This window comes from Ruminococcus sp. AF17-12, assembly GCF_003479245.1.
GTDB lineage: Bacteria > Bacillota > Clostridia > Lachnospirales > Lachnospiraceae > Blautia_A > Blautia_A fusiformis.
This window is the reverse complement of sequence record NZ_QUGY01000021.1, coordinates 1-50,748: the sequence shown is the minus strand read 5'-3', so window position 1 is coordinate 50,748 and position 50,748 is coordinate 1. Positions and strand designations below refer to the sequence as shown.

The following is a 50,748-nucleotide window of genomic DNA, read 5'->3' as shown; positions in this document are numbered from 1 at the left end:
CGTTGTTGACTTTTGTCTGTATGCTGCGGTACTCAGAATGGAACGTTGTGCCGATCTGGTTTCTGTATTCTTCGGTACTTATAGTGGTACGCTGGGCCGATCTATTCCCTGTATTCTTCGATATTTATAGTGATACGCTGGGCCGATCTGGTCCCTGTATTCTTCGATATTTATGGTGATACGCTGTACCAATCTAGTTCCTGTATTCTTCGATATTTATGGTGATACGCTGTGCCGATCCCGTTTCTGTATTCTTCGATACTTATAGGAATATCCTGTACCAGTCTTACATTTCAGGACAGGACGCCCAATCCGCTTCCATCCCCCGCATGTTTTTTCCTGTCGGTTGGAAGCGTCAGCCAGAGGAAGGTGGCATCGGGCCGGGCTGCTGCGGAGGAGGGGTGATTACTACTTGGGCTGCGGGAGACGGCGTTATTGCGGCAGGGTCTGCTGTCTGAGCCGCAGGCGAGTTCTGGCCCTGCCGCAATGCTTTTAGCCGTCTCACGGAGTCCTAGTAGTATCCCCCGACGGAGTCCCTGCCCGGAGCGATGCCTCCTTCCTCTGGCGTCCTTCGACTACATCCGCCTCTCAAAACCTCAAATAAATCCACGACTGCATCCACTCCCGGAGCGATGCCTCCTTCCTCTGGCGTCCCTCAACCACATCCACCTCTCAAAACCTCAAATAAATCCACGACTGCATCCACTCCCAGAGCGATGCCACCTTCCTCTGGCGTCCCTCAACCACATCCGCCTCTCAAAACCTCAAAAAACATCCCCGACTGCATCCACTCCCGGAGCGATGCCACATTCCTCTGGCGTCCCTCAACCACATCCACCTAACGAAACCTCAAAAACATCCCCGACTGCATCCACTCCCGGAGCGATGCCTCCTTCCTCTGGCATCCCTCAACCACCTCCCCCTAACGAAACCTCAAACGTATCCCCGCCTACCTCCAATGCTAAGAGCAGACATCAAAAAAAATCTCTCGCACAGGCATGTGACTCCGACATTCTCTTTCCCATGTCTTCCGAAAAAAAATAAAATGTATTATACTTATTGACAAGCGGATAAAAACATCCGCCGCTGTTTATGGCAAATATCACACAAAGGGAGGTTTTTATCATGGAATACAGACGTTTCGGAAACACGATCTATCTTCGTCTTGATCCGAAGGAAGAGATCCTGGAGGAGATCGGCAAGGTTGCAAAAAAAGAGAATATCCGCCTTGCACAGGTCACAGGCCTTGGCGCCATCAATGATTTCACTGCAGGCGTATACAACACAGTGACAAAGGAATACCACTCTATTCAGTTCCAGGGAGCGTTTGAAATCGTATCACTTACCGGTACCGTTACCCGCAAAGACGGTGACGTTTATCTTCATCTCCATATCGCAGCCGGTGACGAGGAAGGCCATGTACACGGCGGTCATCTGAACCGTGCCATCATCAGTGCTACTGCCGAGATCCAGATCCAGGTGATCGACGGAGAGATCGGCCGCGAGTTCAGTCAGGAGATCGGTCTGAATCTGTTTAAATTCTGATTTTGCCAGAGGGATTCCGAACACAGTCTACTGCTTTACAGTTTAAAAATTTCATCACACATAAAAAGGGTGAAACTACACAGCATAATGCTGTCAGCTCACCCTTTTCTTTAGCTTCAATATTGCCCTCTTCCGCAATATCTGCAATGCTGTCACTGCTGTCTCCAAACCCTTCCGCACTCTCTGTCACGGTTCCGGCTTCCGCCAGCGGCATTTCCTCCTGTGCATAGGCCGTCACTGTTCCCGCTGACAGAGATGTGACTGTCACGGACGCCGCAAGCAGCCAGGCCATGATGGTACTCGTCTTTTTTCGCATACCTGTTCCTCCCTTTTCCTCTAATTCACTTTACAGTTTTCTGTAAAGCTGATATCACTGTGAATTTGTCTGATATTTTCTGTTCTGTCAACAAAGTGGATTTTAACAAAATCTGGTCAAACAGCTATTCGCAATTGAAGCAGAGGACTTCCCTGATTCACCGACATTTACATTGACAAATTCCCCTGTTATGATATACTTTGATGATAAAACTATTTTATACTAAAATTATTTAGCGAAAGCAAATGAATGTGAGGATCTGATCATTATGAAGAATTTTAAAATCGGTGATAAACTTACGAGATTTCCCCTGATCCAGGGTGGAATGGGCGTTGGTATCAGCCTTGGCCGTCTGGCAGGCACCGTTGCAAAGGAAGGCGGGATTGGAATCATTTCCACCGCTCAGATCGGCTACCGGGAAAAGGATTTCGACCGGAATACCGAAGAAGCCAACCAGCGGGCTATCCTGTCCGAGATGAAAAAAGCACGCAGGATTTCTCCTGACGGTATCATCGGCTACAACATCATGGTCGCACTGAAGGAGTACGCATCTCATGTAAAAGCCGCTGTCCAGGCAGGCGCTGACCTGATCATCTCCGGCGCAGGACTTCCTACAGAGCTCCCTGCTCTTGTCAGCGGAAGCAAAACAAAGATCGCCCCCATCGTCTCAACGGACAAATCTGCAAAGGTCATCCTGAAATACTGGGAAAGAAAGTACAGGCGCACTGCAGACCTTGTGGTGATCGAGGGTCCCCAGGCAGGCGGTCATCTGGGCTTCCACAAGGAAGAGCTGGATTCCTATACACCGGAAGCCTACGACAATGAGATCCGAAAGATCGTCCAGACCGTAAAAGGCTATGCCGCAAAATTCGGCACGGAAATCCCTGTAGTAGCTGCCGGCGGCATCGCCACTCACGAGGATGTAAAGCATGTCTTTGATCTTGGTGTGGACGGCGTTCAGGTTGCCACCCGTTTTATCCCAACGGAAGAATGTGACGCAGACATCCGGCTGAAAGAATCCCTGATCCACGCCGCAAAGGACGACATTGCCATTGTAAAAAGTCCGGTAGGTATGCCGGGACGTGCCATTATGAATCCCTTCATGCAGCACGTCATGGCCGGAGAAAAGATCCCGCACAGTCCCTGCCACCGCTGCCTTGCCAAATGTTCCCCCGGCGAGATCCCTTACTGCATTACAGACAAGCTGATCGCCGCCGTAAAGGGCGACGTGGAAAACGGCCTGCTGTTCTGCGGAGCAAAGGCCTATATGGCAGATAAGATCGAAACCGTGCACGATGTGATCGCTGATCTGTTTGACACAGAATCGGAGTGCATCCGGCTGTCATAAAGATAAACCTGCGCCGCTAGGCGCACCTAAACAAAAAGCCCCTGCTTTCATTGCTTTTCGCAGTGAAAACAGGGACTTCTGTTTTTCTACCGGTTATCGATCTTTTCCGGGTACATGTCATGCTCTGCAAGGCGTTTCCAAGCAATCTCCTCCCATCTGGTTCCGGCTTTTCCGTAATTGCAGTATGGATCAATGGAAATGCCGCCTCTCGGCGTAAATTTTCCCCAGACCTCAATGTACTTCGGATCCATAAGACGGATCAGATCCTTCATAATGATGTTCACACAATCCTCATGAAAATCTCCGTGATTGCGGAAGCTGAAAAGATACAGCTTCAGAGATTTGCTCTCCACCATTTTTTCACCGGGTACATAGGATATCGTGATCGTTGCGAAATCCGGCTGTCCGGTAATGGGACAAAGGCTTGTAAATTCCGGGCAGTTAAATTTTACAAAGTAATCGTTGTCCGGGTGCTTGTTCAAAAATGTTTCCAGTACCTCCGGAGCATAATTGTCCGGATATTTTACTTTCTGATTTCCGAGAAGGGTGATCCCTTCTTTTTCCAGGTTTTCTCTGCTCATATTTTTTCCTTTCTATGGTCAGGCGGATATTTATGATCCGATCTATCTGTCAAGTGCCGGGTCCTTCACTCCATTGAGCCGGAATGCCTCTGCTCTGTCAATACAGGTTCCACACACACCGCAGGGCTTTTCGCCGCCTTCGTAACAGCTCCAGGTCAGTTCATAAGGAACATTCAGCTCCAGGCCGGTTTTTACGACCTCTGCCTTTGTGCAGCTGACAAAAGGCGCCTCAACCTTCAGCTGGCCGCCGCTTCCCTGATAGATTGCCTCGTTGATCGCATTGTGAAATGCACTGCTGCAGTCCGGATATGCATTTCCGGCTGCATCATCCGCATGTGCTCCGTAATAGATCACACTGCAGTTTTTTGACAGCGCAATACTTGCTGCCGAGGAAAGAAACAATCCGTTCCGGAACGGCACATAGGTTGAAACCGGTGAGCCATCGGTTTCCTTCAGCTGCTCTGCATAGCTTTCGTGCGGGATCTCTTTGTCTGAATGCTTCAGAAGCGAACAGTCACTGTACCGGAAGATCGGTTCCAGATCCAGATAAAGATGCTCCACTCCGTAATATTCTGCTGTTTTTCTGGCAGCCTCGATTTCTTTTGTGTGCTTCTGTCCGTAAGCTACTGTTAATGCAATTACATTCTCTTTTCCATATTTGTTTACGGCAAGCCCCAGGCAGGTGGTGGAATCCACACCGCCGCTTGCAAGTACAAGTGCTTTCATAGCGTTCTCCTTTTCTGCGGTATTTCTTGTTATATTGTGATATGTTTTCCTGTCATACTCCCCGTTTCTGCGGGTCCCAGATCACCTTATGAAGCTGGATCTGAAGCTTTACATCGTTGAGCTTTTTTTCCATAAGGAAATCCACGATCTCCACCGGCTGGATCCTGCCGAAAACAGGGCTGAAATAAACTGCCGTTTTTCCGACCAGCCTGTACTTTTCCAGGATTTCCAGGGCTTTTTCCATATCTCTGCGGCTGCTGACCACGAATTTCAGCGTATCCTCACTGCCCAGAAGCTCCAGATTGGAAAGGAGCATTTCTTTTTCCATGCCGCTGTCCGGTGCTTTATAATCCATGGTAAAGGACGGACGTTTTTTTAATATATGATAAGGCTTCAGATCCACACTTCCATTGGTCTCAATCTCCACCCGCCGGGATGGATCCTCCAGGATTGCCTCGATCAGCTCCTCCATCCCTTTCCGTAAAAGTGGTTCCCCGCCTGTAAGTGTCACATTTTTTACACCTGCCTCGCGGATCCAGGAAAGGATCTCTTCTTCTGTCAGCCTTTCACTCTCACATCCCGGCTCATTTGCCCAGCTGGTATCACAATAGCTGCACTGAAGATTGCAGCCCTTAAACCGGATAAAAGCGGCAAGCTCTCCTGCCCGTCTGCCCTCTCCGTTGATGCTGACAAATTTCTCGACAACCTGATAGGTACTCATAGCCATACCGCCTCCGTTTCTTCTTCCGTTTCCCGGTAAGCTGCACAGTTATTTGGTGTTTCGTAAACAACAGCTCTTTTTACAGGATAGCCCTTTTCTTCCATTTTTCTGAAAAAATACTCTGAAAAATTCTCTGCTGTAGGACGAAAGGGAACCTTCACCAGATGAAAGCCTTCTTCATCCAGTGCTTCCAGGGTTTTCGGACGTAATGTATTTTCTTCATAGATCAGCGTGTGATCCATGGAATCTGCCAGCTCCCGAAGATCCTTTTTCAGATCTCCGAAGTCTACCAGCATCCCTCGCCCCTGGCCGTTTTTCTCCAGTTTCCGGCTTTCGATCTCAATCTCCACATGCCAGCGATGGCCATGGATATTGGAACATTTGCCGGTGTAACCGGACAGAAAGTGTGCCGAATCGAAATCTGCTTCTGTTTTTAACTGATACATAAATTTTTCCTCCTTCTGGATCTGTCACACCACCCGAATATTTCCATAAATAAAAAAAACCGGGATTCCCGGCCTTGATCCAGTTAAAGTAAAAAAAGGGCAGACCCGCCACGAGTCTGCCCTGATTCTCACATCTTCTTCAGCCCTGGTTTTATTTATAGACAGGATGGTACAAACGAACTGTCTTATATTTAATTTGTATGATATCCCGGCGATACTATCTCAAAAACTCAACTGTATCAGCTCCGGAACCACTGTAAATTTCCTGCGGAACTATCTTCTTCCGCAGCACTTCTTATATTTCTTACCGCTTCCGCACGGACACGGATCGTTGGGATAGATTTTTCTTGCAGATGCCGGCTGCATCGGCATTGCTGTCGGCACAAAGCTGTTCGGCATTGCAGTGTGCGGCTTGCCTGTGGCAAACGGCCATACTGCTCCTGAGATCTCATTCGGTGTGTAACCGCGGAATTCCAGCATTCTTGTGTTATTGTTTGCCTCCATGATCAGCTTTGTAAATTTCTCAAGCTGCTCATCGTTAAACTGGATCCCCTTCTGGTTCAGGTTTTCCATGATCGCTGACATTCTGCCATCCATGGAGCATTCTTTGTAAATAAAGAACAGTACCTGATCCTTCACTGCATCGGAAACCTTCATCTCATCCAGCAGGAATCTGCCCAGTCTCTGGTAAGAAGCAGATTTTGTCGGATAACCGTTTTCGGAATAATCCAGGATCTCATCTACTGACGGAATATAGAATTTCCGTCCGCCCTGACGTCTCTCGATATCCTTGTAGATGTTATTGACCAGTGCGGATTTCAGGATCAGCTGATCCTCCGCAAGCTCACAGATGCAGGCCTTCTCCGGAATGGTATGATACAGCTCGATGAAGCTGTCATATCCGATGTCAAAGCCTTTTCTCTGCTTAAACATCTCATATACGGTCTTTGCCGGTGCAGATACATACAGATAGCTTACCATAATAAGACAATCCTTCAGCCAGTTTACCTGGCTGCGAAGTGTCCGGAATTCCGGTGTATTGATCTGGTCGTAAACAGCTGCAACCTCTGCCGGAACTTCTGCGTAATCATCACTGTAGGAAACAAGGTAGCCCATATCGTTCAGCCACTCTAATGTATTCCACTCATCCTCTGCAACATGGAAGCATTTTCTCTGAATAGCCGCCTCAAAAGCCAGTACTTCCTGATCGTCTGCTACGAGGAAGCTTGCTTTCATAACCTCCGGTTTAAGAACCTCTGCGGCAACCTTTGCGGCGATCTCTTCCTGCTCCATTCCCCTGCAGTGAAGTCCAAGCTCACCTGCAATGCTGAGAAGGTCTTCTTTACGATAGGACATGAGGAAATCTTTTACTGTAGGATTTCTTCTGCTGCCTGTGGCTGCCTCATCTGCTTTTGCAGCTCTGGCTGCTGCCTCTACTGCTGCTACTGTTGCAGCAATGTCTTCCGATGCTTTGGCTGTTTCCGCCTCTGTCTCAACTGCTGCAGTGCATCCCAGCTCCGGTGCCTCTGTCCAGTACGGATCATCCTCACCCTTTACTTCTTTTATAATAGAAGGAGCTTCTGCTGTTCCCTCGTCTTTCTTCTCAATATCAACTCTGTATTCCGGAGCTTCCTTATCCGCGCCATACTGACGGAAGGTAAACCATTTCTCGGAATCCATAAGCTCTGCAGTCTCTGTCTCGCCTGCATTTAATAATGTGAAATTATTCTTTGCTTCTCCGTCACCATTCTCACGGATCTGTACTTTTTTCTGAAAAAATTCAATCTCATATAGGCTGCCTGCCGGATACTGAACCAGTTTTTCAAGCATGGCTGCCATCTTTGCAAATGTAACGTCAGCCGCAACAGTACAGCGTCTCCATACCGGCGGTTTCGTTCCTTTTCTTGTGATTTTTAACTGATAAAACATTCCTGTGTTCCTCTCCTGTAAATATATGCCGGATCAGAAGATACGAATAACTCCTGATCCGGCGTAAGCAACTTCCCCTATGTTATACAAAAACAGGGAAATTGTCAATATTTGAGAGGCTTCTACAACACAATATCATATTTCTCAACCTGGATCACAGCATTTCCGTCACTGTGAAACAGAATCTCATCTGCTTCCACTGGTGTTGGAATCACGGTAGTCGCAGTTTTGCTTCCATCATTGATAAAAAGCTCTATGGAGCTTCGATCCAGGATAAAACGCAGCTTCAGATTTTGTCTGTCATCTGTGATCTGGAGCTTTCTTGTACATACAACATCACGCTGCACCCCGCTCCAGGTTCTGTCGATCTCCAGTATCTGTCTTTTTCGATCATAGGTAAAGACCGTTGTATATTCTTCATTGCGTGCAAGCTCGATCCGGAACTCATTGTACACATCCAATGCTTCCTGATTTAGATTTCCGGAGTTCCTGCTTCCATCCATGATGCCATCTGCGTTCTGCAGTTCCACAGTCAGATCGATCATTCGGCCACGGACGCCTTCAAGGCTTAAGCTCTCACCCACTTTTACATTCTCATAACAGCAACGGTTTTTCCGATAATTCTCAATTTCCCGGACCGGCTTCTGCCAGATCTTTCCGTCACGATATTCCAGCTCTCTCGGAAGAGTCATCATTCCCTGCCATCTCTGCTTTTCCTTGATCACACAGCTATCCCAGGATTTCATCCAGGCGATCATCACTCTTCTTCCATCTGGAAGAAGGGTTGTCTGCGGCGCATAAAAATCAAGTCCGTAGTCCAGACTTACCGGTGCGTCTTTTTCAAATGTATGTTTTTCGCTGTCATAATCTCCCGTAAAATACAGGGAATTATGTCCATTATGAAACTCATACCCTTTTGCACGCATATGCTGCGGAGAACAGATCAGCACATGTTTATCCCCGAGCGGAAAGAAATCGGGGCATTCCCACATAACACCGATTTCTCCTGTGGAGTTCTCCGCAAGAATTGTTTCAAATTTCCATTCTTTCAGATCTTTACTGGAAAACAGAACTACCTGTCCAGGAATTTCTTCGCTGCGGCATCCTACGAGCATATGGTATGTTCCGTTATCTTCCCATACCTTCGGATCACGGAAATCAACTCTGCTGCATTTCTCCGGAAGCATATCCCCGGTGACTACCGGATTTTTCTCTGCCTTTACATAATCTTTTCCGTCACCCCAGGCAATGCACTGATTCTGCCGGACTTCTTCTTTTCCATCCGGCAGCTTTTCTGTTGTAACTCCTGTGTAGATCAAAGCCTGTTTTCCATCCGCTTCAATAGCACTTCCGGAAAAGCATCCCTCTCGATCATATTCCTGATCCGGTGCAAGCGCTGCAGGAAGCTGCTCCCATCTGATCATATCCTCCGTCACACTGTGGCCCCAGTGCATAGGGCCCCAGTCACGGCTGTAAGGATGATACTGGTAAAAAAGATGTACCTTTCCTTTAAAAACAGAAAATCCATTGGGATCATTGATCCAGCCAACCGGTGCAGATACATGAAAGGCCGGTTTCTCTTCCTGCGGGATATTTTTTGCTTCCTCTATTTCATAAAGACGTGCTTTTTCAAGTTTTTCACTCATACTCTGCTCTCTCTTTCTTTTTTATGTTTCTGACCGGTATCTTTTTCTGTTTTTATTTCTCTGTCTCACTAAGAGACTTCTGATACTGGTCAAAATATTTCTGTTTGATTGCCAGATAATCAGACAGTCCATACTGCTCCATCTTTTTCAGATAGGAATCCCATTCTTTATCGATGCCGCCATTCAGGATCCAGTCTGCTTTTTTCTGTTCCGCATACTTCTTGATATCCGTGTCGTACTGAGATACCTTATTGGTATCATCAATACTCATAAATACATTCGGATACACATATTTACTGTTCATATCCTTAAGATATGTTTCGTGCATATTGTCGAGACGCCATTTTGCATCTGCCGGCTCTGTTACATATACATCGTAATACTCGTTAAGTATTGCCAACGGTCCATTTACAGACTGTGCTTCACGAACCTCTACCGGAGATGCATCTCCCAGATCCATATGTTTCAGCATCTGGCCACCTTCTGCATTCTCGGACATCTCAAAGATATTAAATGAATCTTTTTCCCCGTAAGTACCCCAGTTATTCTGCGGAGACTGGATCGGTGCATACATCTGATCGATCCATGCTGCTGCCAGTGCCGTATTCCGACAGCTTGTAGTCAGAACGCAGCGTCCTCTGTCAAAGCCACTGGTTTCACTGTTATTCTGTCTTGTGATATTTACAAGACCATCCGGACCGGCCAGCGCCGGGAGCATTACATAATCTTCATTGTTATCAATATTTGCAATATCCCAGGTGAAACACAGACCATATCTGTGGTTCTTACCTTTTGCAACATAAGTTGACCATTCCTGGGTAAAAGCCTCCGGATCCACCAGCTTTTCTTCTACCAACTGATGGAGCCACTGAATACCTTCTTTATAGCCTTCCTGTACAGTTGTATAAATAACGGTTCCATCATCTTTCACTGCAAAATGATCACCGGTGTCACCATATCCTTCTCCGAATCCGTTGATGAGAATTGCAGGATCCTGATCACCATTATTGATGATAAAGGACATCGGGATCACACCACCCTCAATGTTGAATTTCTTTTCCAGTTTATCTGCATTGTCGCGGAAAGCGACCAGAACCTGTTCCAGTTCCTCAGTTGTAGTCGGAACGTCCAGCTTCAGATAATCCAGCCATTTTTTATTAATGTAGGGAATATCTCCAATTGCCTGAATGGCTTCTTTCCCCGCACCAAGCTGCTCGATCCATGGGAAAGAATAAATATGTCCGTCCGGTGCTGTACACATTGTTCTGTATTCCGGGTATTTTTCAAATACAGCCTTAAGATTCGGCATGTATTTATCAATGAGATTTTCTACCGGAATAATGATTCCCTGTTTGGCATAACGAAGAAGATCATAATCACTCATCCCTGCGTTAAAAAGTCCATCCGGAAGATTTCCGAACTGTGCCAGCGCCAGATTTTTTTTGTCATCAAACTGATCCGACACAAAACAGGTCCAGTCAATGTGGACATTGGTCTGCTTTTCCAGTCTTTTAAAAATCGTTCTTTCATTAGGTTCCTGTGTAGATGTTGCAGGTGCACTGGTAATAAAAGACAGCTCTGCTTTTTCTTTCAGAGGAAAGGACACATCTTCCACCGGGATATCCGGATCTGTTTCTGCTTTCATGTGTTCTTTTCCGTTTCCACATCCGGCACTGCATACCATTATAATTGCAGAAAGCCCGATTGCCAATAATGCCTTCATTCTTTTTTTCATCATTATCAACCTCCTGTCATCAGCCTTTTACAGAACCAACCATAATGCCCTGGTCAAAATATTTCTGGAAGAATGGATACATGATCAGAAGCGGTAAACTTGATACAATGATCGTAGCATATTTCAGAAGTTCCGCTACCTTTGCCATCTGTGCAGTACTCTGGATATCTGCGATCATTCCGGGCTGCGGTGTATTCTGTACAAGGATGGAACGAAGTACCAGCTGCAATGGCTGCAGTTTCGCATCATTCAAATAAATCATAGCATCAAAATAACTGTTCCACATTCCTACAAAGGACCACAGTGCAAGCACTGCGATGATCGGTTTGCATACCGGCATCATAATCTTGAAAAAATGCTCGATTTCCGTGGCACCGTCAATGGCAGATGCCTCTCTGAGTTCCTTGGGGATAGACTGATAATAGGTTCTGGCAAGGATCATGTTCCAGACATTAAACGCACCCGGAAGCAGGATTGCCCAGATTGTATTTACCAGATGCAGCTGATTGATCAGGATAAAAGTCGGGATCATTCCTCCACCGAAAAACATGGTAATGAGAAAAATAACATTGAAGAAATTTCTTCCCACAAATTCTTTCTTGGACATTGGATATGCTGCCAGCAGAGTTACCAGAACTGAAATAATGGTAAACACCAGGGAATAAAAAAATGAGTTTGCAAAGCCTCTCCAGATCATATTATTTTCAAGAACTCTGCGGTACGCATCGATCGTCCACTTCCGCACATCAAAGCTGATCCCCTGGCTGTTCAGCACATTCGGATCCATAAAGGATGCGATCACAACATATAAAAGCGGAACCAGAATGGAAAGTACAAATGCACCCAGAAGTACGTATCCGATTCCTAAAATGGCTTTGTCAGATGCCGAATATTTCTTTTTCTTTGCTTTTGCCATAACAGCACCTCCTATAATCCCTCTCCGTCATTCAGTTTCTTGACTACCCAGTTTACAAAGATCAAAAGAATTACATTGATCACTGAATTAAACAGCCCCACTGCTGTAGAATATCCATAGTCTCCATTCAGAAGACCGATTCTGTATACATAAGTAGAAAGAATCTCAGATGCAGGGAGGTTCATATCTGTCTGCAGTGCATATGCTTTTTCAAAACCAATGCTCATAATATTTCCGGCCTGAAGGATAAACTGGATCACAATGATGTTTTTAATAGCCGGAAGCTGTACATACCAGATCTGCTGCAGGATATTTGCTCCATCCACCACTGCTGCCTCTTCCAGATCCTTACTTGCATTGGCAAGTGCTGCAGTATACATAATGGATGCCCATCCGGCTGTCTGCCAGATTCCGCTGGCTATGTAAATGGTACGAAATGCTGCCGGCATAGTCATCCAGTTGGCATCGGAACCGATCAGTTTATTCAGCGGACCTACCGGTGAAAGAAACATACGAACCATACCGCAGAGTACGATAACGGAAATAAAATTCGGCGCATAGATCAGAAGCTGAATTTTTTTCCTGATCCCGGCTCTCCGGATCTGATTCAGAAGAAGTGCCAGGATGATCGGAATCGGAAATCCCCACAGTAGTCCGTAAATACTCAGTTTCAGAGTGTTCACAAGATAATTCATAAAATCCGGTGATGCCAGAAATCTCCGGAAGTATTCCAGTCCTACCCATTTGCTTCCAAATACACCATCAATGACATTATAGTCCTCAAAAGCGATCAGTACGCCACCCATGGGCACGTATTTGAAGATGATCGTCAGAAGAAGTGCAGGCAGCAGAAAAAACACATACAGCTGCCAGTTCTTTTTCACATACTGAAGCTTTTCTGCAGCAGTTCTTTTTCCTGCCGGAACAGCTTTCGCAGAACCTTTTTTCATTCTCTTTTCCTCCCTTTTTTGTTCTTTCGTTCTTGTTTAGCAACCGGTAAAGTAACCGGTTACTTTATAATTTGATACTACTATATGACATAGCTTCTGTCAACCTTTTTTGTTAATTTATTCAAGAAAAGTTACCGGTAACTTAACTGGTTATTTTTTTTATTGCTATTTAACGTCTGTATTGTTATACTTAATTACATCAATCCAATTATCCTGTACGGTCTGCAGCTTTCTCTTATATGATCACATCTGCATTCCGTATCATAACTTTCTGCTATTAAAAGGAGACTATTTTTTTATGGCTAAAAAACAGGTAACATTTGCTGATATTGCAGAATACACTGGTTTTTCCAAGACTACGATCTCCAGATATTTCAATCATCCGGATTCTCTGACCCTGGAAAATCAGGAAAAGATCGCAAAAGCCCTTGATGAGCTCGGCTACAGAAAAAACAAGCTTGCCAGGGTTCTTGCCAATGGAAAAAGCGAATTTGTAGGGATCATTGTCCCGAACCTTTATCTTCATTATTATTCCGAAATGCTGACACAGCTTCTTCGAAGTTACTCCGATTATCATTACAAATTTCTGGTTTTTGTCAGTGATGGCGGCCCGGAGAAAGAAATGCAGTATCTGGACGAGCTGATGGCTTATAAGATTGAAGGACTTATTGTTCTCAGCCATACTCTTTCCTCTGAAAAACTGGCTTCCTATAATATTCCTGTGATCGCCATTGAACGTGAAGCGGAACATATATGCAGCGTTACAACAGACAATTACATGGGCGGCATGCAGGCTACTTCTCTGCTGATACGCAATCAGTGTGATGTACTGATCCACATCAATGTCCATGTACCTGAGAATATTCCGGCTTATGACCGTATCCGTGCCTTTGAGGAAACATGCCGGGAATATCATGTTCCTTATGAACTGAACCTTAATGTTTCCGGTGATTCCTATCAGGAGCTTTTTGAACAGATGCGTGTGATCTTTCAGGATATTGACAGTAAATATTCCGGTCAGAAAAAAGGCATATTTTTATCCAATGATACTTACGCAAATATATTTCTCAATCTGATCTTCCAGAAATACAACTGTCTGCCGGATGAATATCAGATCATCGGATTCGATAATTCACCCATTGCTGCGGAGTCCATCATTCCGATCACTACTATTGGACAGCAGATTGATGTGATCGCACAGACTACCATGGAACTGCTTGTGGAACAGATGAACGAAATGAAGAAAAGAAAACCGGCACCGCTTCAAAAACCGATCCACAAAAAGATCACTCCGGTTCTGATACGACGGCAGACAACCGGAGACTGAAAATACTTACAACATTTTTCCATATTCCATAACAACCCGTATATTCATGTACCGGAAACTTCATGCTATAATTCTGTGGAAAAATGTCAGATAACCATTACCGCCGGGAAATATTTGACAGGTTTCCCGACATCTATAAATATCTATTCAGGGAGGAAATCATGAAAAAAGATCAGGAAATTTTTCAGGAACGTTTAAACCATCATCACGACGAGCTTCGATGGCTGTACACAGAGCTTTATCACAATGACGATATGTTTGCGGAGCTCTGCGACCAGATGTACCAGTATTTTACAGCACGCCGCCGCGCGCTCAAAAACCGCGACCTGGAAAGAGAAAAAAATCCGGACTGGTTCCGCCAGAAGGATATGCTTGGCATGATGCTCTATATTGACAATTTTGCCGGCAACATCAAGGGAGTTTCTGCCAAGCTTCCATATCTTAAGGAATGCAACGTGAACTGTCTTCATTTGATGCCGTTCCTTGATACCCCGAAGGGCCGTTCCGACGGTGGTTACGCAGTAGCCGACTTCCGCAAAGTCCGCCCGGACCTTGGTACTATGAAGGATCTGGCTGCCCTTGCAGATAAATGCCACAAAAACGGGATGAACCTGTGTATGGATTTTGTTATGAACCACACCTCCGAGGATCATGAGTGGGCCAAAAAAGCACGCCAGGGTGACGGCGAATATATGAGCCGCTACTTCTTCTACAACAACCGTGAAATCCCGGACGAGTACGAAAAGACCGTACCACAGGTATTCCCAACCACTGCTCCGGGGAACTTTACCTGGCTTCCGGATATCGGTCACTATGTCATGACTACCTTTTATCCGTACCAGTGGGATCTGAACTACGGCAATCCCCGTGTTTTCAATGAGATGATGTACAACTTCCTCTTCCTTGCAAACCAGGGAATGGACGTGATCCGTATCGATGCGGTTCCGTATATCTGGAAGGAACTGGGAACTCCTTGCCGTAACCTGAAGCAGGTACATACGATCGTTCGTATGATGCGTATGATCGCCGAGATCGTCTGCCCAAGTGTTGTACTTCTGGGTGAGGTCGTTATGGAGCCGGAGAAGGTTGTTCCCTATTTCGGAACCGTAGAGAAGCCGGAATGCCATATGCTTTACAATGTAACAACCATGGCTACAACCTGGAACAGCATTGCCACTCGTGATATCCGCCTTCTGAAAAAACAGATGGATATTGTAAACAGCCTTCCGAAGCAGTACACCTTCCTGAATTATCTCCGCTGCCATGACGATATCGGCTGGGGACTTGATTTCGCCACCCTGAAAGAATGGGACATGGATGAGCCATCCCATAAGCGTTACCTGAATGATTTCTTTACAGGAAAGCATCCGGGAAGCGACAGCCGCGGAGAGCTCTATAATGATGACCCGGTAACTCAGGATGCCCGCTTCTGCGGAACTACTGCTTCCATGTGCGGGATTGAGGCTGCTCTTTTTGAAAAAGATGACGAGAAACTGAAAAGGGGTATCCGCGAGGATCTGATGCTTCACGCATATATGCTTACCCAGTCCGGAATCCCGATGCTTTACAGCTCCGATGAAATCGGACGTCTCAATGATTATTCCTATAAAGAGGATCCGGATAAGGCTGCAGATTCCCGCTATATCCACCGTGGTGCTTTCCAGTGGGAGCTTGCCGAAAAAAGAAACTCCAAATCCTCCGTTGAGGGACAGATCTTCCAGACTCTTAGCCGCATGGAGCAGATCCGCAGCCAGGAATCTGTTTTTGATAAGGACTGTGACGTGTATACATACGATGTTCATGATGACAGCATCCTCTGCATCCTCCGCCAGAAAGGAAACGAACGTTTCATCGGAATCTTCAATTTCAGTGACAGCGAAAAAACTGCCTGGATGCAGGAGGAAGGAACCTTCCGTGATCTGATCACTGACCAGACACTGGAGCTTAAGGACGTGGAGCTTCCGGCTTATGGATTTATGTGGTGTAAGAGGATGTAACTGTTACTTGGTAAATAAAAAAGACGTGGCCTTACGGATCCACGTCTTTTTATTATGTTATATCTTTATTTTTTATAAGCTGTTCTGACATTCAGAAATTACTTGCAGAGCTCCTCTGCCATTGCATCGATCTCTGCCACATTCTCATCGCTGAGGGAGGACATGATCTTTACATTGTTCTCAAGCCATGTGATATTTTTACTCTTCTCGAACATTCCTTTCATGACTTTAGCTGCAGTCGGTGCCCAGCTTCCGTTCTCAATGAGGCCGATGGTGCGGTTCTGGTAATTACGCTCTGTCAGGTTCTCGATGAATGTACGCATAAACGGGAAGGCTTCTCCGTTGTATGTAATGCTGGCCAGTACCAGCTTGCCGTAGCGGAAAGCGTCTTCCACTGCCTCTGCCATGTCTTCTCTTGCAAGATCGCAGACAACAACCTTCGGGCAGCCCTTTTCTTCCAGCTTCTGTGCAAGAAGCTCTGCTGCTTTCTTTGTATGTCCGTATACAGATGTGTAGGCGATCATTACGCCTTCGCTCTCTACTTTATAAGAAGACCAGATATCATATTTCTCCAGATAATGTCCAAGATTCTCAGTAAGAACCGGTCCGTGAAGCGGGCAGATGGTCTGGATATCAAGAGTTGCTGCTGCCTTGAGAAGCTTCTGTACCTGCGGACCGTATTTTCCGACGATTCCGATATAGTAGCGACGTGCTTCGCGGTCCCAGTCCTCTTCTACATCAAGGGCTCCGAATTTGCCGAAGCCATCAGCAGAAAACAGGACCTTGTCTGTGCTGTCATATGTAACCATGACCTCCGGCCAGTGAACCATCGGTGCAAATACGAAGGTAAGGACGTGTTTTCCAAGTGTCAGAGTGTCACCATTTGCTACAATATGTTTCTTTCCTTCCAGATCCATTCCACGGAAGAAATTCTCCATCATGGTGAAAGTTTTTGTGTTGGCAACAACAGTTGTATCCGGGTATGCTTTCATGAAATTCTCAATGTTTGCTGCATGATCCGGCTCCATATGCTGAACTACAAGATAATCCGGTTTCGCGCCATCCAGAACTTCTGCTACTTTTCCCAGCCACTCTTCTGTGAAGCCGGCATCTACAGTATCCATAACTGCAATCTTCTCATCCTTGATCACATAAGAGTTGTAGGACATTCCGTTTGGTACTACATACTGTCCCTCGAATAAGTCTACCTGATGATCGTTTACTCCTACATAATAAATATCATTTCCGATTTTCATTGTATTGGTTTCCTCCTTAGTCTGCTGTATTTTATTTTTCCAATATTTCTGAAAACACTTTCTTATTGCTCTCATTTATTATATCATTGTTCGTACTGAAATCAATGTAGAATCTATAAATAAAAACAAACCTCTGCGCCTGGTAAAAGAGCTATTTTCCCCTCTTTACAAACCTATTCCAACATAGTATTGTATACCTTGGATGAAGGAATTTTTTATAATTTTTATGAGGTAAACTATGTGTGAAAATGAAAAAAAGAAAACGTCTTCCATTGAGATGACCTCCGGCTCTCTCTGGAAAAATCTCCTCCTTTTCAGCCTTCCCCTGATGGGGTCCCAGGTGTTGGAGGTTCTTTTTAATTTAAGTGATGTTGCGGTTGTGGGGCGATTTGCAGATTACATGGCACTTGGAGCTGTGGGTTCCACAACTCTGCTGGTCACTTTATTTACCGGAATCCTGATCGGCATGGGCGCCGGAGTCAATGTTCGTGTAGCACACGAGCTTGGTGCCGAAAACAGAAAAGGTACCGAAGAAACAATCCATACATCTCTTCTTCTCTGTGCCCTCGCAGGACTTCTGGTCTGTGTCGTCTGTCTTCTGTTTTCCGGACAGATGCTGTCCATGATGAATACGAAACCGGAGCTGATGGACCAGGCTGTTTTATATATGAAGATTTATGCTCTGGGTATGCCGGCCATGGCTGTATACAATTTCGGTAACGGCGTATTAAGTGCCCGCGGCGATACGAAGCGACCGCTGATCTATCTTTCCATTGCCGGAGTGATCAACGTTCTTCTGAACCTGTTTTTCGTTATCGTCTGTCATATGGCCGCCGCAGGTGTGGCAACTGCCAGCGCGATCGCCCTGTATATATCCGCTGCTCTGGTAATGATCCACCTCCTCCGGAGAAAAGACGAATGCAGGGTATCCCTGCGTAAGCTCCATCTTCACCCAAAGGCCTGTAAAGCAGTACTGCTTCTTGGTATTCCCACAGGTCTGCAGAACGGAATTTTTGCCATTGCAAATCTGTTCGTACAGGCCGGCGTCAACTCCTTCGATGCAGTCACGGTTTCCGGAAATGCTGCCGCTGCAAATGCAGACTCTCTGATCTACAACGTCATGTTCGCCTTCTATACTGCATGCGCAAGCTTCATCGGCCAGAACTGGGGTGCCGGAAATAAAAAACGTATGCTGAAGACTTATGGGATCAGCCTTACATATGCCTTCATCGCAGGCGCGATCCTTGGTGGACTGCTTCTTGTTTTCGGTCCGCAGTTTTTGTCACTGTTTGCCACAGAACCGGCCGTCATTGATGCCGGCATGGAAAGGATCCGGATCATGGGCTTCAGCTATGCCTTCAGCTGTTTTATGGATTGCAGCATCGCCGCTTCCCGTGGCATCGGAAAAAGTATCCCACCGACCATCATCATTATTCTGGGATCCTGTGTATTCCGTGTCATCTGGTTCTATACGGTGTTCGCACACTTCCAGACCATTTCCTCGCTTTATCTCCTGTATATTTTCTCATGGGGAATTACAGGCTTTGCGGAGGTTCTGTTCTTTGCTGTAAGCTTCCGGAAAATACGAGTCTGAGCTTTCTCGCGTTTTATGTACATTTGTCTTTACAAGACGGACATGATTGTATATAATTATCCTGTTGTGCTTTTACATGATGCAGTAGTAGCAGTTTAGAACAATCAGCCCTTTACACCGGATCGTTGCTTTGCGGCTCAGCATTTTTTAGCACACTCACACAATAGGAAAGAGGAAACTAGTTATGAAAAAACTGATTCAAAAATGGAACAGCATCAACCTGATCAAGCGCATCATCTGTGGCCTGATCGTTGGTATCATTCTCGGACTTGCGATCCCCCAGGCATCTGTGATCTCCATTCTCGGTGATCTGTTCGTCGGTGCTCTTCGTGGAATTGCTCCGCTTCTGGTGTTCTTCCTGGTAATGAGCTCTCTGTGCCACATGGGAAAAGGCCAGAAAACAAACATGAAATTCGTTGTTGTACTTTATCTTCTGGGAAATGTACTCTCAGCACTGGCAGCTGTGATCTCCAGCCGCCTGTTCCCGATCATGCTGACTTTTTCCGAAAATACAAATACTTCCGACGTCACTCCGCCAAGCGGTGTTGCAGAGGTCCTCAAAAACCTTCTGATGAACATTGTTTCCAACCCGGTTGACGCACTTGTCAACGCCAACTATATCGGTATCCTTGCATGGGCCATCATCTTCGGTATCGCACTGAAGGCCGCAAGTGAAACTACCAAGACTGTCATCGAAAACATTTCCGATGCAACCTCCACAGCCGTAAGATGGATCATCAGCCTTGCCCCATTTGGTATCATGGGCCTGATCTTCACAACCATCTCCGAGCAGGGGCTTGGCGTACTGTTAAGCTATGGCCGTCTGATCTGTGTACTGGTGGGAACCATGCTCTTTGTTGCACTGGTGATCAACCCGATTATTACTTTCATCTGCACACGCCAGAATCCGTATCCGCTGGTTCTGCGCTGCCTGAAGGACAGTGGTATCACAGCCTTCTTTACAAGAAGCTCTGCCGCCAACATTCCGGTAAACATGGAGCTGTGCAAGGATCTCGGACTTGATGAGGATACCTACTCCATCTCCATCCCTCTTGGTGCGACCATCAACATGGGTGGTGCAGCGATCACCATTTCCATCATGGCTCTGGCAGCTGCACATACACTCGGTATCAGCGTAGACTTCCCGACCGCTCTGATCCTCTGCATCCTGGCTGCTGCAAGTGCGGCTGGTGCTTCCGGAGTTGCCGGCGGTTCTCTTCTTCTGATCCCGATGGCCTGCAGCCTTTTCGGAATCCCCAATGATGTTGCCATGCAGGTAGTTGGTGTCGGTTTCATCGTAGGCGTGATCCAGGATTCCTGTGAGACAGCACTGAACTCTTCCACAGACGTACTTTACACAGCATGCGCCTGCAGGATCAGAAAGAATAAATGATCACACTTATAAACCGTCAGGCGGATATTCGTAATTGAAGCAGGGGACTCCCTTGATTCGGTTAAAAGGAGCAGATCTTCCGTATTTGGAAAATCTGCTCCTTTTTTGGCTTAATTCCTGCAATATCTGCCCATATAAAATTATCCGTAATCGGTAAATAAAACATCCTCTACATTCGAAAAAACTTCCAGTTCTCTCCCATCTGCACAGCCAGATATACGATCTCAAAGATCACAGCTACAGATCCAAGCTTAAAAAGCAGGGAATCCACAAAGCCTCCTGCCTTACAGAAATCCAGCGCAATGCCGCCCGGCAGCGGATACAGGATCCGTACCCGTTTCCGGTTAAAGCAGTCCAGCACCAGATGTGATGCGAATCCAACCACAAAATAAAGGACCAGCTGCACGGACACCATGGATATGGCTGCACTTAAAATGGCCATAGCCATGATCGAATGCATAAATGACCGGTGCGGCTGATTTTTTCCAAAGGCGCAGACTGCAATAAAAATAATAACTCCCATGGCAACCGGCGCCATAGACTGGTTATTGCGGATCTTTTCCCAGATGGAAAAATCATAAAGATAATTCAATGCGATCTCTGCTGCCACAAGCAGTACCGCGATCAGCGTGATCCGGTTCGCATTCTTATGGGATTTGGAGGTTCCCACATCAATGTCGCTGATCAATGCTCCAAGCATTCCTGTTCCTGCCGCAAGTACCAGACCGGAAACCGTAGAGGGCTGTGTAACTGCCAGCACTGTTCCGAGTCCGACTGCCGCGTGTGTTTTTCCTGTCATAATTCTCCCCTTATTGTAAAAAATCTTCCGTTATTCAGGATTATCCACTGCTACAGATCAGACACTCCCTTCTGATCTTCTGCATATATAAATGTATCACTTTATCATTTACCGCAGATCTAAAAATACAATAAGGCAGCTGTCAGCCTTACCTTTTACTGACAGCTGCCTCCACGAAACAGCATTATATCACATAAAAAATCATGATTCTATCTAAAATCTTTCTACTTTCTTTCACGTCCCGTTTAAAGGGAATATGTCTCTTGGATCTCTCTTTTAATCAGACCAGTTCATACGTCCGTAGCGAAGTGCAAGACCATGGATCTCTTTCTGAAGCTTCACAGTCAGCTCCCTTTTGCGGATCCTCCACTTCCAGTTCTTTCCTACTGTGGAAGGCTGGTTCATTCTGCAGCTGTTATCCAGGCCCATATAATCCTGCATAGGGATCACACAGAGCTTTGCACTGCTTCTCATAACCAGGCTGATAAAGCATTTATGCAGCTCTTTATCCGGTGTATAGTTATCACAGAGATAATCCCTGGCAAGCTTACGCTCTTTTGCCATAATGCTCTTCCACCATCCGGCGATGGTCTCATTATCATGGGTTCCTGTGTATGCCACACTGTTCTCCGGATAGTTGTGTGGAAGATAATCGTTGGCACAGCCGGAATCTCTGGAATCAAACGCAAACTCCAGGACCTTCATTCCCGGGAATCCACTGTCATGGACAAGCTGACGCACGGAATCTGTCACATAGCCAAGATCCTCCGCAATGACCTGCTTCCAGCCAAGGGCCTGCTCCACTTTGCGGAACAGATCGATCCCGGGACCTTTTTCCCAGTGACCGCCAATGGCATTTTCTGCACCGTACGGAATGGAAAAATACTCGTCAAAGCCACGGAAATGATCGATCCTTACCACGTCATAAAGGCGGAATACGTAGCTCAGTCTGGAAATCCACCACTGATATCCTGTATTTCTGTGGTAATCCCAGCGGTACAGTGGATTTCCCCAAAGCTGTCCTGTTGCGGAAAAACCGTCCGGCGGGCATCCGGCTACAGCCACCGGCACATTCTCCTCATCCAGCTGGAAAAGCTCCGGATGAGCCCAGGTATCTGCACTGTCCATAGCTACATAGATCGGGATATCTCCGATGATCTGAATGCCTTTTTCGTTGGCATATTTTTTCAGTTTCATCCACTGCTCATAGAATTTGAACTGCATATACTGCTGGAATTCAATATCAAAATATAATTCTCTGCGATAGTAGTCCATGGCATTTGCCCAGCGAAGGCGGATATCCTCTGCCCATTTTGTCCACTCAACACCGCCGAACTGATCCTTTACTGCCATAAAAAGTGCATAGTCGGAAAGCCACCAGCTGTTTTCTGCAACAAATTTCTGATAATCCAGATTCTCGCTGATGTTGCTGTTTTCGTAAGCTTTGCGGAGAAGCTTGTAACGGCCTTTGTAGATTTTTTCATAGTCTACGCTGTCTGCTCTTCTTCCCCAGCTGACCTTATCACAGTCCTCCTTTGTAAGGACGCCTTCCTCCACCAGTGCCTTCAGGCTGATAAAATACGGATTTCCCGCAAAAGTGGAGAAGGACTGGTACGGAGAATCTCCGTAACTGGTAGGTCCCAGCGGAAGGATCTGCCAGTAGCTCTGTCCCGCTTCCTTCAGCCAGTCCACAAAATCATAGGCACTCTTTGAAAAACATCCGATGCCGTACTCTGACGGCAGGCTTGTGATCGGCATCAGAATGCCGGCTGCTCTTTTATCCATATCTTTTCTCTCCTTATGTTGAGCCCTGTATCTCAGAGCATCTTATCTATTATCCTCTCACGGATGCATATTCATATAATTTACGCAATCGTTTGCATAAATTATACGTCCATTTTGCATGAAGTGCAATGCGTTTTTGTCTTTTCTACCTTTCTTACAATTTTTATATCCTGATTTTGTGCAGTTTTTCATCATGCCAAGCAGAAATCTGTCTGCATCTCACTACCTGATTTTCTGTGCATCTGTTTTTACGCAATTTCATGCAATTTTCCGTGCAATATGTTTGACAGTATCCTTGTTATGAACTACAATATCTCTATCAGACTGAGATAAAAAAGCCGGATCAGAGGCATACTTCCGCTTTGATCCGGCATATCCGTGAGGAGGCAAATTTATGGCAGTAACCATCAAAGATGTGGCAGCTCTGGCCGGGGTGTCCCCGTCCACCGTTTCCAGAACCTGCAAAAATAATCCATCTATCAGTGAAGAAACCAAGGAACGTGTACGCAGAGCCATGGCGGAGCTTGGCTATGAGCCGAATTTCCAGGCCAGCAACCTGGCAGCACAGATTTCCCGCTCCATCGGTATCATCCTGCCTCCATCCCCAAAGGAGACATACGAGAATTCCTTTTACCTTGAGACGATCCGGGGGATCAGCCACTACTGTAACGCACATCAGTATATCAGCACCATTGTTACCGGTCAGAATGAAGAAGAGATCCTTAACGCAGTACGTTCCATGTCCAGAAGCGGTAAGGTTGACGGATTTATTGTTCTTTATTCCCGTGTGAATGATCCTGTTATTGATTTTCTTTTCAGTGAAGGACTTCTCTATATCCTGATTGGAAAACCGGCACAATACACCAATCATACGATCTATATCGATAATGACAACCTTCTGGCCGGACAGGAGGCAACGGAGTATCTTTATGCTCTGGGCCACCGGAAGATCGCTTATCTGGGTGTAGATAATTCCCTGGTCTTTTCCGCAGACCGCAAAACCGGCTACATGACTGCGCTGATCAGCCACGGATTAACCGTACAGCCCGAATACTGTATAGAGGTTCCTGCCGCTTCCCAGAATGAGTTTCAGGAGCTTCGAAAGCTGCTTTTAAGTGAGGAGCGCCCTACAGCTGTGCTTGTCAGTGATGATATTCTGGCGCTTTCCCTGGAAAGGATCTGTATGGAAGCAGATATCTCCATACCGGAGGATCTGTCCATTCTTTCCTTTAACAACTCACTTTTTGCCAGACTGACTTCGCCTCAGCTGACCTCCATTGATATTAACTCCGGGCAGCTTGGAATGGAAGCAGCCACGCAGATGATCAGTCATATCGAAAATCCGAGCCTTCCGGCCACAAAGATCATTGTACCTCACCAGCTGATCGAAAGGGACAGCTGCCGGAGGATCTGATCTGCTTTCAAACAAAAAACAGGTATCTTCTCTGCTGACTGTGTATTGACCACCACTTATCGATCTGACATTGGTGGTCGATCTACCGCCCGGCAAAAAGATACCTGTTTTTCATTTTTTATAATGCTTTCTCATAACACCAGTACATATGTCCCCAGAGTTCACACTCTCCCACGTTCTCAAAATTCAGCTTATCATAAGAACGGAGTGCTTTTACATTGTCCTTCGCAACAAGAAGATGTACAGCTTTATAGCCCCGCTTCTTCAGTTCTTCCATCACACCCTTAAGAAGTTTCCCGGCAATCCCCTGATTCTGGAATTCCTGACATACTCCCACCCGGGAGACCTCCGCTGACGGCACCATGGTTTCTGACCAGCATGTGAGACATTCCACATTTGGATCATCATCAATGGAGATCACACCTACGATATTTCCCGCATCGTCCCGCATACAGAACAGCGCATCTCTGGAAAGATCAAATTCCACTTCTTTTTCTGAAGGATACTCCTCTGTCCACACACAATAGGGCGTCCCCAGCAATGAACGGTACAGCTTCAGAACTGTATCTGCTTCTTCTCTTTTTACACGCTCGAAATTCATTTTATATCTTTTCTCCTGAAAATACATTCTTTTTCCGCCCGGATCCCGCCAGTATCAGGATCACAGCAAATGTAATGATCTCTGAACTCAGAAAGGAGCTCCACACGCCATTGATCCCAAATAATCCGGAAATAGCTTTTTCCCAGGACCGTCAAATCTGCAATCTGCACCATGTCCTTTTCTGATTCTGGTTTTCATCCCATTTATCATTTATTCTAACTCAAAAAAGCTTCTCTTTTTGTTACTGATAATAACATCTTTCGCTACACCCCGCCGGAAACACTATCCGTTTTAACGTACATTTAAATTCCCTCTCATTTTCTGCAGCGTCCAGAATTTCCAACGCTTTTCGCAAATTCCGGATATCTTTTTCCATGTGATCCACATAGTTTCCCCGGCCAACCAGCTTCAGATGCGTGATCCCTGCCTGCTTCAGCTGGTACAGTGCACACAGTCCACAGCCTGTCTCACCACAAAGATATCCGGATTCATCATATGCTTTCAGATCCGGTTCCTGATCCCACGCCTGCTCCTGAAGAGCCACTATTTTTTCCGGAACAGCCTCACCATTCCGTACAGTTCCAAGCCAATAGGGCACCCTGCAAAGATATCCCATCTCATCACAGTGAAGAGAATTACAGAATGCTCCCGTAAACTGGCACATTTCATTCAGCACAAAGGCTTCGAACTCCATTCCCGCCTCCGGTCGGATTCCGGCCTGTTTTTCCACTTCTCTCTGAGATGCAATAACAGACTGCATATCCCGGAACGTGTTTTTCCGATGAAAGATCAATCTCTTCAGAGGAAAGCGCCGGAACATCTTCAGCATTTCGCTGTTCACTTCCCCTGTCTCTCCGCTGAGATGGATCTCACAGGAAATCCCCCTGTTTTTCAGATAAACAAGAAGCGCCGGATCTGCAATGATATAGCTTCGAAATCCAATTCCCATGCACTTTTCTATGATATCTCCGATCTCCGGATACTGTTCCGGAAGATAATACAGGGAATTGAAGGTGAGATGCACCGGCTTTTTATATTTTTTCACCATCCGGGAAAGAATTTCCAGCTCACTGTATGCTCCAAGCTGAACATTACAGCAGAGAACCTCCCTGCGATTTAACGGCATTACTGTGCCGTATTTTTCCGCCCAGGAAAAGGGTACATAGCCACAGAAAAATTCATCTGCTCCTGCCTGCACAAAACGTTCATATTCATCTATGGAGCCTAACCCGGCTGTTATTTTCATACTGTTCTCCATGTCCTGTTCCTTTTTTCCGCAATGTATTCTTGTCAAACAGATATTCGTACTCCACCTTCGCAGCCTGCTCATCACCTGTCATATATTAACAACAATGCGATCCGGCTTTGTGCCTTTTATATTTTTCCACATTTCCGTTGACTCCGGAAGTGTTTTATCCACACCAAACAGGGAGTTATACCGCCCTGCCATGTGTAAATGTTCCGGATAAAGCAGTGCGTATTTTTCACAGAATTTCGGACAGTGCTCCGCAAGCTGCTGTGTACCGCGATCTCCGGTGGTGCACAAAGCATACAATGGACAGTACTGCGAAGTGTTTGTCTGATAAAAAGGCAAATGCAGACTGTTTTTTCCCGGCGGAAGCTCCTGTGGATATCCGCAGGACTCCCATTCGTATCTGTGGATATGAAATTCTTCAGCCAGAAAATCCCGATAAAACCCCGCATTCAGGCTGTTTTGCTGAAATAATGAGGTATCACCGGATTTATATTTCATTCGCGGATCCTTTTTTCGTTTATTGAGCAATGTGCCCAGAACAGGATGCAGGCGGGATGTTTTTCCACAGAGCATTTCCACCATGGCCCAGTCATTGACTACGATTTCCACATTCAACCCATGAATACAGCACCAGTTATCCACCTTTTCCAGAAGCTTTCCCACAGACGAAAGCATAAATTCCCGGATATAAGAAAATACCAGTGTGATCTCCGATCCCTCCGAATACATTTTATCCATGATAGAAAAAAGCTGCTCTTCTGTCGGAAACAGGTTATGGCAGAACTGATTTCCAATATAAAATCTGTCCGGTGTCCGGCCTGCAAAATAACTGTGAGTGAGATAATTCTTCTGCCAGTAAGACGCCAGAAAAGCCTGCAGCGGCTGGCACAGATATTCTTCATACAGGGAAGTGCAGTTTAATTCCAGGGCAAACTCTGTATTATCCAAAAGCCTTAATTCTTCTGTACCCATTGTATCCTGTGGATTTCCGGAAGCCTTTTCATTTTCTCTAAAAAACCACCGCTTCTTCTGTTCCTCCAGACTCCTGCAGTGCATCTCATCCAGCTCCGCAGGATAACCGGTCAGTGATTTCGCCAGCTCTCCATCGTCTCCCTCCAGCTTCAGACGGATATATCGGTTGTACTCTCCGGCCAGCCGCCGAACCTCCTGTACATAATCCTTCTGTTCCACTCTCACAGAATATTCCCTGTAAAAATATTTTCCGGTTTTCTTTTCAACTGGCTGTTGATCCTGCAGGCATTGCTCCTCTGCTACACTCATCCCAAACCTCCGGATCTCCACTCTCCTGTACCCGGCTTTTTTCATATCATAAAAACAGATCAGAAACTGCTCCGGTTCCGGGCATTCCTCTGCCAGCCGAAATCGAAATCCATCTTCACCCAGCTCTGTGATCCGGATTTCTTTGCTGTCCATAAAACCGGATAGTAATCCAAATGGTATCATAGCGATCCTCATCAGGAAAGCTTCCTCCCTTCAGACAAAAAAGGAGATGCCATATGCTCCCATACAGCACCTCCCACTGTTCCTGCTTATTTCACTTCTACTAATTCAATTCTGAAATTCAGCTCTTTACCTGCCATCTCATGATTAGCATCGAAAGTAATGGTTTTTTCATCTTTTGCGTTAACTTTAACCGGGAACGGCTGACCATACTGATTGGAGAGGTATACCTGCTGTCCTACAGTAAGATCCTCAGCACCCGGAAGCTGTTCGATCTCAAGTGTAAAAATCGCATCCGGATTCGGCATACCGTAAGCTTCCTCAGGCATCAGATGAACATCTACCACCTGGCCAACCTCCATGTTTGCAACTGCCGCATCAAAGCCTTTGATCATCTGTCCGGCTCCGCAGATGAATTCCAGTGGCTCGCCACGGTCATAGGAAGAATCGAACTGTGTCCCGTCATTAAAGGTTCCTCTGTAATGTGTACGGCAGGTTTTTCCGACATTAGGACCTGTGATAGATGGCTGGGAACCGCATCCGCCGCCACAGCCTCCGCAGGAATGTCCGTCTTCATGACCGCCGCAGGAGTGTCCATCCTCATGGCTTCCGCAGGAATGTCCATCTTCATGATGGTGATGATCACAGTTCACACCTGTGGATACCAGCTCGCCCTTCAGATAAGCATCCACAGCCGCATCTACGTCACCCTGTGCTCCGGAACATAACTCAACACCAGCCTCAGCAAGTGCTGCCTGAGCGCCGCCGCCGATTCCGCCACAGATCAGAACGCTGATTCCCTGCTCTGCAAGAAGTCCTGCAAGTGCACCATGTCCGGTGCCATTGGAGCTGATCACTTCACTGGAAATAACCTTGTTATCCTCCACCTCATATACCTTGAAAAACTCCGTTTTTCCAAAGTGCTGAAAAATGTTTCCATTATCGTATGTTGCTGCAATTTTCATTTGTAAAACCCTCCATTAGTCAGATATGTATTATATTAGTATATCGTGCAGGCAGGATAAAAGCAAGGTTTAACTTCTCTCACAAAAAAACACCTCGCGGGACATTGCCAGTGAACAGTAACCTCTTGCTGTCATTCAATGAATCCAGTATAATAGAAGAATCTGTAAAAATAAAAGATTTTTTAAATAAGAAGGTTTGAACTAAAATGAAATCATACGAAGAATTACTTTCAGATATTGAAGAAGACATGGAACTCATGGGTTCCTCACACATTGTTTATTCCATGGAAGAGGACGACATTGTTACCGATTATGATTATCTTCCATCCGATTCCTGTACGATCTCCATTACCTTAAAGGAGCTTCAGGAAAAGCTTCAGCTGCAGATGCTCTATACAAAAGTTTCCGCTCATACAGCCGGAGCAGATAAAAATGCCCCGAAATTAGCTGTTGTTTTTCCGGGCATCGGATACACTGCTGACAAGCCGCTTCTGTACTATACCAGCCGCCTTGCCAGCAAACACGGCTACAAAATCCGCACTGTATCCTATGGCACCCTCCCGGAAAATGTCAAAGGAGATCCTGAAAAAATGAAACAGGCCTTTGACCTTGCCCTGGAACAAACAGAACGCTCCTTAGGCAGCATCGACTGGAATTCCTATGGCAGCATTCTGTTTATTTCCAAAAGCATTGGTACAGCCATCTCCTCTGCCTATGCTTCCCGACACGATCTGACTGTAAAAAGCATCCTGTTCACGCCTCTTGCAGAGACCTTTTCCTTCCCTCTTGCCGGAAGCATCGCCTTCCACGGCACCGCAGATCCCTGGGCCGAAACCGATTCCATCCAGAAACTGGCAGCGCAGAAAGATGTACCTCTCTTTCTCACCCAAAACGCCAACCATTCTCTGGAAACCGGTGATGTACTGACGGATATCTTTATTCTAAAAACTACAATGGAGCGGGTCCAGCGTTTTATTTAACGCCGGTCCGCTTATTTTTCTCCACCCACTAAAAACTGAGGTGTCAGCTTATTCAGCTCACGATCCATGGAAGTTCTGGAAATATCACTGATGTCCTTCAGGGCAAACACTTTGGAAAAGCCGATCTCCATCATGTGATCCAGATCCCATGCCGGGCGCTTTTTATCACTCATAAACAGCTTACTGCTGAGCTCTTTCCCTGTTTCCGCATCTTCATGAGCATGGATACCTCTTCCGTATTTTTCCCACATGGCAGCATCATGTGCCTCGTAAATCTTTTTCTTTTCTTCATCATAAAGATGCAGATACCAGCAGGCGTCCGATACCAAAAGGCGTCCGCCTTTTTTCAGTACACGCAGCCACTCCTTGTAAGCCTTCTGTGGATCATCCAGCGTCCATGTGATATTTCTGCAGATAATCATATCAAATGTCTCATCCGGGAAATTCAGATTGTGGCAGTCCATAGTCATCAGATCTGCGGATAAACCTGCTGCCTTTACATTTTCCTTTGCTTCATGGATCATATTTTCAGTAATATCGATCCCGGTCACATGATGTCCTTCTTTTCCCAGCATAATTTCAAAAAATCCCGGCCCGCAGCCTACATCCAGTACTTCCAGATGTTCTTTTTCCGGCGCATACTCCAGAATCAGATTCTTCCAGTTTTCTGCTGTTTCACTTTTCAATTCTGCCTTGATCCCTTCGCTGTAAATGCCAGCTTCTCCTTCCCAGTACTCTTTGATCTTATCGTTTTGCATGTCACTTCTCCTTCTTTGTGGCTATTACAATAAATTTTTTCCCCTGATATCCGTATTTCCAGAAATCCATCGTCCATGGTCTGTTTAGCCAGCGATTCTCTCTGATCTGGATCCTGGCAAAGCGTACCTTTTTTAATATCTGAAAGTCCGCTTCCGGACGCTTCTGCGATGTAAATGGCAGCTTTTCATAAATTCCGCTGTTTTCCTTCACGTCAGATCCATATGTTTTTCTTTCTGTAACATAAATAAGAAAATCAGCAATTTTCATATGGATTTTATTTTTTAATGTGGGTTCGATGGTACGATAGTCCCCATCAAAATAAATGATCCTTCCACCTGGTTTTAATACAGCCTTCCAGCGTCTGAAAGCTTTTTCCGGATCATATAATGTCCACACCGCATCTCTGGAAAGTATCACATCATAGCTTTGTTCTTGTTCCAATGGCAAAGTTACACCATCTTCCTCACAGATTTCCACCTGTTGATGATACTGTCGCATATTCCTTCTGGCTTTTTCTACCATTCCTGATGAACCATCGATCGCTTTTACATCATGTCCCAGACGCGCTGCTATGATGCTCATAAAACCCGGGCCGCAGCCCACTTCTAAAATACGAAGGGGCTCAGGTCCAAGAAGTCTTTTCAATTCTTTTGTCCAGTGAGATACCGTTCTTTTGTTATTCAATTGTTTTTGGATCATATCATCATAATCACCGGAATCTTCTGTCCATTTATTCTCGATCTTTTCAAACATTTTTTACTCCACTACATCCAGTGTTGCCCAGTTAATGCCTTCATAGGCAGTCGGTGCAAGCTCTACATTGGTCAGTCTGGTATTGTTATAGATATAATCACGGTTCGGATAATACAGCGGCACTGTTACTGCCTGATCGTTGATACGTGTAAGGATCTTATCGTATAATTCCGTACGTTTTTCTTCGTCCTGTGTTTTTAATACTTCTCCGAGATCTTTGTTCAGTTCCTCATCGTACCAGTTTACTGCCTTTGCTCCATCTTCCGCATAGAACATTGATTTCAGGAAACCATGAGGCATCCAGGAGTCTTCATAGCTGCGGTAAATGCACAGATCGTAGTCTCTGGTGTTCCAGATTTCATCATAGTAAGCTGCAGATTCTTTTTCTACCAGTTCAATACCCACACCAACCTTCTCATATTCAGATTTCAGGTATTCACACAGTGACTTCCAGGAAGCATATTCTTCAGTCTGGAATACCAGTCTGAGGCTCAGTGGTTCTCCGTCTTTTTCTACAATACCATCTCCGTCTGTATCCTCATATCCTGCTTCCTTTAACAGTTCCTTTGCTTTATCCGGATCATATGGATAACCCTTGCTGTTTTCTTCTGTTACATAAGGAACTGTCGGAGACATAAGTCCGGTTGCCGGATTGCCGTAACCATCCAGCAGATCATTTACAATGCTTTCTTTATTTGTTGCATAGTTCAGTGCCTGACGTACGTTTATATCCTGAAGCGCCGGTGTATCATAATTTTCGATCAGATAGTAAGAAAGTGTGGAAACCTGCTGTTCTGTCGATAAATTTTTATCTGCCTGGATAATACTGAAGCTTTCGGATGGAATATCCTGAAGATTCAGATCTGCCTCTCCACTCTGAAGTGCCATCACTCTGGCATCACCGTCTACCACCTGTTTCAGAACTACTTTATCAATATTTGGTTTCTCACCGTAATAATTAGGATTTGGTACCAGGACAACCTCCTGACCGCTTTCATAACTGTCGATCATCCACATTCCGGTACCCACTTCCTGACAAAATTCTCCGTCTTCATCCAGTGCACTTTCACAGGTGAAACGGAATGGTCTTGGATAGCTGAATTCGATCAGCAGTGTATAGCATGGTTCTGCGAACTTAAATTCTACAGTATAATCATCTACCTTTGTAACATTTTCCAGTTTGGCTGAAAAGTTACCGATCACATCCTGTTCCACCCATCTGTTATAATTCCACATCACATTGTCTGCATTAAACTCTGTGCCGTCCGAGAATTTCACATCTTTTCTTAAATGGAACGTATAGGTTGTGCCATCTTCGCTGATATCCCAGGATTCTGCCAATGCCGGTTTGATTTCTCCATTTTCTCCGTAACGTACCAGAGGATCATAGATCATTTCATAAAGACGAAAATCCGGACCACTTTTTACCGGGTCACAAAGTTCAGGAGTCAGATCAATGGATGTCATTGCCGTAACTACTTTTTCCTCTTTTGCCTGTACATTGACACCTGTCAGTAAAGTTGCCGCCACCATGCTCAATGCTATCAATTTTGCTACACGTCTTTTCTTCATTTCTTCCTCTCCTTTGTTTGTTTTATATTTTACAGCATATGACATGCCGCAAAATGTCCTGTTTCAATTTCTGTCAATTCCGGTATATGCTCTCTGCATATATTTGTACATCTTCTGCACCGGTTCTGATATGGGCAGCCCTGTTCCGGAATGGTATCTGAAAATATTTTCTTTTCCTGCAATCCGATTCTTCGCATTTTCGGTTCTTTTACCGGAATAGAATCAAACAGATCTTTTGTATAAGGATGTACGGCAGTCTCCTTTAAGCTGTCCGTATGATCGATAAACTCGACCACGCGTCCCTGATACATAATAGCCACCTCTTTGCAGAGATATGGAACGTTGGACAGATCGTGAGTGATCAGTAAATAGGTCATCTCATATTTTTCCTGCAGCTCATTTAACAGATGCAGGATCTGCTTTCGTATGGAATAATCCAGACTGGATACCGGTTCATCACAGATCACAAGCTCCGGTCTTAATACCAATGCTCTCGCAATATTAGCTCTCTGACACTGACCTCCTGAAATCTGTCCAACATAACGGTTGCGGATATCCGGATCAAGCCCCGTCTGGATCAAAGCCTCCTTTACTCGCTCTTCATACTCACCCTCTTGCAGTTTTTCATGTAATTTCAAAATTTCCAAAATATTTTCTCCAATGGTATAACCGGGATCAAATACCCCGCTACTGCTTTGAAAGACCATCTGAAGATTCTTGCGATATGGACGAAACTGCTTTTCAGACAAATCCTGCATTTCCTGTCCCTGAAACCAGAATTTTCCATCTGTAGGTTTCTCCAGGCCGGCGATCAGCTTTCCGAATGTAGTTTTACCACTTCCACTTTCACCGATCAGAGCCATGGATGATCCTGCATGGATTTCCAGACTTACATCATCCACTGCCTTCACAATTTTTTTCTTGCCATAATATTTTTTTAAATGTTCTGTCTTTAACAACGTACTCATACTTTTCCCCTATAAAACTGCATCCAGCAGTTTTTTTGTATATGAATGCTGCGGATGATAAAAGATCTCTTCAACCGTTCCGTTTTCCACTATTTCGCCGTCTTTCATGATCGAAACATCATCTGCGATCTCTGCCACCACACCCAGATCATGCGTAATAAATAACACGCCCAGATTTTCTTTCCTGGATAGCTGATAGATTTCTTCCAGAATCTGCTTCTGTACGGTTACATCCAAGGCTGTCGTCGGCTCATCTGCGATCAGATAATCCGGTTTCATGGACATGGCAATAGCGATCATAACACGTTGGCACATACCACCAGACAATTCGTAAGGTTTTTTCTTCATCAGTTCTTCCGGATCACGCAGATTCATCATCCGCAGACTTTCCAACGCTGCTTCCCTTGCCTGTTTTTTGCTCATTCTGTGATGTTTTCTCAGTCCTTCCAGAAGCAGTTGTTCAACTGTAAAAAGCGGATCAAGAGCAGCAGTCGGATCCTGAAAGATCATTCCGATCCTGTCTCCGTATAACTGTCGTTTTTCTTTTCCTGATAACTTCAGAAGACTCTTTTCGTTCAGTGTCACATCTCCGGATATCACCTTTCCATTTCCTGCAAGCAGATTCATGATCGTCAGAGAGGTAACTGACTTTCCGCTTCCGCTTTCTCCCACCAGAGCATGGATCCTTCCGCGCTTTACTTCCAGACTGACATCTTTTACTGCATGAACCATTCCGTGAGAGGTCTGAAACTCCACATGTAATCTTTTTACCTTTAGAACATCATTTTTGGGCTGTTCCATTCTGTATTCCCTCCCCCAGATAATTAAATGCCAGAACAATGATCATGATCAGTATGCCCGGATAAAACATCAGTCTTGGATAAGTCTGAATATAACTTCTACTGTCACTGAGCATGATCCCCCATTCCGGTGTCGGTGCCTGCACACCAAGGCCTATAAAGGAAAAACCGGCAATTGACAGAATGATCGAACCGATTTCCATTGTTGCCAGTGCGATCACAGATGGCAGGATATTTCTCAATACATGCCTGAATATGATCCTTGCGTGGCCGCAGCCGCCGGCTTTTAGTGCGGTCATATAATTTTTATTTTTTTCCTGAAGTGTCAATGCTCGGGCAAGCCTTGCATATTCTGCCCAGGATACGACCGATAAGGACAGAATCAGATGAGCGCCGCTGGCTCCTACGGTTCCTGCAATGGCAAGTGCCACAATAAAGACCGGCATAGCCATAAATACATCAATGATCCTCATAATTATCGAATCGATTTTTCCACCTACATATCCGGCAAACAGTCCGATCGGCACCCCGACACATACGGTGATCAGAAGCACCGTAAAGCTATAGCTCAGTGAATACCGGCTGCCCCAGAGAAGTCTTGATAAAATACATCGTCCCAGCTGATCAGTACCTAAAGGATATGCCGCCGACGGATTCTTTAATTTTATCGAAACATCCACAAGCAGTGGATCATGTGGCGCCAGTACAGGTGCAAAAATAGCTGCCAATGCAAAAATTATGACCACCATCAATCCTATTTTTGTTTTCGGTGACCGGAATACCTGTTTCCAGTACAGATTCTGGATCATGCTTTTTTCTGTTTTCTGCTTTCTTCTGCTTCCCATTCTATGATCTCTCCTTTACTTTAACTGGATTCGCCGGTCAATCGCAGAATAGGCGATATCCACAAGAAAATTTAATACTACAATGCCAACAGCCAGAATAAAGATAAAACATTGCAGCACCGGAGTGTCTTTTGAGATCACGGATTTCAATGCCAGATTTCCGATTCCCTGAATTGAAAAAATACTTTCTATCACAGCTGAGCCACAGAAAAAACCGATCACAATTGATACCAGACGTGTCAGCACAGGAATCAGGATATTTTTCAGACCATGACGCAAAATTACATTTACAGATGACAATCCCTTAGCTCTGCTGGCACGTATGTAATCCTGCTTCAGCACCTGTATCATATTGGTACGGATCAATCTCGTCATAATTCCAAAGAAACTGATATCCATGGCAAATGCCGCAAGAATCGGGATGCCTCCGGCATCTCCTCCGATCACGGAAATCACTTTTAGCTTTACTCCAAATATATAGAGCAGCATCAGACCGATCCAGAAAGACGGCATAGATACACTGAGGGACGACAAAATGCGAATGACTTTATCCAGAACTCTGTTTTCATAAATTGCCGACAAAATTCCGAGAGGGACTGATACGATCATCAACAATAAAAACGAAGTAACTGCCAGTTTAAATGTCTGTGGAAAATATCTTTTTAATTCCTCAAAAGCCGGTTTTCTGGTAGAATATGATTTTCCAAAATCGCCATGAAGTGCCTGATCCAGCCATTTCCCGTATTGTACCAGCACCGGCTGATCCAGTCCTTCCTCATGCCGTACTTCTTCTACCTGCTCCGGTGACGGATGCTCATATTTTTTCTCCGCCAGCACTCTGGCCGCATCACCTGCCGATATAAAACTCAGCATAAAAATAATAAATGTAACCGCCAGCACTACCGGAATCATAAATATAAAACGCTTTGCAATTACTTTTCCCATCTTCATCTCTCCTCATTTTTCATCTGTTTATTCGGTTAAAATAAAAAAAGCTGATATGATCCAGCATCATATCAGCACAAAAAACAAACCTCTACCTCAAGCAGAGCTTATTCCTTCTGTATCCCATCCGAATCAGAATTCTTCTGTCAAAAAGGCAAGTCTCCTGACTCCAGTTCTTCCTACTTACCATCTTCCCGGATCTCTCCAGTGATATTTTGGTTTTCGTCCCTGTCACAGTAGCGGTGGCTGTTCTGGCATTTCACCAGATTCCTTATTAAGTACTTTGTACACCCTTCTGACTATTCAATTTTCATAGTTGTAAGTATCATAATATCATACTTTTCTTTTTATATAAATAGTTTTTTGTCAAAAGAAACATTATGTATGAACGGTGACTTCTTTATATTTCCGTATAATGATCATATAACTTACGAATAATAAAACAGCTGCACTGCTCCATGCACAGATCTCTGCATAGTATATTCCATCTTCACCGATCAGTTTTGGCAGCAGCAGCGCAACACTGACACGCATTATAAATTCTGCAATACCGCTGGCAAGCGGAATCAAAGTATTACCCAGGCCCTGGATAGCGGAACGATACACATACAGCAGATACAGCACCCACAAAAAGACAGCCATGATAAACAAATACTTATATGCTATATCCAATACCTGTCGGGTCTGATCCGGTTCACCGGATACAAACAGGGACAGTACATTACGTCCAAACAGTACCATCATGCCGGAAATGAAAGCCGAAGTGAGCACTGCCATATAAGTGCCGCTGCGCACGCCTTTTCGAATCCTCTGATATTTCTTTGCACCAAGATTCTGGCCCACATAGGTTGTAATAGCATATCCATATGAAACGGCAGCCATCTCCAAAACCCCATACAGCTTGTTCGATGCCGTAAATCCCGCCACAAACAGAAAACCAAATCCATTGATCACATACTGTACCACAAGTCCTCCCACGGAGATGATCACATTCTGTATCGCAAGAGGAACCGCCAGTTCCAAAAGCCGCAAACTCATAGAAGGCTGCCTGTAAAAATCCTTCTTTTCCAGGCGGATATCCGGGATTTTACGTAATACGATCAAACAGTACAAGGCTGAAAATCCCTGTGCGATAACGGTCGCCACTGCTGCTCCGGCTACACCCCAGCCAAAAACCGCCACAAACAACAGATCCAGTCCCACATTGATCACTGCTGCCACTGTCATTGCGATCAACGGTGATCTGCTGTTTCCAAGTGCCCGAAGGATCGCTGCAAATATATTATAAGCAGCTATGATCGGGATTCCTGCAAAGATCAGCCGCAAATATAGCATTGTCAGATCAATGACATTATCCGGTGTCTGTAAAAATAAAAGAACATGATAAACTGTACCTTCACTTACTGCGAGTACGACCACAGACAGTAATGCTGTCATGATATAGCTTTTCGCTACTGCACATTTCAGATTTTCCTTTTCTCTTGCTCCATAATACTGAGATACAAGAATAGAAAAACCCTGTGTGATACCTGTCATGATCCCCAACACCAGCCATACCAGCCAATCTCCGGCACCTACTGCCGCCAGTGCCTTAACTCCTACCACTTGTCCGACGATCATGGTGTCTGCCATTGTATAAAACTGCTGAAAAATATTTCCAAGCATCATTGGTATGGCAAAAGTTATGATCAGTTTTCCGGGAGATCCGGCAGTCATATCTTTTTCATTGGTTCCCATAAAAATCTCCTTTTCTTTTCATCCTTGTCCGCTATTTTACAAGGGACTCTTACGAAACACAAGACTATTTTTTCACAAAGTTTTTCTCATATTTTTGGTAGCTATTACATCTTTATGATCATTATTTTTAATGGATCATTTTTGTCACGCCTATCTTAAAACTCTTTCTTCTTCATGGCGCTCATACTATACTTATACGAAGCAAACCATATAAGCAGACTTAACACAATGAGGGCAATCGCAATTTCAAGATCCCCTATTCCCCCTATCATATGCAGAATACTTTCTTTTAATCCCAAGTTAGCCTTCACAAAAAATCCAATTGTATAACAAATTGCAAAAATAATTAAAATTGCGATTGGCAGCACAATTCGCCCTTTCTCTCCTTCGAACCTTATCCTGATCGCGATCATAATTCCCGCAATTGCCTGAAACACAAAAAATGTGATCAACTCCATTGCCAGCATTTCCAGATCAAACACCTCTTCAGGATTTATGAGTACCATAATTCCTGCACAGATCATTCCAATGCACCATCCACATGCTGTCATGATAAAGGAAAAAATATATTTTTCTCTGACATATATTTTTTTATTTACGGGTAAAGAAAATAAATATGTGTAACCATGGCCATTTTCATCATAACTGATCGTATTACCTGAATATATCGCCAGAACAGATGGGATATACATTGCAATGAAAGCAGCTGCCTTTTTTCCTGTAAGTATAAAAAACAATGCTACAAACACTAACACCAAAAAAAGATTACCACCCTGTCGAAAAAACAATCGAAAATCCTTTTCCAAAAGACCTCTGATTCCTTTCATCATCTTTCGCCCCCTGTCAACATCAGGATCACCTGATCGAGTGATCCGCTCTCTACTACGATTTCCGGATAATTTTCTATATAATACTGCTTCTTGTTCGTCAGACAGGCAACTCCAAAAAACTCTTTTTTCTCTTTCAAAAGATACCTTTTATCCACTGCCTGATATTGTTCCTCACTGACCTTCAACACTGCATATTTTTCAAGAATCGTATCCATCGCTTCATGAAGTATGATCTTTCCTTTATGTATCACATAAATGTCATCACACAGATGTTCTAAGTCCGAAGAAATATGTGAACTGATCAGGATACTTCTCTCCGGTTCTTCTTCCATATACTCTCTTAAAATATCCAGCATCCTTTCCCTCGCTCCGACATCAAGCCCTGCTGTCGGCTCATCCATAAAATTAGGCATCCCTCTCCCAGCCCTCTAAAACACTGGCTTTAACGTCAGAGACACGAGTGTATCGTGTTCACTATTGTTCTCAAAGCGTTAGCTCTACTCCTTCTTGTTCCAGTGCAGCACTCAACTGTTTTGCATAAGTCACCTGTCCACACTTTTTCATTCCATATAAGATTCTTAAACATATATTTCTTTGTTTTAGTTTTCTTATGAGATATGTTCCGTCAAACGCCTTAGAGACTATGTCATCATGAACCTCTTCCAAATGTTCAACCGCTAAGAAACTATTACTCATCTCACTAAAACATAATAGTGTATTTAATGTATTCATAGAAATGCTGGATAAATATTTTTTCAAAATCTCCCCATTCTTTTGTATTTTGCGTAAATCGAACCCTATCTCTTTACCCTTGTTGTCAGATTTACTTTTCTCAGAATAGTATCTAACCAATGAAGCGTATTCTTTTAATTCATTTTCTGTAATTGACCCGAATACTTTCTCGCATCCAATATTTACCGAAAACTCTCTATTTTCCTTAATTAGATTTACAGCATCTGAAAATTCTTTACTTCCGAGATGATATTCTTGCTTAATCTCATCTTTGACTTCTTTGAATTTCTCTGTTCTCCATTCTTCATATACAGGAAGCCGCTTCGAAATATCCCATATATCTGCTCTCGACAAGCTCTTGGTAAATGTTCCTAGCGAATATTCAAAGATACAATTATCCAGAAAATATATCAAATCATCAAATTTTTTCATTACTTCCTTAAATTCTGTTTCTAACAATTCAATACTTACATGAGAAATTTTGTTTTTTATCATATGTGGTTCATCTTCTTTATTTAGTTCATATTTGAAGGCATCCCCCTCTTCATCGAAATAATAAAAGTAAATCATATCTTCTATATTCTCAAAATATGCAGGAATTCTTCTGTCAATATTCTTCTTATCACATGCTAATTTATATAGGCATTCAATACTATGCGTGTGTAATTCTTTTTTTCTTTCCTTTAAGACTTCCTCAGAATAACATATCCCTTTCTTTTCCTCTATTCGCCATAACATTTTTATGACAATCTTCAAAGATAGCTCAATACTGTGTCTGGCGTTATAAACGATAGGATATACTAACAGATCTTCAACTTCGGAACCTGTTTTCAATGATTCCGTCAGAAGTTCAACGGTACGCTTGAACCCATTTCTTATATCCTCATCGGTAGTTCCCCCATTGTCACCTACGCATGCAATAATTGTATCTTCTTCATGAAATTCAAACGGATTTTCCATCTTCTATCATCCTCTTTCTTCGAATTTAACTTATCGATAAGTATATCATAAATACAATTTATGCACACCTTTTGTTATCTACACTTTTATATTCCAACCACAACAACCGGGAAATTCTTCCCGGTCGTTGCAGATTATTTTCTAATTCAGATTATAAAGTTTTTAATACGTTCAGGTCTTTCTTGTTTAAGGCTTTTCTCAATCTTACATTTTCTTTTTCCATTTGCTCTTTTTCACGTTTCAGCTCCCGGATCTGTTCTTCTAATACATTGATCCGATTCTTCAGTACAATGTCACCTATGTATCTTTTGGGGTCTATCATTCCTGCCTGCTGCTCCAGAGCACGATCCATTTCTTTTCTGACCGTTTCATTCTTATAAAAGAATCCTCTGGACAATCCTGTCCTCTTTGTCAGTTTTGGGACCGTCACTTTTTCCCGTTCTGTCAGCATCTGCCTGATTTCTGTCACTGCCCTGTTTACTTTTTCTTCACTGGCTTTTTTATTGCAGGCTATCATCGAATCGTATTTGTTCATATTCTTCCTCCCATCCTTCCAGACATTCCAGTACCATCTTAGATAATCGGTTTCTTGTTTTTCGTGTATCATCTGCCAGTATTTTGTTGCTCATCTTTCTGTAATACTTTACATTTCTCAGGCTTCTATGCCCCAGTAGTCTTGCGATTGTCCAGTCATCCACATGCATCTCGGCAAGCTTCATGCCATAAATATGCCGATACATGTGAGAACCGAATCCAAAATATTCTCCCTTATCATCTCGGAGATTTTCCTGATATATTTTATCTGTAATTTTTTGCTGGACTGTAGCATATTTCATTGGTTTTGAAGGATCACTTAAACTTGTAAAAATGTATTTACCTTTTCCGTGCTCCTTTTCTCTGTATCGAATCGCTTCCTTTATTAAGGCAGCCAGTTCCTGACTAATCGGTTTTTCATAAAAATGTGTTTTCATTTGGTGGATCTGTATTATGGTTTCACCGTCTTTTTCAATCAGGCAGTCTGTCCTGAGTGTCAGTGTATCTGACATTCTTGTTCCAAGCATTTGATGAATAAGCATAAGTCTCGCCGTCTGCACATCCACTTTCGTAAGGAAAGCATTAAATCGCTTTAATTCCTGATCGGAATAAATTTTGATTTCTCCCCTTATATCTGGTGGAATATCCCGATTCAAAATTAAATCCTTTACCTGCGGATATTGATAGACGTCAGCTACCATATTCAGCAATGCCCGCAGTCTCGTCAGCTCCGCCCGATATCTTTTTGTCCCGGTATCTTCTGTTTTCATGTATATCAAATACTCTTCCATGATTTTCCTGTCCAGCTTTGAGCAGGAATCTACTTCTTTATTGTTTTCCTTCAGATATCTTGAAAACCTTCGAATGGCAGTCATTTCTTTTTTTACAGTACCGATGCTTTCTGTTTTCAGTTGAAAATAAATTGCCTTTTTTACTTCCTCTCTGAGATCCTGTTGGGAGATTTCCTTAAAATTTATAATTCTGGTCGTGCGCGTCAGATCCTGTTTCACTTGTATATCAAGTTTTTCAAGTTGCCAGACATCCTTTGTCATCTCATCTACATCAGCATCTCTTAAATCAAGGAAATAATCTATTAATCGGTCAATATAGTGTAATGTCTTTGCCTGTGATACCGTTTCATTCCCACAATGGGATTTTGAAATTTCTGTCAGGGGCAATCCCTGCTGTAAAAGCCATATTTTCATCTGCTGCTTCCATTTTTCTTTGTCCCAGTCCAAAAAACTTTCCGGTCTGTCTCTTCTGGTTTGCAGCATTTTACATAAATGATGGTAAAATCTTCTCTCAGTATAAAATTTTTCCGCCCCAAGCTGTTGTCCTCTGTATTTCAGGAACTTCCTCATTTCTTTCTGCATCTGTACAGACGGCAGTAAATCAAGGTCATACGAAGGTTCTGTTCCCATTCGTATTTTTGAAATTTCACTTGCTTTCTCATAGGAGTCCAATTTTTTTATGTAAAATTTATTTTCCACGTTTGCACTTCTTGATTCCTGATGCCAGGCTGTTTTCTCCTTTCCTGAAAAACTCCTGATTCGCTGCTGAAATTTTCTTTGGCATAAAATCCACATACTGCTGTGTCATCTCTTCATAATCATGTCCCAGATAGTCCCGGATACTCTGAAGAGGGACTTCGTCATCATATAACAGAGTCGCTATCGTATGGCGGAAATCATGTGATTTAAAATCATACCCTTTGAAAATATCCTGCCTCTTATTAAACAGTTCTTTCATTTGCCACTTAAACGAACCATACTGATATGCCCCTCCCCGTTTGTTTTGAAAAACATAATCCTCACTTCCAATATGATATTTTTCCAAATATCTTTTCATAATCTTATAAAGAACATCTGGAATCGGTACTCTTTTGTATGTTCGCATTTTCATCTGATAAACCTGTATCCACGCATCTCTTCCCTGCCAGGAATAAGCATCCCCTTTCAGGGTGCATACTTCACTGATCCTTAGTCCAATCAGCATAGAATGTAAAAGGATCAATCTTGGAATTTCAGGGAAATTTTTTAATTCTCTCAGAATCCTCTCATATATTTCCATCTCTACGCTTCGGTTATTATGACAATGTATTTCTTTTTTCAAATAATACTCATAACGAAATGGTATCCTGTCTATGATTTCTTTCGTCTGCAGATATTCATATAGCTGATAGATTGCTATAACAATATCATTAAAATAAGAAGCTTCTTTTAACTCAATTATCTGGAAATATTTTTTTATTTCGGTTTCTGATGCAAGTTTCAGCTCCATCGCGGTTTCTTTTTCCATCCACATGACAAATGCCAGAATCCTGTAGAATTCGGCTTGTATGCCACTCATTGCCAAATGTGTAACACCCAGACAGTATTTCATGTATTCCTGCAAAATTTCCCGGTTCTCTCTTTTTTCTATGCCCATAAAGGAAAATTTTTTCACAGGATTGGATGGGTTGACTCTATATTGTTCCAGATGCAGTCTTTCCAAATACCAGACTGTTGAATCCCATAAAATATTCTTGGCATGGCAGAAAAGATATTTCTGACATTCTCGGAGTTCTCTTTCTGCAAGCTCTTTTGCATATGTCGTATCTGCATATTTTTCAAGTTTATCGGCCTGTACCTGTGTAATATATCTTAAATCCTCAATATGTTCCTGCATACAAAATTGATATACCACCTTCAAACCGTTTAACCGCATTGTGCATTCTCTCAGCATTATGTCACGCAGTACGACATCTTCGATAATTTCTAAAAGCTGACGCTTGCATAGCTCTGAGCCGTTTACACGAAAATCCCAAACTAATTTATCAATGGCAACTTTGCAGTCATATCTTTCTGCGATTGCCGGATTTGGGTGATATGGTAAAAAGAGCAGTTCGTGGATTAAATCTGTATTCTTTGCTATCTCCTGCTTTCCTTTTAACGTATTGGCATGCTTTCTGATTGCATATAATTTTGCCTTATCCATTCCACGTAAATAACTGCGTACTGCTGAATCAGAATAAGTGCTTTTCAGATATTTCCGATAATCCACTCTAAGCTCATAATCGATGTCTGCTATATGCCACACTTCATTTTTTACCAAGTATGCTTTCAGACAGCCTTTTCCAGAGTTGCTGTCCATGCTTTCATCTAATTCCCGGCTCAGTTCTTCTATCTTCTTTTCCCGTTCTTCACTTGATGTCCATTGTTCTTCCGGCTCCCAAGCAAACACCCTTCTTGCCGGCATCTATCTTCACCTCCTGCTTTCCAAAAACTGTTCTACTCCGTAAAGTTTGGAATATCGGCGGTAAAATTCCTGACTTGCTGTTTTCAGCTTGTCATCTAAAACATTCAGATATCGTATGGTTGTATCGAGATGCTTGTGTCCCAGTGCCTGGCTGATCATTTCCAGCGGCCAGTCTGCTTCCCACCTCGTATTTGCATAATATCTTCGAAGCATGTGCGGTGTGATCTTGATCCCAGTCTTTTTCTCCATGCGTTCAAACATATCGTAGACGCTGTCTACTCTTAACGGCTTCCCTATGGTATCCCCTTTGATGTTAATAAACAGGTATTCCTGTTTTTGCAGGATGTCCCAGTATTCCCCGATATAATAAAGCAGGAATTCAAAGGTATCATCGCTCACCCGTCCTCTTCGCTCTTCGGCATTTTTTGCTCTTGCATCGTTTTCATTATCATCCCGGAAGTCTACCCGGATCTCATGGTTTTCGTAATCGATGTCTTTGGTATAATCAATTCCCAAAATTTCACCGATGCGGAATCCCAGTTCCGATGTCAGTAAGATCAACACCTGATCCCTGCAGTTTGTACAGGCTTCTAAAATCGTTACGATTTCGTTCCGTTCGGCTGCCCGGACGTTTCGTTCCTCTTCTTTTAAGTATCCTTTAAATGACCGGGAGCGGATGGTTCTTCTGACCCCGATGGCATTTGCCTTTGTGATCGGCTGATTATAGGATAATACCGACAGGCAGGAACCGTTATTTCTGACTACTTCTAAAAAAGAATAAAACCTGAACACTTCTTTTAAGTAAGCGTTACAGGTTTTATTCTGCGGTTCTTTATCCAAATTGTCGGTATGTTTCCCAGCTTTCAGCCATTTCAGATATTCTGCGAAAAAATCATATTGCGTTTCGTAATCCATTCCATAGACATCTTCTGCTTCATGTTCTTCTTCCAGCAGATATTCCCAGTAGTAGGCAAGGGCAAATGCATTTCTCCGTATAGTATTCGGGGAACGGTTTGCCCGCACCTGATGCATTAGATACTTGCTTGGCAGCAACACAATTTCCAGTGTTTCCATATCCCGTATAAAGAAATATTTTACGGAACCTTCTCGCTGCATTTCCACTTTATATCGCTTCATGTTGTCTGCCTCCTTTCCTCTAACGCTATACACAGTATACCCAACTCATGCCAATAAAGCTATCACCAATACCACCAATTCGCTCCAAACCGCCCCTGAAATACCACTAAACTTTTTGTCCTGTCTGCTACCCGGATCTGGGCAGAACCAATAACGCCACGGATGTTCTCAGCTATAGTACCGCTCCACTTTCCGGCTTCGGATAAAATTTTCTACTTCTTCGATCCGTTCTGCCATTTGGCACTTTGGCAGTGCTTCCAGAACATCACTCCGATACCTGCCTTTCTTTGCTGTCCGGTGATCCAAAATGGACACAACGCAGGTGTCCTGCTCCGTGCGGATTGCCCGGCCGAATCCCTGCCGCAGCTTCTTCTGCATATCCGGGACTACGATGGTCTGGATGTAGGATTCCAGGGATCGGTACTGCTCCTTTTGTGCTTCATGGATGGGGTCCGGAACAGAAAATGGCAGTTTTACGATGATGAGAGACGATACCATGTCCCCCGGAAAGTCCACACCTTCCCAGCAGGAGCCGGCTGCGAACAGCACTGCATTCTCCATCTTCTTAAACCGTGCAATCTCTTCCTGGGAGTTTCTCCATACCTGCACCATCGGGAACGGGATCTGATCCCGCAAAAGCTGATGCACATTTCCCATCAGGGTATAAGATGTGAACAGTACCAGCGTATGCCCGTAAGTGGAACACACCAGATCACGGATCTGCCCGGCAAGCTGCTCGGCCTCTTCCCTGCTTCCCTTTTTCATAGGTCTTAAATGCTCCGGGATGTAAAGCAGACAGTTCTCTTTGTAACAGAATGGGGATTCTGCCACACACTCCCGGACACCCGTTTCTTTTTCCAGCCCGGTCATCTGTCTGGTTCTTGCAAACCCGTTCCCGGCTTTTAAGGTGCCGCTGGTTAAGATCGCCGGAAATCCCCGGCTCCATAAAGTCGCATCCAGATACTTCGGGATCTCCCGGTTGACTGCCATAAAGGTTAAATGTCCCCGGCTGTCCTGCTGTAAAAACAAAATATATCGCTTGTCGTTCTTTAAAAACCATCCGAACAGCTCTTCCATCTCTTCCATCCGCCGAAAGATCCAGTAAGGAATATTCCCGGCAAGCCTTTTGATCATAAGCTGAAGCCTTTCCTGCATCTGGGCTAAGGCTGTGCCAGCTCCCGGCGGAAAATAAAAACTTTCTTTTCCAGCCATGTCCTCTGTGCCATCTTTCCGATGCTTTCGGATCTCCGCCTGAAGTGCAGAAAACCCTTCCATCAGCCGTTTTCCATCCGTGCCTTTATGCTCTCTGCCTAAAAAGTAAGCAATCTCCTGCACATCTTCCCTTCCAATGCTTCTTCCATACATCTGGCTGGCGGCTTCCGGGAGTTTATGGGCCTCATCCACAACCAGAGCCCTGTAATCTGCCAGAAGCGGCCGGTACCCATTTGCCCGGTGCATGGCATCTGCCAGAAGATAATTGTGATTGCAAATCTGTAAAAAAATGTCCTCTTTCCTGGAACTATCCAGATGCTTCTGATAACGGCATTCTACTTTTCCCGGACACTCCCTAGGGCAGAATTTTGGTACGCACACCAGCCTGCGGTCAAAACCGCTCAGGTTATGTACGGAATCTAAATCAAAGTTATGCCGGAGGGACTTCAATGCCTCCATCTGTGCCTGATTTTTATTCTTGTCCCGGACTGCCTCTAATCTCTGGGCCAGCCTGTAATCGCACACAAAATGTTCCTTTCCCTTGCGGACAACTGCCTTTAATTCTCCCTGAAGCAGATCTGCTTTTAACAGTACATCCGATAAAAAAGGAACATATTCCTCTATGATAGCTTTCTGTAAGGCAATGCTGGAAGTGGATACCACCACAGGCCGCCTGTCACATCCCGAATAACCGGAATGCAGTACACTATATTTCCGCATCAGGATGCAGGCTGTCAGATAGGCATAGGTCTTTCCGATGCCGACTCCTGCATCACAGAGCGTGATTTCATTTTTCATAAGGGCATCCAGCATTTCATGGCAGAGACGGATCTGTTCTTCCCTTACATGAAGCCCGGCTTCCGGGAGAAGCTCCCGAAAGATCTGTTCCACTTCGCCATGTGCCCTTTTCTGATATTTATTTTTATAACACATTACTTCTCCTTGCCAGAAAGCTTATCTTACCGTACCCTTACGGACGGGTCTGGTCGCTTCCGGTGTATTCTGTCCCTGTTCCTGCATTTTCTTTATGGCAGCATTCCCTCTTGCCATCATCCTTCGGATATCCGTCCGGGAAACATTCCATGTCCTTACTTTCTGAGGAGCTTTCCTTACCTGCTCGGACAAATGGCATTCACAGAGTTTCGGATATACCACCATTGCTTCCGGTAATTCCAGCGGATACTCGATCATGGGATGGTACACAATATCCCGGATCACCTGCTCATAACATTCCATCTGCATTCTTGCCGTACTGTCCTGATAGATATTTTTCCCTTTCATGGCACTGTAGACCTGCGATGAGATGTATCCCAACGCTTCAAAACTACAGTACCCATACGGAGTCACGCCGGAAAGGGAATCCGGATCTTTTAAGGCATTCAGATAAACTTCTTTTCCCTGGGCGATCAGCCACATCCGAAAATCGGAAAAACTGTCATCACTGCACCCTGCTTCCATCATAATACCTGCCGCTGTCCATAAGCCGTACTTATAAGCCGCATCCCGGTAACTGTAAACAAGATTGTGGAATTGGAGGACATCCTCCGGTGTCATATAGAAGAGCTGCTGCTTGATCCACACTGCCGAAGCATCCAGATCGGTGCCGCACACTTCCTTTGCTTTTTCAATCAGATTCCAGAATTGATCCTTGCTCATTCCACTTCTTTTTGTTTCTTCCATCTGTTCTCTCCCCTTGATGTGACGTTAATACCACAAGAATACGGCTGTAGTCTCCCACAGCCGCATGGTATCTGATATCAACGACACACTTCTTCATTGATTTCTTTTTTATCTTGCTGTTCCGCATTTGACCTCGCACCCCCGGAACTATCCCTGTATTTCTTCTGGGAAAGGGGACACTACAGGCGGGCGGCTGGCCTGCCGCCGCTCACAGATGTCCTGGGGGTCTTTCTGATTACAACCCGGAGTCCATCTTCCGCTCTCTGGCTGGTAACGTGTATCATTATCCCCCGTCCGTGATCCTGGCGAAAGGCTGCCACCGCCTTATTCACAGCTATGCTTTCTCGCTCCAAGTCTAAGAATCTTTACCCTATACTTAATCATGGCGCTCATACTGTCACGCTTCTACGGTTGGGAACGTACCTGTAGTGCCGATATTCACTTGCCAAAGAACAGCCGAGGGATGTCCCTCTGCTTACTAGCCGATGGCAGTGTATTTTTTTATTCATTTCACAAAAAATTTTTTATCGTGATTCCCCGGATCTGTTTTTCTTTTTTCCTTTTGCCGGATTCTTCTGCTGTGCATCTTTCTTCTGCTTTTCTTTCTGCTCTTTGGCTTCTTCCGGCGGCATCTTCATCACATGAAGTTCCCCGTTAAACAGGGTGAAAACTTCCGGTGACTGATATTTTTCTTTAAACTTTTCAATCTGCTCCGGTGTCAGCGAAGTAAAATCGTCTTCTGTCAGTCCTACTACAAGGAATGTTCCGGCAATGGCATCATAGACCTGTCCTCGATCATCGTACAATGCCCGATTTAACGGCAGCCCCTCAAATTTTCCATTGCCGTTTAAAAGAACTCCAACCTCATCCTCAAACGGATAGGTCATCTCAATGTCACCACCTACCGCCTGCTGCAGATCCTCCAGTTCATTGGGGATGATCTTGACATAAGGTGCTTTCATCGGCTCGACTACCAGCACCGTCATCATTTCTTCCTGCATTTCGGACACTTCTTTCTCATCCATCGTATCAATCCTCCTGTCTGTTCGTTCTGATAATCAGCCGATGAGAGCCTTTTGTTTTATTCAAATTTCATGGACTTTTTGATTTTCTCCCGTAACCTCCGCAGTCTTGTATAAACAGTCTGCTCCGGCAGTTCCATGTGATGGCTGATCTCCTTTGGTGCATATCCCATCATCTTCAGAACAACCATCTGAAGAGTTTTCTTGTCAGTCGATAACAGGATCTGGAGTAGTTCTTCATTCTCCACGGTATCGAGCAGGGCTTCCACACTCTCTGGCTGAGACTCTCCTGATTCTTTTTCTTCCAGAAGCAGTTCCATACAGTCCAGAAGTGAGGTCTGATGTTCCCGGAATCTCCTCTCTGCATTAAAATCGTCCCAGTCATACTCCCGTAGCTTCTGGATCGTCTTTTCATCCACGCCCTGCTCGCGCAGGATCTTCTCTTCCTCTGCTTTCCACTGGTTCCATCTATATTCTTCTTTTGCTTTGTTATAAGCCACTTGTCTTTTCCTCCGATTTGAATTTTTACGAAATCAAATCGGAGTGTGGCGGTGATCGACAGCGATATACTCTAAAAGCATCATCATAAAAACGGCTATCAAAAACACCAAATTTCCGCAATGGAAAACTGGCATTCCAAAAACAGCCATTATTATACTGAATTACATAGAACGATAATGCCGATGCAATATTATACTTGCCCGAACGAAGAACAATAATTTTTTTAACTGATGCAGATCATGTGAGCTTTGAAAAAGTAAACGGGACACGATAAATTAACCTCCAATCGGCTACCGTGTCCCTGGAAGTCGTCATTGGTTTGTGTAAAAACAAAGAAACGGCGGCTCTGATTTCTCAAAACCGCCGTTATGGTAATAACTTAAAATGAGTGTGCAAAATTACCTGCCCCAACCAACGGTTTTTTCTTTCCCCTTAATCGGGGCAGATTCATGCGCTATGTAATTATTCTTTCGTGACTGATTCTTTCAGCTGTTCATAGGTTTCTGTGCTAATATCATATTCGATCCGACAGACATCTTATTTCCCATCAAGCTAATATTTTTTGCTCTGCGTTCCACATAGCAGCATATTTTCCGCCTTTCGCAAGCAATTCCTCATGGGTTCCAGATTCAGCAATCCTGCCATCACCCATTACAAGGATTTGATCAGCGTTTTTGACAATGGAAAGGGTATGAGCAATCATTACCACTGTCTTTTTTTCTTTTAGCAGATTGGCGATGGCCTGCTTTACGGCAAGCTCATTTTCAATGTCAAGAGATGCTGTTGCTTCATCCAAAAGCAGGATGGGGCTATTTTTCAGGATGGCGCGGGCTATTGA

44 protein-coding genes, 1 pseudogene and 1 riboswitch are annotated in these 50,748 nt (G+C 44.4%); of the genes and pseudogenes, 8 read left to right on the top strand and 37 right to left on the bottom strand.

Annotated elements, in window-relative coordinates:
• Positions 1 to 1,125 precede the first annotated feature (1,125 nt).
• Positions 1,126 to 1,545 (top strand): PPC domain-containing DNA-binding protein, encoded by a 420-nt coding sequence (locus DWW77_RS16865; RefSeq protein WP_044962367.1) that lies wholly within the window; start codon positions 1,126 to 1,128, stop codon positions 1,543 to 1,545.
• On the opposite strand, the gene DWW77_RS16860 is transcribed toward DWW77_RS16865, so the two are convergent.
• On the bottom strand, positions 1,535 to 1,861 hold the full coding sequence (locus DWW77_RS16860) for a hypothetical protein (protein WP_114002674.1): 327 nt from the start codon (positions 1,859 to 1,861) through the stop codon (positions 1,535 to 1,537). The genes DWW77_RS16865 and DWW77_RS16860 overlap by 11 nt on opposite strands.
• Before the next feature lie 268 nt (positions 1,862 to 2,129).
• On the opposite strand from DWW77_RS16860, the gene DWW77_RS16855 reads away from it, so the two are divergent.
• Entirely contained in the window at positions 2,130 to 3,209 is a 1,080-nt protein-coding gene (locus DWW77_RS16855) for an NAD(P)H-dependent flavin oxidoreductase (protein WP_118609182.1), read from the top strand.
• 86 nt (positions 3,210 to 3,295) lie between these two features.
• On the opposite strand, the gene queF is transcribed toward DWW77_RS16855, so the two are convergent.
• From queF to DWW77_RS16810, 9 genes are all read right to left on the bottom strand, one after another.
• Positions 3,296 to 3,790, bottom strand: a complete 495-nt coding sequence (queF, locus tag DWW77_RS16850) for a preQ(1) synthase (protein WP_059086405.1) — start codon at positions 3,788 to 3,790, stop codon at positions 3,296 to 3,298.
• Between the two features lie 42 nt (positions 3,791 to 3,832).
• Positions 3,833 to 4,549 carry a 7-cyano-7-deazaguanine synthase QueC gene (gene queC / locus DWW77_RS16845; RefSeq protein WP_270391407.1) on the bottom strand — a complete coding sequence of 239 codons (717 nt, stop codon included), beginning with the start codon at positions 4,547 to 4,549 and terminating at the stop codon, positions 3,833 to 3,835.
• Between the two features lie 19 nt (positions 4,550 to 4,568).
• Positions 4,569 to 5,237 carry a putative 7-carboxy-7-deazaguanine synthase QueE gene (queE, locus tag DWW77_RS16840; RefSeq protein ID WP_118609180.1) on the bottom strand — a complete coding sequence of 223 codons (669 nt, stop codon included), beginning with the start codon at positions 5,235 to 5,237 and terminating at the stop codon, positions 4,569 to 4,571.
• Positions 5,234 to 5,683, bottom strand: coding sequence for a 6-carboxytetrahydropterin synthase QueD (gene queD, locus DWW77_RS16835; RefSeq protein WP_021976186.1), 450 nt, complete (start codon positions 5,681 to 5,683; stop codon positions 5,234 to 5,236). Before queD ends, queE begins: the two co-directional genes overlap by 4 nt.
• Positions 5,684 to 5,956: 273 nt before the next feature.
• On the bottom strand, positions 5,957 to 7,612 hold the full coding sequence (locus tag DWW77_RS16830; RefSeq protein ID WP_118609179.1) for a YecA family protein: 1,656 nt from the start codon (positions 7,610 to 7,612) through the stop codon (positions 5,957 to 5,959).
• 122 nt (positions 7,613 to 7,734) lie between these two features.
• Entirely contained in the window at positions 7,735 to 9,258 is a 1,524-nt protein-coding gene (locus DWW77_RS16825; protein WP_118609178.1) for a glycoside hydrolase family 32 protein, read from the bottom strand.
• Positions 9,259 to 9,310: 52 nt separating this feature from the next.
• Entirely contained in the window at positions 9,311 to 10,996 is a 1,686-nt protein-coding gene (locus DWW77_RS16820) for a type 2 periplasmic-binding domain-containing protein (protein WP_021976189.1), read from the bottom strand.
• A gap of 16 nt (positions 10,997 to 11,012) precedes the next feature.
• Positions 11,013 to 11,909 carry a carbohydrate ABC transporter permease gene (locus DWW77_RS16815; RefSeq protein ID WP_015526648.1) on the bottom strand — a complete coding sequence of 299 codons (897 nt, stop codon included), beginning with the start codon at positions 11,907 to 11,909 and terminating at the stop codon, positions 11,013 to 11,015.
• Between the two features lie 11 nt (positions 11,910 to 11,920).
• On the bottom strand, positions 11,921 to 12,859 hold the full coding sequence (locus DWW77_RS16810; protein ID WP_015526649.1) for an ABC transporter permease: 939 nt from the start codon (positions 12,857 to 12,859) through the stop codon (positions 11,921 to 11,923).
• Between the two features lie 298 nt (positions 12,860 to 13,157).
• Here DWW77_RS16810 and DWW77_RS16805 point away from each other — a divergent pair, with 298 nt between their 5' ends.
• Together DWW77_RS16805 and DWW77_RS16800 are read left to right on the top strand one after the other, a co-directional pair.
• Positions 13,158 to 14,186, top strand: a complete 1,029-nt coding sequence (locus DWW77_RS16805; RefSeq protein ID WP_059086410.1) for a LacI family DNA-binding transcriptional regulator — start codon at positions 13,158 to 13,160, stop codon at positions 14,184 to 14,186.
• A 161-nt stretch (positions 14,187 to 14,347) separates the two neighbouring features.
• Positions 14,348 to 16,183, top strand: coding sequence for an amylosucrase (locus DWW77_RS16800; protein ID WP_182431238.1), 1,836 nt, complete (start codon positions 14,348 to 14,350; stop codon positions 16,181 to 16,183).
• Between the two features lie 98 nt (positions 16,184 to 16,281).
• On the opposite strand, the gene DWW77_RS16795 is transcribed toward DWW77_RS16800, so the two are convergent.
• Entirely contained in the window at positions 16,282 to 17,439 is a 1,158-nt protein-coding gene (locus tag DWW77_RS16795) for an FprA family A-type flavoprotein (protein ID WP_118609177.1), read from the bottom strand.
• 238 nt (positions 17,440 to 17,677) lie between these two features.
• Here DWW77_RS16795 and DWW77_RS16790 point away from each other — a divergent pair, with 238 nt between their 5' ends.
• Positions 17,678 to 19,033: an MATE family efflux transporter gene (locus DWW77_RS16790; RefSeq protein WP_118609176.1), complete on the top strand. Its 1,356-nt coding sequence runs from the start codon at positions 17,678 to 17,680 to the stop codon at positions 19,031 to 19,033.
• Between the two features lie 184 nt (positions 19,034 to 19,217).
• Positions 19,218 to 20,426, top strand: coding sequence for a serine/threonine transporter SstT (gene sstT / locus DWW77_RS16785; protein ID WP_118609175.1), 1,209 nt, complete (start codon positions 19,218 to 19,220; stop codon positions 20,424 to 20,426).
• A gap of 169 nt (positions 20,427 to 20,595) precedes the next feature.
• Here the strand turns inward: sstT and DWW77_RS16780 are convergent, their stop codons facing one another.
• Positions 20,596 to 21,225 (bottom strand): metal-dependent hydrolase, encoded by a 630-nt coding sequence (locus tag DWW77_RS16780; protein WP_118609174.1) that lies wholly within the window; start codon positions 21,223 to 21,225, stop codon positions 20,596 to 20,598.
• Between the two features lie 276 nt (positions 21,226 to 21,501).
• Positions 21,502 to 23,010 (bottom strand): 4-alpha-glucanotransferase, encoded by a 1,509-nt coding sequence (gene malQ, locus DWW77_RS16775; protein ID WP_118609173.1) that lies wholly within the window; start codon positions 23,008 to 23,010, stop codon positions 21,502 to 21,504.
• 394 nt (positions 23,011 to 23,404) lie between these two features.
• On the opposite strand from malQ, the gene DWW77_RS16770 reads away from it, so the two are divergent.
• Positions 23,405 to 24,424, top strand: coding sequence for a LacI family DNA-binding transcriptional regulator (locus tag DWW77_RS16770; RefSeq protein WP_118609172.1), 1,020 nt, complete (start codon positions 23,405 to 23,407; stop codon positions 24,422 to 24,424).
• A 118-nt stretch (positions 24,425 to 24,542) separates the two neighbouring features.
• Here the strand turns inward: DWW77_RS16770 and DWW77_RS16765 are convergent, their stop codons facing one another.
• The 4 genes from DWW77_RS16765 to DWW77_RS16750 form a co-directional block, all read right to left on the bottom strand.
• Positions 24,543 to 25,025, bottom strand: coding sequence for a GNAT family N-acetyltransferase (locus tag DWW77_RS16765; RefSeq protein ID WP_118609171.1), 483 nt, complete (start codon positions 25,023 to 25,025; stop codon positions 24,543 to 24,545).
• A 241-nt stretch (positions 25,026 to 25,266) separates the two neighbouring features.
• Positions 25,267 to 26,271: a U32 family peptidase gene (locus DWW77_RS16760; RefSeq protein WP_118609183.1), complete on the bottom strand. Its 1,005-nt coding sequence runs from the start codon at positions 26,269 to 26,271 to the stop codon at positions 25,267 to 25,269.
• 90 nt (positions 26,272 to 26,361) lie between these two features.
• Positions 26,362 to 27,756, bottom strand: coding sequence for a hypothetical protein (locus DWW77_RS16755; RefSeq protein WP_118609170.1), 1,395 nt, complete (start codon positions 27,754 to 27,756; stop codon positions 26,362 to 26,364).
• A gap of 74 nt (positions 27,757 to 27,830) precedes the next feature.
• The gene (locus tag DWW77_RS16750; protein ID WP_118609169.1) at positions 27,831 to 28,706 is read right to left on the bottom strand and encodes a NifB/NifX family molybdenum-iron cluster-binding protein; all 876 of its coding nucleotides are present in this window, start codon (positions 28,704 to 28,706) and stop codon (positions 27,831 to 27,833) included.
• A gap of 206 nt (positions 28,707 to 28,912) precedes the next feature.
• On the opposite strand from DWW77_RS16750, the gene DWW77_RS16745 reads away from it, so the two are divergent.
• Positions 28,913 to 29,686 carry an alpha/beta hydrolase gene (locus DWW77_RS16745; protein ID WP_118609168.1) on the top strand — a complete coding sequence of 258 codons (774 nt, stop codon included), beginning with the start codon at positions 28,913 to 28,915 and terminating at the stop codon, positions 29,684 to 29,686.
• Positions 29,687 to 29,697: 11 nt separating this feature from the next.
• Here DWW77_RS16745 and DWW77_RS16740 read toward each other — a convergent pair whose 3' ends face one another.
• The 20 genes and pseudogenes from DWW77_RS16740 to DWW77_RS16645 all read right to left on the bottom strand — a co-directional run.
• Positions 29,698 to 30,444 carry a class I SAM-dependent methyltransferase gene (locus tag DWW77_RS16740; protein ID WP_021650931.1) on the bottom strand — a complete coding sequence of 249 codons (747 nt, stop codon included), beginning with the start codon at positions 30,442 to 30,444 and terminating at the stop codon, positions 29,698 to 29,700.
• Position 30,445: 1 nt separating this feature from the next.
• The gene (locus DWW77_RS16735; RefSeq protein WP_118609167.1) at positions 30,446 to 31,198 is read right to left on the bottom strand and encodes a class I SAM-dependent methyltransferase; all 753 of its coding nucleotides are present in this window, start codon (positions 31,196 to 31,198) and stop codon (positions 30,446 to 30,448) included.
• Between the two features lie 3 nt (positions 31,199 to 31,201).
• Complete coding sequence (locus tag DWW77_RS16730; protein WP_243101225.1) at positions 31,202 to 32,770, bottom strand: nickel ABC transporter substrate-binding protein; 1,569 nt, start codon at positions 32,768 to 32,770, stop codon at positions 31,202 to 31,204.
• A gap of 29 nt (positions 32,771 to 32,799) precedes the next feature.
• A complete protein-coding gene (locus tag DWW77_RS16725; protein ID WP_118609166.1) occupies positions 32,800 to 33,738 on the bottom strand; it encodes an oligopeptide/dipeptide ABC transporter ATP-binding protein in 939 nt (312 codons plus the stop codon).
• Between the two features lie 9 nt (positions 33,739 to 33,747).
• A complete protein-coding gene (locus DWW77_RS16720; RefSeq protein ID WP_118609165.1) occupies positions 33,748 to 34,539 on the bottom strand; it encodes an ABC transporter ATP-binding protein in 792 nt (263 codons plus the stop codon).
• A complete protein-coding gene (nikC, locus tag DWW77_RS16715) occupies positions 34,520 to 35,383 on the bottom strand; it encodes a nickel transporter permease (RefSeq protein WP_021650926.1) in 864 nt (287 codons plus the stop codon). Before nikC ends, DWW77_RS16720 begins: the two co-directional genes overlap by 20 nt.
• Before the next feature lie 15 nt (positions 35,384 to 35,398).
• Positions 35,399 to 36,328 carry an ABC transporter permease gene (locus DWW77_RS16710; protein WP_015526672.1) on the bottom strand — a complete coding sequence of 310 codons (930 nt, stop codon included), beginning with the start codon at positions 36,326 to 36,328 and terminating at the stop codon, positions 35,399 to 35,401.
• 136 nt (positions 36,329 to 36,464) lie between these two features.
• Positions 36,465 to 36,638: riboswitch (cobalamin riboswitch) on the bottom strand.
• A 68-nt stretch (positions 36,639 to 36,706) separates the two neighbouring features.
• A complete protein-coding gene (locus DWW77_RS16705; RefSeq protein ID WP_118609164.1) occupies positions 36,707 to 38,065 on the bottom strand; it encodes an MATE family efflux transporter in 1,359 nt (452 codons plus the stop codon).
• A gap of 155 nt (positions 38,066 to 38,220) precedes the next feature.
• Positions 38,221 to 38,895: an ABC-2 transporter permease gene (locus DWW77_RS16700; protein WP_118609163.1), complete on the bottom strand. Its 675-nt coding sequence runs from the start codon at positions 38,893 to 38,895 to the stop codon at positions 38,221 to 38,223.
• Entirely contained in the window at positions 38,892 to 39,296 is a 405-nt protein-coding gene (locus tag DWW77_RS16695) for an ATP-binding cassette domain-containing protein (RefSeq protein ID WP_353616957.1), read from the bottom strand. Before DWW77_RS16695 ends, DWW77_RS16700 begins: the two co-directional genes overlap by 4 nt.
• An 82-nt stretch (positions 39,297 to 39,378) precedes the next feature.
• Positions 39,379 to 40,587 carry a hypothetical protein gene (locus tag DWW77_RS16690; protein WP_055155795.1) on the bottom strand — a complete coding sequence of 403 codons (1,209 nt, stop codon included), beginning with the start codon at positions 40,585 to 40,587 and terminating at the stop codon, positions 39,379 to 39,381.
• A gap of 151 nt (positions 40,588 to 40,738) precedes the next feature.
• Positions 40,739 to 41,122, bottom strand: a complete 384-nt coding sequence (locus tag DWW77_RS16685; protein ID WP_055155794.1) for a DUF6262 family protein — start codon at positions 41,120 to 41,122, stop codon at positions 40,739 to 40,741.
• Positions 41,088 to 42,611, bottom strand: a complete 1,524-nt coding sequence (locus tag DWW77_RS16680; protein WP_117802415.1) for a tyrosine-type recombinase/integrase — start codon at positions 42,609 to 42,611, stop codon at positions 41,088 to 41,090. Before DWW77_RS16680 ends, DWW77_RS16685 begins: the two co-directional genes overlap by 35 nt.
• Positions 42,601 to 44,358, bottom strand: coding sequence for a tyrosine-type recombinase/integrase (locus DWW77_RS16675; RefSeq protein WP_118609162.1), 1,758 nt, complete (start codon positions 44,356 to 44,358; stop codon positions 42,601 to 42,603). Before DWW77_RS16675 ends, DWW77_RS16680 begins: the two co-directional genes overlap by 11 nt.
• Before the next feature lie 6 nt (positions 44,359 to 44,364).
• On the bottom strand, positions 44,365 to 45,495 hold the full coding sequence (locus DWW77_RS16670; RefSeq protein ID WP_055155791.1) for a tyrosine-type recombinase/integrase: 1,131 nt from the start codon (positions 45,493 to 45,495) through the stop codon (positions 44,365 to 44,367).
• A gap of 168 nt (positions 45,496 to 45,663) precedes the next feature.
• Complete coding sequence (locus DWW77_RS16665) at positions 45,664 to 47,640, bottom strand: ATP-dependent DNA helicase (protein WP_118609161.1); 1,977 nt, start codon at positions 47,638 to 47,640, stop codon at positions 45,664 to 45,666.
• Positions 47,641 to 47,661: 21 nt separating this feature from the next.
• Positions 47,662 to 48,387: a DUF4240 domain-containing protein gene (locus DWW77_RS16660; protein WP_117802418.1), complete on the bottom strand. Its 726-nt coding sequence runs from the start codon at positions 48,385 to 48,387 to the stop codon at positions 47,662 to 47,664.
• Positions 48,388 to 48,911: 524 nt separating this feature from the next.
• Positions 48,912 to 49,412 (bottom strand): DUF3846 domain-containing protein, encoded by a 501-nt coding sequence (locus DWW77_RS16655; RefSeq protein WP_118609160.1) that lies wholly within the window; start codon positions 49,410 to 49,412, stop codon positions 48,912 to 48,914.
• Between the two features lie 56 nt (positions 49,413 to 49,468).
• Positions 49,469 to 49,909, bottom strand: coding sequence for an ECF-type sigma factor (locus DWW77_RS16650; protein ID WP_118609159.1), 441 nt, complete (start codon positions 49,907 to 49,909; stop codon positions 49,469 to 49,471).
• Positions 49,910 to 50,457: 548 nt separating this feature from the next.
• A pseudogene (locus tag DWW77_RS16645) lies at positions 50,458 to 50,748 on the bottom strand (ABC transporter ATP-binding protein); the annotation flags it as partial.

What these genes read in the sequence shown, in the direction of transcription:
- DWW77_RS16865 (WP_044962367.1), top strand. Translation starts at nt 1,126, where the DNA reads ATGGAATACAGACGTTTCGGAAACACGATCTATCTTCGTCTTGATCCG.
- DWW77_RS16860 (WP_114002674.1), bottom strand. Translation starts at nt 1,861, where the DNA reads ATGCGAAAAAAGACGAGTACCATCATGGCCTGGCTGCTTGCGGCGTCC.
- DWW77_RS16855 (WP_118609182.1), top strand. Translation starts at nt 2,130, where the DNA reads ATGAAGAATTTTAAAATCGGTGATAAACTTACGAGATTTCCCCTGATC.
- queF (WP_059086405.1), bottom strand. Translation starts at nt 3,790, where the DNA reads ATGAGCAGAGAAAACCTGGAAAAAGAAGGGATCACCCTTCTCGGAAAT.
- queE (WP_118609180.1), bottom strand. Translation starts at nt 5,237, where the DNA reads ATGAGTACCTATCAGGTTGTCGAGAAATTTGTCAGCATCAACGGAGAG.
- queD (WP_021976186.1), bottom strand. Translation starts at nt 5,683, where the DNA reads ATGTATCAGTTAAAAACAGAAGCAGATTTCGATTCGGCACACTTTCTG.
- DWW77_RS16830 (WP_118609179.1), bottom strand. Translation starts at nt 7,612, where the DNA reads ATGTTTTATCAGTTAAAAATCACAAGAAAAGGAACGAAACCGCCGGTA.
- DWW77_RS16825 (WP_118609178.1), bottom strand. Translation starts at nt 9,258, where the DNA reads ATGAGTGAAAAACTTGAAAAAGCACGTCTTTATGAAATAGAGGAAGCA.
- DWW77_RS16820 (WP_021976189.1), bottom strand. Translation starts at nt 10,996, where the DNA reads ATGATGAAAAAAAGAATGAAGGCATTATTGGCAATCGGGCTTTCTGCA.
- DWW77_RS16815 (WP_015526648.1), bottom strand. Translation starts at nt 11,909, where the DNA reads ATGGCAAAAGCAAAGAAAAAGAAATATTCGGCATCTGACAAAGCCATT.
- DWW77_RS16810 (WP_015526649.1), bottom strand. Translation starts at nt 12,859, where the DNA reads ATGAAAAAAGGTTCTGCGAAAGCTGTTCCGGCAGGAAAAAGAACTGCT.
- DWW77_RS16805 (WP_059086410.1), top strand. Translation starts at nt 13,158, where the DNA reads ATGGCTAAAAAACAGGTAACATTTGCTGATATTGCAGAATACACTGGT.
- DWW77_RS16800 (WP_182431238.1), top strand. Translation starts at nt 14,348, where the DNA reads ATGAAAAAAGATCAGGAAATTTTTCAGGAACGTTTAAACCATCATCAC.
- DWW77_RS16795 (WP_118609177.1), bottom strand. Translation starts at nt 17,439, where the DNA reads ATGAAAATCGGAAATGATATTTATTATGTAGGAGTAAACGATCATCAG.
- DWW77_RS16790 (WP_118609176.1), top strand. Translation starts at nt 17,678, where the DNA reads ATGTGTGAAAATGAAAAAAAGAAAACGTCTTCCATTGAGATGACCTCC.
- sstT (WP_118609175.1), top strand. Translation starts at nt 19,218, where the DNA reads ATGAAAAAACTGATTCAAAAATGGAACAGCATCAACCTGATCAAGCGC.
- DWW77_RS16780 (WP_118609174.1), bottom strand. Translation starts at nt 21,225, where the DNA reads ATGACAGGAAAAACACACGCGGCAGTCGGACTCGGAACAGTGCTGGCA.
- malQ (WP_118609173.1), bottom strand. Translation starts at nt 23,010, where the DNA reads ATGGATAAAAGAGCAGCCGGCATTCTGATGCCGATCACAAGCCTGCCG.
- DWW77_RS16770 (WP_118609172.1), top strand. Translation starts at nt 23,405, where the DNA reads ATGGCAGTAACCATCAAAGATGTGGCAGCTCTGGCCGGGGTGTCCCCG.
- DWW77_RS16765 (WP_118609171.1), bottom strand. Translation starts at nt 25,025, where the DNA reads ATGAATTTCGAGCGTGTAAAAAGAGAAGAAGCAGATACAGTTCTGAAG.
- DWW77_RS16760 (WP_118609183.1), bottom strand. Translation starts at nt 26,271, where the DNA reads ATGAAAATAACAGCCGGGTTAGGCTCCATAGATGAATATGAACGTTTT.
- DWW77_RS16755 (WP_118609170.1), bottom strand. Translation starts at nt 27,756, where the DNA reads ATGAGGATCGCTATGATACCATTTGGATTACTATCCGGTTTTATGGAC.
- DWW77_RS16750 (WP_118609169.1), bottom strand. Translation starts at nt 28,706, where the DNA reads ATGAAAATTGCAGCAACATACGATAATGGAAACATTTTTCAGCACTTT.
- DWW77_RS16745 (WP_118609168.1), top strand. Translation starts at nt 28,913, where the DNA reads ATGAAATCATACGAAGAATTACTTTCAGATATTGAAGAAGACATGGAA.
- DWW77_RS16740 (WP_021650931.1), bottom strand. Translation starts at nt 30,444, where the DNA reads ATGCAAAACGATAAGATCAAAGAGTACTGGGAAGGAGAAGCTGGCATT.
- DWW77_RS16735 (WP_118609167.1), bottom strand. Translation starts at nt 31,198, where the DNA reads ATGTTTGAAAAGATCGAGAATAAATGGACAGAAGATTCCGGTGATTAT.
- DWW77_RS16730 (WP_243101225.1), bottom strand. Translation starts at nt 32,770, where the DNA reads ATGAAGAAAAGACGTGTAGCAAAATTGATAGCATTGAGCATGGTGGCG.
- DWW77_RS16725 (WP_118609166.1), bottom strand. Translation starts at nt 33,738, where the DNA reads ATGAGTACGTTGTTAAAGACAGAACATTTAAAAAAATATTATGGCAAG.
- DWW77_RS16720 (WP_118609165.1), bottom strand. Translation starts at nt 34,539, where the DNA reads ATGGAACAGCCCAAAAATGATGTTCTAAAGGTAAAAAGATTACATGTG.
- nikC (WP_021650926.1), bottom strand. Translation starts at nt 35,383, where the DNA reads ATGGGAAGCAGAAGAAAGCAGAAAACAGAAAAAAGCATGATCCAGAAT.
- DWW77_RS16710 (WP_015526672.1), bottom strand. Translation starts at nt 36,328, where the DNA reads ATGGGAAAAGTAATTGCAAAGCGTTTTATATTTATGATTCCGGTAGTG.
- DWW77_RS16705 (WP_118609164.1), bottom strand. Translation starts at nt 38,065, where the DNA reads ATGGGAACCAATGAAAAAGATATGACTGCCGGATCTCCCGGAAAACTG.
- DWW77_RS16700 (WP_118609163.1), bottom strand. Translation starts at nt 38,895, where the DNA reads ATGATGAAAGGAATCAGAGGTCTTTTGGAAAAGGATTTTCGATTGTTT.
- DWW77_RS16695 (WP_353616957.1), bottom strand. Translation starts at nt 39,296, where the DNA reads ATGGATGAGCCGACAGCAGGGCTTGATGTCGGAGCGAGGGAAAGGATG.
- DWW77_RS16690 (WP_055155795.1), bottom strand. Translation starts at nt 40,587, where the DNA reads ATGGAAAATCCGTTTGAATTTCATGAAGAAGATACAATTATTGCATGC.
- DWW77_RS16685 (WP_055155794.1), bottom strand. Translation starts at nt 41,122, where the DNA reads ATGAACAAATACGATTCGATGATAGCCTGCAATAAAAAAGCCAGTGAA.
- DWW77_RS16675 (WP_118609162.1), bottom strand. Translation starts at nt 44,358, where the DNA reads ATGCCGGCAAGAAGGGTGTTTGCTTGGGAGCCGGAAGAACAATGGACA.
- DWW77_RS16670 (WP_055155791.1), bottom strand. Translation starts at nt 45,495, where the DNA reads ATGAAGCGATATAAAGTGGAAATGCAGCGAGAAGGTTCCGTAAAATAT.
- DWW77_RS16665 (WP_118609161.1), bottom strand. Translation starts at nt 47,640, where the DNA reads ATGTGTTATAAAAATAAATATCAGAAAAGGGCACATGGCGAAGTGGAA.
- DWW77_RS16660 (WP_117802418.1), bottom strand. Translation starts at nt 48,387, where the DNA reads ATGGAAGAAACAAAAAGAAGTGGAATGAGCAAGGATCAATTCTGGAAT.
- DWW77_RS16655 (WP_118609160.1), bottom strand. Translation starts at nt 49,412, where the DNA reads ATGGATGAGAAAGAAGTGTCCGAAATGCAGGAAGAAATGATGACGGTG.